This is a genomic window from Micromonospora sp. NPDC005087 (assembly GCF_042872965.1).
GTDB lineage: Bacteria > Actinomycetota > Actinomycetes > Mycobacteriales > Micromonosporaceae > Micromonospora.
Genome location: NZ_JBIALB010000012.1, coordinates 115769 through 171586 on the forward strand (window position 1 = coordinate 115769; position 55818 = coordinate 171586).

Sequence of the window (55818 nt, forward strand, 5' to 3'; positions counted from 1 at the left end):
GCGCTGGAGCGGCTGGTGGCGGCGACTCAGGTCCGCTTCCCCGCGGTCGCCGACCTCGCCCGTGGCGTGGTGTTCGCCTGGTTCGCCCAGCCGCTGCTGCGCCGCAACCGCGCCCGCGTCTACGCCGAGGTCCGTGGGCACCTGAGGCACCTGGACGCGCACCCGGATGCGGCCGACCGCACCGAGCGCATCGCGGAGATGGTACGCAGCACCGAGCCCCTGGTACGGCTGCTCGGCCAGCGGCTCGTCCGTGATCACCTCGACAACGCGGTGATGCTGGAGGTGCTGACCCGCCGGTACTACGGCAACAAGGCGCTCACCAGCGTGCGCAGCAGCGACGTCGCGGGCTGCGCGTTCGTGGTCGCCGAGCGCGCGGACTCGAGCGTGGTCTCCGCCGCGGTGAGCTTCGACGCGCTCGGCAGCGCGCTGCGCGGGCTCGCCGAGCTGGCACGTGGCGAGGACGCCGTCGACGCCGACATCTACCTCGGCTGGGAGAACCAGCCGGAGGACTTCGACGCGATGGTGGAGGCGCTGCTCGAGGTCATCACCGCGCACCCGCTGCCGCCCCAGGTCCGCCGGCTCACCACCACCGTCGCGGGTCGCGGCGGAGCGGTGATGCACCACCACTTCACCTTCCGCCCGTCCGGCCCAGGGATGACCGAGGACCGGCTGATCCGCGGCCTGCACCCGTACATCGCGCAGCGGATGCAGCTGGAGCGGCTGCACCAGTTCGACCTGACCCGGCTGCCGTCGTCGGACGAGGAGGTCTACCTCTTCCAGGCCGTGGCGCGGGAGAACCGGGCGGACGAGCGCCTCGTCGCGTTCGCGCAGGTGCGTGACCTGACCGAGCTGCGCGAGCACGACGGCCGGCTGGTCGCGTTGCCGACGACCGAGGACGCCGTCGCGGCGTGCCTCGACTCGATCCGCCGCGCCCAGTCGCGGCGACCGTCGAAGACACGCTTCAACACCAACCGGATCGTGATCTACGTCTGGCCGCCGAGCGAGCTGACCCGCGAGGAGATGGAGATGATCGCCGGGCGCGTGCGCCCGACGACCGCGGGCGCCGGGCTGGAGGAGATCCTGTTCATCGCGCGGCAGCGCGACCGGCGTACCGGCGAGCTGACCAAGATCGCCGTGCGGATCTCCTTCGACACGGCGGGCGGCGCGGAGCTGGCCATCGGCGCGCCGCCGGTGGAGCCGGTCGAGCCGCTCGACGAGTACCGGTTGAAGGTGCTGCGCGCGAGCAGCCGCAACACGGTGTACCCGTACGAGCTGACCGGCCGGCTCGGTGACTTCGTCGAGCACGACCTCGACGACGACCACGCGCTGGTGCCGGTGGACCGGCCGAAGGGGCGCAACGGCGCCGCGATCGTCGCCGGGGTGGTCACCACGCCGACCGTGCGGCATCCGCAGGGTGTCACCCGGGTCGTGCTGCTCGGCGACCCGACGAAGTCGCTGGGCGCACTGTCGGAGCCGGAGTGCCGCCGGGTGATCGCCGCGCTGGACCTGGCCGAGCGGATGGGGGTGCCGCTGGAGTGGTGGGCGCTGTCCGCCGGAGCCCGGATCTCCATGACCTCGGGTACGGAGAACATGGACTGGGTGGCCGCGGCGCTCAAGCGGATCGTCGAGTTCACCCAGGCCGGCGGTGAGATCAACATTGTCGTCGCGGGCATCAACGTCGGCGCGCAGCCGTACTGGAACGCCGAGGCGACGATGCTCATGCATACCAAGGGCGTCCTGGTGATGACACCGGAGTCGGCGATGGTGCTCACCGGCAAGCAGTCGCTCGACTTCTCCGGTGGCGTGTCCGCCGAGGACAACTTCGGCATCGGCGGCTACGACCGGGTGATGGGGCCGAACGGGCAGGCGCAGTACTGGGCGCCGAACCTGACCGCCGCGCGGGACGTGTTGATGTCGCACTACGACCACACGTACGTCGCGCCCGGCGAGGACGCGCCCCGGCGGGCGACCACCACCGACCCGGTGGACCGCGACATCTCCGCCTTCCCGCACGACGTGGCGGGCAGCGCGTTCAGCACCGTCGGGGAGATCTTCTCCGCCGAGTCCAACCCGGACCGCAAGAAGCCGTTCGACATCCGAACGGTGATGCGGGCGCTCTCCGACCAGGACCACCCGGTGCTGGAACGCTGGGTGGGCATGGCCGACGCGGAGACCGCGGTGGTGCAGGACGTGCACCTCGGGGGCATCCCGGTGTGCCTGCTCGGCATCGAGTCACGATCGGTGCCGCGGCGCGGCTTCCCGCCCACCGACGGCCCGGACACCTACACCGCGGGCACCCTGTTCCCGCGGTCGTCGAAGAAGGCCGCGCGGGCGATCAACGCGGCCAGCGGCAATCGGCCGCTGGTGGTGCTGGCGAACCTGTCGGGCTTCGACGGCTCACCGGAGTCGATGCGCAAGCTGCAACTGGAGTACGGGGCCGAGATCGGCCGGGCGATCGTCAACTTCCGGGGGCCCATCGTCTTCTGCGTGATCTCGCGGTACCACGGCGGTGCGTTCGTGGTGTTCTCGAAGGCGCTGAACCCGAACATGACGGTGCTCGCGCTGGAAGGCTCGTTCGCCTCGGTGCTCGGTGGCGCTCCCGCCGCCGCCGTGGTGTTCGCCGGGGACGTCAACGCCCGCACGGCGGCCGACCCTCGCGTACGGGCCCTGGAGGCCCGGGTCGCGGCCGCGGCCGGCACCGAGCGCGCCGCGTTGACCGCGGAGCTCGACGAGCTGCGCTCCTCGGTGCGCGCGGAGAAGCTCGGCGAGGTGGCCACCGAGTTCGACCGCGTGCACAACATCCAGCGCGCCGTCGAGGTGGGCTCTGTGGACGCGGTGGTCCGCGCCGCCGAACTGCGTCCGCGCATCATCGACGCGATCGAGTCCCGTCTGCGCTAGCCGGCCGGTGCGGGCCGTCCCCTCGCGGGGGACGGCCCCACCTGCCGGGCGGGGGTCAGGGCACCATCCAGCCGAGGACCGGCGAGCCCTGGAGCGCGACCAGCACACACATGAACAACAGCAGGAGCAGACTCCAGCCGAACACCTTGCGGAAGATCTCCCCCTCCCGGCCCGCCATGCCGACCGCGGCGGCGGCAATGGCCAGGTTCTGAGGGCTGATCATCTTGCCCAGCACCCCGCCGGAGGAGTTGGCGGCCGCCAGCAGCACCGGGTCCAGCCCGGCCCGCGCCGCCGTCTCCACCTGCAACGCCCCGAACAACGCGTTGGCCGAGGTGTCCGAGCCGGTGACCGCCACGCCGATCCAGCCGAGGATCGCCGAGAGGAAGACAAACGCCCCACCGGCGGCGGCCAGGAACGCGCCGAGCGTGTTGGTCTGCCCGGACTGGTTCATCACGTACGCCAGGGCGAGCACCGCCATGACGGTGACGATCGCGTACCGCAGCTCGACGTAGGTACGCCCGTAGGCTCGCAGCGCCTGGCCGACGGAGACCCGCAGCACCAACGCGGTGAGCACCCCGGCGAGGATCATCAGTGTGCCGGCGGCGGGCAGCCAGTTGAGGGTGTACGTAACCGACGACAGCGGATTGCCGTTCCCGCCCAGGATGTCCAGGCCCGGCCAGGCGAACTTCACCGTCCACGGCTCCTTCGCCAGGACGTCCTTCACCACCCCGAGGTTGGCGATCGAGAAGATCGCGATGATGATCAGGTAGGGCGCGTACGCGCGGGCCACCTCCGCGGGGGTGTCGGCGAGCCGCGGAGCGGCCGCTCGGGTGTGGCCCGCCCCGGCATCGGCCGCCGTCCAATGCCGATCCTCCCCCGGCGCGTCGTCCGAGACGAACGGGTCCCCCGGCGGCGACTCGCCGCCCGGGCCATCGAGCGACGGCACTGCCGCGGTGGTCGTACCGGAGCGGCGGCCGGCCGTGGCGCGGACGGCGCCCGGGTCGGCAAGCTCGGCCTCGGCGGGCTCCCGGGCGGCCGGCACGCTCGCCACCTCCGGCTCGCGGCCCAGGTCGGCCGGGGTGACCGGGCGCCAGACGCGGATCAGCAGCACGACGGCGGCGGCCGAGACCAACGCCGCGACGATGTCGGTCAGCGGCACGGAGATGTAGTTCGCGGCGACGAACTGCGCCAGGCCGAAGGTCACGCCAGCGACCAACGCGGCGGGCCAGGTCTGCCGGATACCGCGCCGTCCGTCCACCAGGACCACCAGCAGCAGCGGTACGACCACCGCGAGGATCGGCGTCTGCCGGCCGACCATCGCGCCGAGGGTGTCCACGGTGAGCCGGGAGTCGTCATTGACGCCACTGGTGACGGTGGCCAGGGTGACGACCGGGGTGGCGAGCGCGCCGAACGCCACCGGCGCGGTGTTGGCCAGCAGCGCCACCGAGGCCGCGTGGATCGGGCGGAAGCCGAGCGCCATCAGCATCACCACGGTGATGGCGACCGGCGTGCCGAAGCCGGCCAACGCCTCCAGCAGCGCGCCGAAGCAGAACGCGATGATGATCGCCTGGATCCGCATGTCCGGACTAACCCGTTCGAACGAGCGGCGCAACACGTCGAAGTGTCCGCTCTCGACGGTGAGGTTGTAGACCCAGATCGCGTTGAGGACGATCCACAGGATCGGGAAGAAGCCGAAGGCGGCGCCCTCGGTGGCCGAGAGCACGGCCTGCCCGACGGGCATGGCGTAGATGGCGACCGCCACCACCAGCGCGACCGCGAGCGAGATCAGCCCGGCCAGCCAGGCCCGCACCTTCAGCACGCCGAGCAGCACGAAGAGGGTGAGCAGAGGCAGGACGGCGAAGATTGCCGAGAGCGCGACGGAGTCGCTGACGGGATCGGTGACGACTGTGAACTGGTCGAACATGGGTCACCTCGACGCTCGGAGACGGTGGCGGATGAATTGGGGCCCTACAGCAGCTCCTCCACCGGACGGGCGCGGAGGGAGGCGTCGAGGACCTGGGCGGTATGGGCCAGCGCGATGTCGCCGCCAGCGCGGGTCACCGCGGCGGCGACCTGCATGAGGCAGCCGGGGTTGGCGGTGACGAGCAGCCGCGCCCCGGTGGCCAGTACGGTGCGGGCCTTGCGGTCGCCGAGTTCGGCGGCCGGCCCGGGGTGGAGCACGTTCCAGATCCCCGCCGACCCGCAGCAGATCTCCGGGTCGGCGATCTCCCGCAGCTCCAACCCGGGAATGTCGCGCAGCAGCCGGCGGGGCTGGGCGCGGACGCCCTGGGCGTGGGCCAGGTGGCAGGCGTCGTGGTAGGCGACGGTCACCGGCAGCGGGTGCCGGGTGGCGACCGGACCCAGCTCGTCGAGAAGCTCGGACAGGTCACGCACCTTGCCGGCGAAGTCGGCGGCGAGCGCCGCGTAGCCGGGATCGTCCCGGAGCAGGTCGCCGTACTCCTTGAGGGTGGAGCCGCAGCCCGCCGCGTTGACCACGAAGAAGTCGATGCCGGCGGCGGCGAACGTGTCGAGCATCCGGCGGGCGAAGCGCTGCGCCTCCGCCTCGCGCCCGTTGTGCACGCTCAGCGCACCGCAGCAACCCTGCCGGTCGGGCAGAATGACCACGTCACAGCCCTCGGCGGCGAGCACCCGGGCGGTGGCGGCATTGACCTCGGGGAAGAACGCACCCTGTACGCAGCCGATGAGCATGCCGACCACGGCCCGCCGGGGACCGACCGCGGGAACCCGCTTCGGTGGGCGTTGCGGCCGGCGGAGCCGGGGGGCCAGGGACTCCAGCGCCGCCAGGGTGGGCGCCAGCCGGGGCAGCAGTCCGGTCCGCTGGACCAGACGGCGCACTCCACTGGCCTGGTACGCGCGCAGCGGGCCGCGTAACAGCCGCAGCCGCCGCGGGTACGGGAAGAGCGCGAAGATCGCCGCCCGCAGCGCCCGCTCCCGGGGACCGCGGTGGTGCCGGCGTTCGACCTGCTGCCGGGTGTCTTCGATGAGGCGGTCGTAGCGGACACCGGACGGGCAGGCGGTCACGCAGGACATGCAGCCGAGACACTGGTCGAAGTGGGTGACCATCGAGTCGGACAGCGGCTCACCCTCCAGGCCCTCCTTCATCAGGTAGATCCGCCCGCGCGGCGAGTCCATCTCCTCGCCCCACAGCACGTAGGTGGGGCAGGCGGGCAGGCAGAAGCCACAGTGCACACAGTCCGAGACCAGCTCGGCGGCGGGCGGATGGTGCGCGTCAAACGCGCCCTGGCCGGGCGGTTGGGCGGCCAGCCCGAGCACGTCGCGGGGCCCACTTGCCGGGCGGGTTCCGCCCGGCGAGCTGAGCGGCGCGGTCTCCGCGGACCGGGCCGCGCCCGCCGGATCCCGACGGTCGGGCTGCCGGGGAATGGACATCAGATCCCTCCCACGAATCGGCCGGGCGCGAGCCGGGCATCGGGGTCGAAGCGCTCCTTGACCCGGCGCATCAGTGCCAGACCGTCGACGGGCCCCCACAGGTCCACGCGGTCCCGTACGGGCGGGGGCGCGGTGAGCACCACGGCGTGCCCGGCGACGGCGGCGCTCGCCGTCCGCAGCGCGTCGATCAGGCCGGCGACCCGCTCCGGGTCGGCCGTGCCGGGCAGCCCGGCGTAGAGCACCCCGACGCCGGCCGAGCCGCGCAGCGCGAGCGGCAGACCACACCGATCGGCCGCCGCCCGGGCGTCGGCCAGCAACCGCGGTACGCCGGAGAGCGCGGCGGTCAGCTTCAGCCCAATGTCGCCGTCCCGCCACGGGTACCGGCCCCAACCGTCCGGAGGCTCGTCGGAAGCGGTGGCGTCGCCGCCGAGGAGCCGACGGGTCGCCTCCACGCGGGCAGCCACCCCGGCCGCGGTGCCCTCCAGCAGCACCGTCACCACCGCTCCCCCACCGGCCGGCGCGTCCACCTCCAGCGCGGTGGGCACGAGCTGCGCGGCGCGCACGGTGCCGGCGAGCCGTCCCGCCTCGGCCGGGTCGTCGGTCCGACGGGTGACGTACGCGACCGCGGACGGCAGCGGGTGCAGCCGGAACGCGCACTCGGTGATCAGCCCGAGCGTGCCGTACGCGCCGGTGACCAGCTTGGCCAGGTCGTAGCCGGCGACGTTCTTGACCACCTTGCCCCCGGCGTGCGCGACCACACCGTCGGCGCGGACCAGGGTGACCCCGATGATCAGGTCGCGCACGGTGCCGTAGAGCATCCGGCGAGGTCCGCTGGTGTTGGTGGCGACCGCGCCGCCGACGGTGCCGCCGGACAGCGGCGCGTCGAGGGCGAGTTGCTGGCGGGCGCCGGCCAGGGTGGCAGCCAGCTCGTCGAGGCGGGTGCCGGCCCGGACCACGGTGATCAGGTCACCGGCGGCGTGCTCGACCACCCCGGCCAGCGCCGTGGTGTCGAGGATCAGGTCGAGTCGCCGGGGCGGGCTTCCCCACGCCTGCTTCGTGGCCGCGCCGCGGACCGTCACCGCGAGGTCGAGGGCGGCGGCCGCCCGCAGCAGGGTCGCCGCTCCGGCGGTGTCGCGGGGTGTGGCGACGTAGCGCGCGGGCATCCCGGCGATCACGTCGTGGTCGCCGGCCGGCCGGACCGACTCGGAGCCGTCCGGGCGCCGGCCGTCGGTCGTGGTCTCGGTGGCGGCGGCGCGGAGCCGGTCGAGGATCGCGTCGGCGGGCATCAGAACGCCTCCGCCAGACCGGCCTCCTGCGCGGGGTGGACCCCCTTGCGTCGACCGGGGATCTCGCCGCAGAGCCGGGGGGTCGGAAAGACCTTGCCCGGATTCGCCAGACCGGCCGGGTCGAACGCGCAGCGCAGCAACTGCATGGTGTCCAGGTCGTCGTCGGTGAACATGCGCGGCATGTACTTCGCCTTGTCCATGCCGACGCCGTGCTCACCGGTGATCGACCCGCCGTGGCTCACGCAGAGGTCGAGGATCGCGCCGGAGACCTCCTCGGCGCGTTCGGTCTGCCCGTCGACGCCCGCGTCGAACAGGACGAGCGGGTGCAGGTTGCCGTCACCGGCGTGAAAGACGTTGGCGACCCGGATGCCACGTTCGGCGGAGAGTTCACCGATGCGGCGCAGCACCGCAGGCAGGGCGGTGCGCGGAATGACCCCGTCCTGGACGATGTAGTCGGGGCTGATCCGTCCGACGGCGGCGAACGCGGACTTGCGACCCTTCCAGAACAGCGCCCGCTCGGCGTCGTCGGCGGCGATCCGGATCTCGAACGCCCGGTTGTCCCGGCAGAGCTGTACGACCTGGTCGAACTGGGCGGCCACCTCCGGGTCGGGCCCGTCCAGCTCGACGATGAGCACCGCGCCGGCGCCGGCCGGGTAGCCACAGTGCACTGCCGCCTCGGCAGCGGAGATGGCGAGCGCGTCCATCATCTCCACCGCCGCCGGCACCACTCCCGCCGCGATGATCGCCGAGGTCGCCGCGCCCGCCTGGTCGGTGCTCTCGAAGGCGGCCAGCAGGGTGCGCACCGACTCGGGCAACCGGGTCAGCCGCACGGTCACCTCGGTGGCGATGCCGAGGGTGCCCTCGGAGCCGACGAACGCTCCGAGCAGGTCGTAGCCGGGGGCGTCGGGCGCCCGGCCGCCGAGGCGTACCCGGTCGCCGTCGGGGGTGACCAGCTCGACGCCGGTGACGTGGTTGGTGGTGAAGCCGTACTTGAGGCAGTGGGCGCCGCCGGAGTTCTCCGCCACGTTCCCGCCAATGGAGCAGATCTGTTGGCTGGACGGGTCGGGCGCGTAGTACCAGCCGTGCGGGGCGGCGGCCCGGGTGACCGCCAGGTTGATCACGCCGGGCTGCACCACCGCCCGCTCGTCGGACGGGGCGATCTCCAGGATCTCCCGCATCTGCGAGGTGACGATCAGGACGCCGTCGGCGTGCGGCAGCGCGCCCCCGGAGAGCCCGGTGCCCGAGCCACGGGCCACGAACGGGGTGTCGGCGGCGACGCAGGCGCGGACCACGGCGGCGCACTGTGCGGCGTCGGCGGGGAGGGCGACGAGGGCCGGGACCACCTTGTACTGGGCCAGCCCGTCGCACTCGTAGGTGCGCAGCTGTTGTCGGTCGCTGATCACCCGGTCCGCGCCGATGGCGGCTCGCAGCGCGGCGGTGAGAGCTTCGAGGTCCGTTCCGGCTGTGCTCATCGCCCACCTCCGCGCGTAGGGTCGGTCGTCGGTCAGGGCATCCGTTCGTACGCCGGCACGGTGAGGAAGTCGGCGAAGTCGTCGGCGACGGCGACCTCCATGAACAGCGCCCGGGCGGCGGTGTAGTCGCCCGGGTCGCCGGGGAGCTTGGCGATCTCCTCGTCGGCGATCCGCTCGACCAACTCCCGGGTGACCCGGGTGCCGGTGTCGTCGAGGGTGAGGTCGTTGTGCAGCCACTGCCACACCTGGCTGCGGGAGATCTCCGCCGTGGCGGCGTCCTCCATCAGGTTGAAGATGGCCACCGCGCCGGAGCCACGCAGCCAGCTGGCCAGGTACTGCACCCCGACGCTGACCGCGTTGCGCAACCCGGTCTCGCTGTGCGGGCCGGGGGTGGCGCCCACCGAGAGCAGGTCGGCGGCGACGACCCGTACGTCCTCGCGGGTGCGGTCGAGCTGGTTCGGCCGGTCGCCGAGCACCGTGTCGAAGACCTCCCGGCAGATCGGCACCAGGTCGGGGTGGGCCACCCAGGAGCCGTCGAAACCGTCGCCGGCCTCGCGGGTCTTGTCGTCGCGGACCTTCGCCAGGGCGGTCTCGTTGACCTGCGGGTCGCGTCGACTGGGGATGAAGGCGGCCATCCCCCCGATGGCGTGCGCGCCGCGTCGGTGGCAGGTCCGCACCAGCAGTTCGGTGTACGCCCGCATGAACGGCACGGTCATCGTCACCGCGTTCCGGTCCGGCAGAAGGAAGTCCGCGCCCCGGGTGCGGAACTTTTTGATCACGCTGAACATGTAGTCCCACCGGCCGGCGTTCAGCCCGGCGGAGTGCTCCCGCAGCTCGTAGAGGATCTCGTCCATCTCGAACGCGGCCGGGAAGGTCTCGATCAGCACGGTGGCCCGGATGGTGCCGCGCGGGATGCCGAGCCTCTCCTGGGCGGCCAGGAAGACGTCGTTCCACAGTCGCGCCTCGAGGTGGCTCTCCATCTTGGGCAGGTAGAAGTAGGGCCCGGCGCCGCGGTCGAGCTGCCGGCGCGCGCAGTGGAAGAAGTAGAGCCCGAAGTCGACGAGGCTGCCGGAGGTCCGCTCACCGTCGACGAGGATGTGCTTCTCGGTGAGGTGCCAGCCGCGCGGTCGTACCACGATCGTGGCCAGTTCGCCGTCGTGCAACGCGTACTGCTTGCCCTCGGGGGACGTGAAGGCGAGCTTGCCGTCGATGGCGTCGCGCAGGTTGAGCTGACCGGAGATGACGTTCTCCCAGAGCGGGGTGTTGGCGTCCTCGTGGTCGGCCAGCCACACCTTCGCGCCGGAGTTCAGGGCGTTGATGGTCATTTTCGCGTCGGTGGGTCCGGTGATCTCGACGCGGCGGTCGACCAGGCCCGGTGCCGGCTCGGCGACCCGCCAGTCGGCCTCGCGGATCTCCCGGGTCTCCAGCAGAAAGTCCAGCAGCCCACCGTCGGCCAGCTCTGCCTCACGCTGCCGTCGCAGGGCGAGCAGGTCCCGGCGACGCGGGTCGAAGGCGCGGTGCAGATCGGCGAGGAAGGCCAGCGCCTCCGGGGTGAGGATCTCGTCGTACCGGGGGTGCATCGGGCCTGTGACCTCGACGCCCGCAGGGATGGTCATCGACTCGCTCCTCACCGTGACATGCGTGGTGATCGATCGGACGCGCTCCTGCCGACTGTAGTTCTTGCCGTACGGGACCATGCCTGAGCGACGACACAGTCGCCGGGAGCGGTCGACCCGGTGCGGCGAACGGCGCTTCAGGCGCGGCGAGCGGCAGATGGGCCGAACCGTGCGGCGGCGAGGGGGCGGATACGACCCGAAACACCGGCCCGGCGCCGCCATGATCGGCCGGCCGCGCCGGTCCCCACCTGCGGTCGAGCCGCCCGTTGATCTGCCAGCGCCACCAACCTTCGGAAGTTTCGAACCGAACGACACCAGCACTTCGCAGGTCACGCGGCGGATTTCCGGAAGTGTTCGACCTTGATGGGGTCCATCGACAGCCTTAACGTTTCGGGCAGGTTTCGGGTCTCCACCCGAAGAGCTGTCGGAGCCACCACGGTCAGCCCGAGACCTCGGACACCCGACACCGACCCTGCTCCCAGCCCATCAGCACCATGCCCGCACCCTCCATCTGATGATCGATAAAGATCGATTGGTGCCGAAAGGAAGGCAGATGAAGCAACGACGGTGGATCAGTGTCGGCGCGGTCGCGGTCGCGACCGTCGCGGCACTGAACGCGGTGCCGGCCACCGCGAGTCGGCCGTACGATCCCACCGCCCAGAGCCTGGCGGCTCTCGGGCTGCGGCACGGTCTCCAGGTCGGCACCGCGGTGGACATGGCGGCCCTCAACGACGCCAACGACCCGCAGTACCGCAGGCTGGTCGCCTCCGAGTTCTCCTCGGTCACCGCGGAGAACGCGATGAAATGGGAGAGCCTGGAGCCCACCCGCGGCGTCTACGACTGGGCGGCGGCCGACCAACTCGTCGAGTTCGCCAGGCGCAACAAGCAGAGCGTGCGCGGCCACGTGCTGGTCTGGCACAACCAGTTGCCCACCTGGCTGACCAGTGGCGTCGCCGACGGCTCCATCAGCAAGCAGGAGCTGCGCGAGCTGCTGCGCAAGCACATCACCACCGTCGTCAACCGCTACAAGGGCAAGATCTGGCAGTGGGATGTGGTCAACGAGGCGGTCAGTGACCCCTGGGACACCCCGTCGACCCTGCACTACAAGGGCTTCTGGGCGCAGAACCTCGGGCCCGGCTACATCGCCGACGCGTTCCGCTGGGCGCGGGCCGCCGACCCCCGGGCGCTGCTGTTCTACAACGACTACAACATCGAGGCGTTCGGCTCCGGCAACCCCGCCGACGACAAGTCTCAGTTCGTCTACGACATGGTCAAGGGGTTGCGCGCCCAGGGCGTCCCGGTCGACGGCATCGGCTCCCAGGGCCACCTGGGCACGCAGTACGGCAACTACGACACCCTCCAGGTGACCGCCGCGCTGAAGAAGTTCACCGCGCTCGGTGTCGCCACCGCGTTCACCGAGGTCGACGTCCGCAGCGAGATGACCGAGGCCGTCCGGGCCGGCAACGCGGCCGAGATCAACCCCCGGTTGCAGGCGTCGGCCGCCAACTTCAGTGTGCTGATGAAGGCCTGCCTGGCCGTGCGCAGCTGCCTGTCGTACACCGTCTGGGGCTTCAGTGACCGGCACTCCTGGGTGCCGGGCTGGTTCAACGACCCGCCAGAGGGCCTGGCCACCATCTATGACGAGAACTACCAGCCCAAGCGGGCGTACCACGAGCTGAAGTCCGACCTGATCTTCGCCGGCCCGCCGTACGTCCTGCCGCGCACCACTCCGAAGCCGCGCCGCTGACCGACCGCTTCGGCTGAGCCGACGAGGGTCACCGGAGCACGACCGGGCCGTGTGGGGCTCCGCGCCCCACACGGCCCGCGGGCATGGTGCTCCTGCCGGTGGGCCGGCAGTAGGATCGCTGCACCTCGGCGACGACTGTCGCCTGCTTCATCCGGAGTCCGCGTGTCCGAGCAGTCAGCCGTCGACGTCACCCGCGAGACCCGTCTCCGGAGGCGCCTCCTGCTGGACGGTGCCACCGTTGGTCATATTCCGCGGACCGCGCGTGGCTGACCGTTGGTACCGATCTCTCCGCTGGGCACTGGCCGTCGTGTGCCTGGTCGCCGCCGTCACGGTGCCGGCCCGTCCGCCGCTGGCCACCAGGACCGAATCCTCGGCCCTGCGGGTGCTCCAGCTGAACCTCTGCAACAGCGGCCGCGCCGGCTGCTACACGGGTCGGTCGGTGACCGCGGCGGTCGAGGTGATCAGCGCGGAGGTGCCCGACGTGGTCTCTCTCAACGAGACCTGCCGGGGCGATGTGGCGGTGCTGGAGGCCGCGCTGGCGACCGTCCACCCCGACGATACGGTCATGTCCGCCTTCAAGGCCGCCGGCGACCGCCCCAGCGGCGCCGTCACCCGATGCCTCAACGGTGAGCCCTACGGCATCGGACTGCTGACCCGCGTCGATGCGACGACCACCCCCTACACGGTGCGGAGCGGGATCTACCCGGCGCAGGATGTCTCGGACCCTGAGGAACGAGCCTGGCTCTGCGTCCAGGTCCCCGGCTCGCTGCACGCCTGCACCACACATCTGGCGGCCACCAGCATCACCGTCGCGCTCGACCAGTGCCGTCACCTGCTCGACGCGGTCGTGCCAGCGATCCGCAGGAGCGTGGGGTACGCGCCGACGGTGCTGATCGGCGACCTCAATCTCCGGCACGACCGTTCCCCCGACGTGCGATCCTGCGTGCCGCCGGAGTACCTGCGGATCGACGACGGCGCGCTGCAACATGTCATGACGACACCCGACGTCACGATCTGTTGCCGCCGCTCGATAGGAATGCACGGGGCGACGGACCACCCCGGGCTGCTGGCCACGCTCACGATCGAGGGCAGACATCCCGGCTGGACGACCCCCGCACAGACCGGGGCACCCGCCCGCCCGGCGTAGGCCCGAGCTGCCTGAACCAGATCACGGTGCGGGGCGCGCCTGTCCCCCGCGCGGGCGCAGGGCCTCGCTGCGGCTAGCGAGCAGGCTTCCGTCGCTGGCTATCGCAGAATGCGGGCGACGGCGCCGTTGACGGACACGTCCTGCACGGATGGTCGTGGCTGCGGCGCGTCATCCGCGCGCCACCGCGCCACGGACACGATGCCCGGATCGACGAGCTCCATCCCGGCGAGCAGCTCGGCGAACTGCTCCGTGCGCCGGGCGCGGAACCGCCCGTCGTGATTGCTGGCTTCGAGCTTCGCGGTCACGGTCGGTGGCATGTATTCCCAGGTGACGTGCGAAGCGACCACGTAGCTGCCGGCAGGGAGCGCGGCGACGAGTCGGTCGAGGATGCCCTTGGGGTCTTCGTCGTCACGGATGAAGTGCAGGATCGCCACCAGCATCAGCGCGACGGGCTGGGACAGGTCCAACGTGGTCCGCAGGTCCGGATGGGTGAGGATCTTGTCGGGCTCACGCAGGTCGGCGTCGAGGTAGGCGGTGCGGCCCTCGGTTGTGCTGTTCAGCAACGCGCGGGCGTGGGCGAGGACGATCGGGTCGTTGTCGACGTAGACGACCCGGGCTGACGGATCGATCGCCTGGGCGACCTCGTGGGTGTTGTCGGCGGTCGGGATGCCGGTGCCGATGTCCAGGAACTGCCGGACGCCCTCTTGCGCCAGGAATCGCACCGCCCGCTGCAGGAACATCCGGTTCTCGACCGCGGCCAGCCGGATCGTGGGCATCGCGGCCGCGAGGGCGTCACCAGACTCCCGGTCAGCAGCGAAGTTGTCCTTGCCGCCCAACAGGTAGTTGTACCTGCGAGCCGGGTGCGCGACCGTGGTGTCGATCCGGTCCGCCGCTGACAGTTCCCCGCTCCGGCCAGTCACCAGACCCCCCATCGCCGCGTTCGATTTCTACAAGGTACACACCCGACGGTCGTTGCGAATGCCCTCGGAGAGCGGCGCCACGGCACGGCCCACCGGCGGGAGTAGCGGACCGATTCTGTCCGCTGGGCGTGGCAGGGTGACTCATGGAAGAAGGTCTGCCCGCAGCGCGACCTCCGAGACCCACTACGAACGGAGCAACCCGATGAGCCGCCACATCCAGGTCACCTTCGACGCCCACGACCCGCGGGCGCTGTCGCGCTTCTGGTGCGAGGCGCTGGGCTACGTGCTCCCCGGCCCGCCCGGAGTCGACCTGCCCGAGGGCGCCGACCCGCTGGCCGCATGGGACGACTTCCTCGCGCGGATCGGCGTACCGGAGGAGGAGCGCAACACGAGATCGGCCATCGAGGACCCGGACGGGCACGGCCCACGGCTGTTCTTCCAGCAGGTGCCGGAGGACAAGGTCGCCAAGAACCGCGTCCACCTCGACGTCCGTGCGGCCCCCGGGCTGCAGGGAGAGGAGCGGATGGCGGCGCTGGAGGCCGAGTGCGACCGGCTCCTCGCGCTGGGGGCGACGCGGGTACGTCGCTCCGAGCCCGCTCCCCCACTGGACGCCGGCTTCATCGTGATGGCCGACCCCGAGGGCAACGAGTTCTGCCTGGACTGAGGCGGCTCACCTGTGACGTCGCGGCTGGTGCGGCGACCTGCCGCGCTCGTCAGCTGATGGCGGGGCTACGGCGTTCCAGCAGGACGACGTCCCGCCAACGGTCGTGATGGCGACCGACGCGCTCGCGAACGCCGATGACGCGGAACCCGGCACGCTCGTGCAGGGTCAGGCTGGCGGTGTTCTCCGGAAAGACACCGGACTGGATCGTCCAGATGCCGGCGGCTTCGGTCGAGGCGATCAGCGTGTCCAGCAGCAGTCGGGCGATCCCGCGCCCGTGGGCGGCCGGATCGACGTAGACGGAGTGCTCGACGACGCCGGCGTAGACCGCGCGGGTCGAGGTCGGCGAGACGGCGATCCAACCGACGACGCCGCTCTCGCCGCTGACGGCCACGAACCGGTGCGCGGTCAGGCGCGTGGCGTCGAACGCCGACCAGGTCGGCGCGGTGACCTCGAAGCTGGCGTTGCCGGCGTCGAGCCCGGCCTGGTAGATCGCCAGGACCCGCTCGGCGTCACCGGCAGCCATGGGACGCACGGAGATGTCAGCCATCAGCAGCTCAGCCCTGGCCGGGTTCGCCGGTCTGCTCCCACATCGACTTCATCTCGCCGAACGCCTGCTCCATGATCTGGACCATCGCGGCGCGGGCACGGTCGCCGTCGCGGCGCTGGATCGCCTGCGCCACGTCGGCGTGCAGTTGGAGAGCCTGCTCGTGAGGGTAGTGCGGCATCAGGTCGTAGTGGTGGCGGCCGGTGAGCACCTCCGCCACCAGGTCCTGCAGCCTGACGAACATCTCGTTACCCGAGGCGGCCAGCACCCGACGGTGGAACTCGATGTCGAGGTGGAGGAAGCGCTCCTCGTCCCCGGCCTTCCCGGCGGCCCACATCTTGGCCGCCAACCCGACGAGGTCGCTCGCCTCGTCGTGGTCGACCCGGCGAGCGGCCAGCCAGGCGGCGTGCGGCTCGACGGCCGTCCGTAGCTCGGTGATCGAGCGCATCTGTGCCATCCGGCCGTCCGAGGCCAGTCGCCAGCGGATCACCTGCGGGTCGAAGACGTTCCAGTCGCGTGTCGGCCGGATCAGCACCCCGACCCGGCGGCGGGTCTCGATGAACCCCATGGCGGCGAGCACCCGCAGGACCTCGCGGACAACCGAGCGGGACACGCCGTACCGGTCGACCAGCTCGTCGATGTTGAGGACGGAGCCCGGCGTCAGCTGGCCTCCGCAGATGGCGGTGCCGAGGTGGTCGAGAACTTGTGCGTGCAGCCCGGCCTCGGCAGGGGCCTTCTTCTGGACGGCTGCAACCCCTGATGAGGACCGGTCCACGCGTTGCAGCATATCAGTTGGAGATCACCCCTTGAATAAATCCGCTTTATCGGCCTAGCATCCGGACGTTAAGCGGACGTTAACAGCGAGGTCGTGCTCTACCCCCGAAGCGGCGACCACGACAGAAGGAGAGATGGACGTGCGGCGTCGATCGATATTTGGAACTTCTCTGGCCGTGGTTGCCGCCATGGGCCTGTCAGCGTGCGGCGGCGGCGGGGACGACAGCGCCTCGTCGAAGACCGTGCGGGTGACCCTGGCCAACCACGTGTGGACGGAGAACATCAAGCAGGCCCTGCCCGAGTTCGAGAAGCAGTCCGGCCTGAAGGTCGAGATCACGCAGCTCGGCGAGGACCAGCTCTCCGACCAGTACAACGTCAAGCTGAACGCCGGCTCCAGCGACATCGACGTGATGATGTACCGCCCCCTGCAGGAGGGGAAGCTGTTCGCCAAGAACAAGTACCTCGCCGACCTGTCCGACAAGGTGAAGTCCAACAAGGACTGGGACTTCAGCGACTTCCAGGCCGGCCCGGTGGACGCCACCTCGTACGAGGACAAGGCGGTCGGCGTCCCGATCATCACCGAGCAGGAGGTCCTCTACTACCGCAAGGACCTGCTGGGCAAGGCCGGTCTGACCGCCGCACCGAAGACCCTCGACGAGCTCAAGGCGGCCGCGGCCAAGATCAAGGCCGCCGACCCGAGCATCGCGGGCTTCGTGGCGCGTACCGGCAAGTCGCCGGCGGTCACCCAGTTCTCCAGCTTCCTCTACAGCTTCGGCGGTGACTTCGTCGACAGCAGCGGCAAGGCCACCGTCAACAGCGAGCAGGCCAAGCAGGCGTACGCCTACTACGGCGGGCTCCTGAAGGACCACGGCCCGGCGAACGTCAGCACCGACATGAGCTGGCCCGAGGCGATGGCCATCTTCACCCAGGGCAAGGCGGCGTTCTACACCGAGGCCAACTCGCTCTACAAGAACGCCACCGACCCGGCCAAGTCGAAGGTCTCCGACACCGTCGGCTTCGCGCCCTTCCCGGCCGGCCCCGCCGGTTCGAAGCCCTACAACATCCCCTCGTGGGCGCTGGGCATCAACGACAACTCCGAGAACCAGAGCAACGCCTGGAAGTTCGTCGAGTGGGCGACCAGCAAGGAGCAGACGCTCGCGCAGCAGAAGTCCGGCGTGCCGGGCGCGCGTACCTCGGTCTGGGCCAACCCGGAGGGCACCGCCACGTACCCGAAGGACCTCGTCGAGGCCATCGCGGCCAGCACGAAGGACGGCGTGGGTCACGACCGCCCGCTGGTCAACAAGGTCGCCCAGGCCCGGGAGATCGTCGGCCAGCCGATCGTCGACGCCATCGCGGGCAAGGACGCCGCGGCGGCGGCCGACTCCGCCAACGAGGCGTTCCAGCAGTTCCTGGACGACGAGGCCAAGTAAGCCTGGCGCGGGGGTGGCGGGGCCGTCCGGCTCCGCCACCCCCGCCGGGCCCGCCCACCCCGGAGATCTCATGGCAGCAGTGACCACCCCCACCAGACCGCCCCGCCGAGCATCGGAGACGCCGGACACGCCGGCGTGGGCCCGCTGGGCCAACGACCATCGCAAGTGGCTCTTCGCGACGCCGGCCATGGTCTTCGTCGCCGCGCTGATCGTCTTTCCGCTGGCCTGGACCGGATACCTCAGCCTCACCGACGCCGAGGGCTCGGTTCGGGCGGAGTCCGAGTTCGTGGGCTTCCAGAACTACGTCGAAGTGCTCTCGGACACCGACCGGTTCTGGCCCGCCGTCGGCCGGACCGCCGCGTTCACCGTCGTCGCGTTGCTGTTCGAGGTCGTCCTCGGCATGGCGGTCGCGCTGCTGCTGTGGCGACCGTTCCGGGGTCAGAAATGGGTCCGGGTCGCCATCCTGATGCCGCTGGTCGCCACCCCGGTCGCGGTCGGCATGATGTGGCGGCTCATCTTCGACCCGAACATCGGCATGGCGAACCAGGTACTCGGCTGGGTCGGCATCGGACCCCAACCGTGGCTGGCCGGCCAGCACTCGGCGCTGCCCACGACGATCTTCATTGACGTCTGGCAGTGGACCCCGATGGTGGTGCTGATCCTGCTCGCCGGCCTGACCTCGCTGTCCGACGAGCCCCAGGAGGCGGCGCGTATCGACGGCGCCAGCACCTGGCAGCGGTTCCGGCACGTCACCCTGCCGCTGGTGATGCCGACCGTGATCGTCGCGATCCTGCTGCGCGGCATCGACGCGCTGAAGACCTTCGACATCCTCTACGCCACGAAGGGCCGCGGCGGCGGCTCCTTCCACGAGGTCGAGACGCTCAACGTGTACGCCTACGGACTGAGCTTCGACTACAACGAGTACGGCATCTCATCGACGGTCCTCATCGTCTTCTTCCTGATCATCATCGGGTCGATGTGGGCTCTGACCTCGCGTAGGAAGGAGGCGAAGCGATGAAGTCCAGCCCCGCCTACCGGGTGTTCCGCGTGGTGGCGCTCACCGTCGTGGTGATCGCGCTGCTCGCGCCGCTGCTCTGGATGGTCGCCGCCTCGTTCAAGACGAACGTCGACATCTACGACACGGGCAAGGCGTTCGCCTTCTCGCCCACCCTGACGAACTACGCGAACGTCCTGGAGCAGGCCAACTACGTCGAGTTCATCGTCAACAGCCTCTGGGTGGCCTTCGCGGCCACCGTGCTCTCCATCGTCCTGGGCGTGCCCGCGGCGTACTCCATGAGCCGCTTCAACATGAGGAAGTCCGCGCTCGTCGTGCTGATGGCGCGGGTCATCCCCGGCGTCTCCCTGCTGGTGCCCTGGTACTACGTCTTCTCGAACCTGAAGATGGTCGGCGGCTTCAGCGTGCTCATCCTGAGCCACATGTTCGTGTCGCTGCCGCTGGTGGTCTACATCATGATGGGCTACTTCGACAGCCTGCCCATCGAACTCGAGGAGGCGGCGCTCGTCGACGGGCTGACCCACATCGGCGCGTTCCGCCGGATCACGCTGCCGCTGTCGATACCGGGCGTGGCCACCGCCGGCATCCTGTCCTTCATCTTCTCCTGGAACAACTTCATGTTCGCCCTGGTGCTCTCCGGCGCCGACACCAAGACCCTGCCGGTCGCGATCTTCGACTTCGTCGGCTACGCCAGCATCGACTGGGGCGGACTCATGGCCGCGGCCAGCGTCGTCACCCTGCCGATCATGCTGATCGCCCTGTTCGTGCAGAAGTACGTCGTCTCCGGCCTCACCGCCGGCGCGACGAAGGGCTGAGGACACCGTGACGACAATCGCTCGGGTCGAGACCTTCCTGGTCGCCCCCCGCTGGCTCTTCGTCCGCGTCGAGACCGAATCAGGGATCGTCGGCTGGGGCGAGGCGACCTGCGAGGGCCGCTCGGAAACCGTCCGCACCGCCGTGGAGCAGCTCAGCGAGCTGCTGATCGGCCGGGACGCGCTGCGGATCGAGGACCACTGGCAGACCATGACGAAGGGCTCCTTCTACCGGGGCGGCCCGATCCTGGCCAGCGCGGTGTCCGGCCTGGACCAGGCGCTGTGGGACATCGCCGGCAAGCGGTACGGGGCGCCGGTGCACCAGCTGCTCGGCGGCCCGGTCCGGGACCGGATCCGGGTCTACGGCTGGGTCGGCGGCGACGAGCCCAGCGAGGTCCGCGACCACATCGCGGCGCAGGTGGAGGCCGGACTGACCGCGGTCAAGATGAACGCCTCGGGGCGGATGAGCCCGATCGCGTCCGTCGCCGAGCTGGACGGGGTGGTCCAGCGGGTCGCCGCCGCCCGGGAGGTGCTGGGCGACGAGCGTGACGTCGCCGTCGACTTCCACGGCCGGTTCACCCTCGCCAACGCCCGCCGCGTCGCCCCGCTGCTCGAGCCGTACCGCCCGCTCTTCCTCGAGGAGCCGGTCGTACCGGAGAACTCCCACCTCATCGGCGACTTCGTGCGGTCCACGACCACGCCCGTGTCGACCGGGGAGCGGCTCTACAGCCGGCAGGAGTTCCTGCCCGTCTTCCAGGCCGGCATCGCGGTCGCCCAGCCGGACCTCTCGCACGCCGGCGGGATCTCCGAGGTACGCCGGATCGCCGCGCTCGCCGAGGTCTACGACGTGCAGCTCGCCCCGCACTGCCCGCTCGGGCCGATCGCCCTCGCGGCGTGCCTGCAGATCGGCTTCGCCACACCCAACTACCTGATTCAGGAACAGAGCATCGGCATCCACTACAACCTCGGGGCCGAGGTCCTCGACTACGTCGTGGAGACCACCCCGCTGCTCTTCGTCGACGGGCACATCGAGCGGCTCACCGCGCCCGGGCTCGGCATCGAGGTCGACGAGCAGGCGGTACGCGCGGCGGACAAGCGCGGGCACGTGTGGCGCAGCCCCACCTTCCGGCACCCCGACGGCTCCTACGCGGAATGGTGAGCATGACCCTGGACCTGACCGGTGAACTCGCCGCGGCCCGCCTTCTGGGGATCATCCGCGGCACCGACACGGCCGCCTCGATCGCCACCGGCGTGGCGCTGCTCCAGGAGGGCGTACGCATCGTCGAGGTGGCCCTCACGACACCCGGAGCGTTACGCGTCATCGAGGCCATCCGGGCGGCCGCGCCGGTCGGCGCGCTGGTCGGCGCGGGAACGGTGCTGACCGCCGCCGACGTCGCCGACGTGGCCGCCGCCGGAGCGCACTTCGTCGTCACCCCGGCCGTCGTCGACTCGATCCCCGAGGCCGTTCGCCGCGGTCTGCCGGTCGCCGCCGGGGCGCTCACCCCGACCGAGGCGTACACCGCGGTCCGGATGGGGGCGGCGGCGGTGAAGCTCTTCCCCGCCTCGCTCGGCGGCCCGGCGTACCTCAGGGCGCTACGCGACCCGTTCCCGGAACTTCCCCTCCTCGCGGTCGGCGGGGTGGGTCTGGCCGAGATGCCCGCCTACCTCGACGCCGGGGCCATCGCCGTCGGCGTCGGCGGCCCGCTGGTGGGCGACGCCGCGTCCGGCGGCGACCTCGACGCGCTGCGCGCCCGGGCGCGCGGCTACCTGACGGCGGCGACCCACCGGCCGGTCCCATGACCGCGGTCGACCTGCTCACCTTCGGCGAGTCACTGGTGTCGCTGCGGGCGGCCGGACCGCTCGCGGTCGGTGGCGCCCTGACCATGCACCTGGCCGGCGCGGAGTCGAACGTCGCGATCGGCCTGGCCCGGCTCGGCCACCGGGCCGCCTGGGTCGGTCGGGTCAGCGACTACGAGCTGGGCGAGTACGTGCTGCGGCAACTGCGCGCCGAAGGCGTACGCGTCGACGGCGTGACCACCGACCCCACCCGGCCCGCCGGGCTGATGTTCCTGGAACGGCGCACCGCCGACGTGACCCGGGTGCGGTACCACCGGTCCGGCTCGGCCGGGTCCGCCCTGAGCATCGAGGACGTGCGCGCGCCGATCGCCGAGGGCGCCCGGGTGCTGCATCTGAGCGGGATCACCCCGGCGCTGTCCGACAGCGCCCGCGAGGCCACCACCTGGGCGGCCGAGGCGGCCACCCGGTCCGGGACGCTGGTCTGCCTCGACGTCAACTACCGGGCCCGGCTCTGGACCCGGGAAGCGGCCCGCACGGCGCTCACCCCGCTGGCCGCGTACGCCTCACTGGTCATCGCCTCCGCCGACGAGCTGGACCTCGTCGACGAGCCCGGGGCGGACGAGCCCAGCGTCGTCGCGCGCCTACTGGCGCGCGGCGTGCGGACCGTCCTGGTCAAGCTCGGCGCCGACGGCGCCCGGGCCCACACCCGCCAGGGCGTCCGGCACGTCGCGGCGGTGCCGGTGACCGCGGTCGACACGGTGGGCGCCGGTGACGCGTTCAGCGCCGGCTACCTCTCCGGGCACCTCGACGGGCTCGACCTCGACGGCCGCCTGCGTCGGGCGGTGACCGTGGGCGCCTTCGCCGTCGCCGCTCACGGTGACTGGGAGGGCCTGCCGCGCCGCGCCGAACTGTCCCTTCTCGACGAACACGAGACTGGAAGCACCATCCGGTAAACCCGCCCAGCGCGGCACCTGAGAAAGGCACCCCGTGAAGATTGTCGCAGCGGACGTCATCGTCTCCAGCCCGGACCGCAACTTCGTCACCCTGAAGATCACCACCGACGACGGGGTCACCGGACTGGGCGACGGCACCCTCAACGGGCGGGAACTATCGGTCGCCTCGTACCTGCGCGACCACGTCGTCCCGCTGCTGATCGGGCGGGACCCGCACCGCATCGAGGACACCTGGCAGTTCCTTTACCGCTCCGCGTACTGGCGGCGGGGCCCGGTGACCATGGCGGCGATCGCGGCCGTGGACGTCGCACTCTGGGACATCAAGGCCAAGGCCGCCGGCATGCCGCTCTACCAGCTGCTGGGCGGCGCGTCGCGGACCGGCATCATGGCGTACGGCCACGCCTCGGGGCGGGACGTCCCGGAGCTGTTCGACTCGATCCGCCACCATCTCGAACTCGGCTTCCGATCGATCCGGGTCCAGACGTCCGTCCCGGGCATCAACGCCGTCTACGGGGTCGCCGCGCAGCCCAGCGCCGACGGCACGCGGTACGACTACGAGCCGGCGCAGCGCACGCCACTGCCGGCCGAGGAGGACTGGGACACCCGCTCCTACATGCGTCACCTGCCCGGCGTCTTCGAGGCGGTACGCAACGAGTTCGGACCCGAGCTTCCGCTGCTGCACGACGGTCACCACCGGATGACCCCGATCCAGGCCGCCCGGCTCGGCAAGGACCTGGAGCCGTACGACCTGTTCTGGCTCGAGGACTGCACTCCCGCCGAGAACCAGGAGGCCCTGCGCCTGGTCCGCCACCACACGACAACGCCGCTCGCGATCGGCGAGGTCTTCAACACCGTGTGGGACTACCAGACGCTCATCCGCGAACAGTTGATCGACTACGTCCGGTCCGCCGTCACCCACACCGGGGGCATCACGGCGATGCGCAAGCTGCTCGACTTCGCCGCGCAGTACCAGATCAAGTCCGGCATCCACGGCCCGACCGACATCTCGCCGGTCGGCATGGCCGCCGCCCTGCACCTCGACCTGGCCATCCACAACTTCGGCATCCAGGAGTACATGCGGCACGGCGCCCTGACCGACGAGGTCTTCCGGCAGTCCTTCACGTTCGCCGACGGCTACCTCCACCCCGGCGAGCAGCCGGGTCTGGGCGTCGAACTCGACGAGGAGGCCGCCGAGCGGTTCCCGTACGTGCCGGCCTACCTGCCGTTCAACCGGCTCAAGGACGGGACCGTCCATGACTGGTGAGCAGGGTGCCGCCGCCGGGCCCGGCCGCCGACAGCCACCCCGGCACGTCGTCGTGATGGGCGTGTCCGGTGCCGGCAAGACGACCGTGGCGAGGGGAATCAGCGACGTCGCCGGGCTGACCTTCGCCGAGGCCGACGAGTTCCACTCCGCGGCCAACGTGGCGAGGATGAGTGCCGGGGTACCCCTCGACGACGAAGCCCGCTGGCCCTGGCTGCGCGCCCTCGCCGACTGGATGGCCACCCGTGACGCCGAGGGCGTGTCGACGGTGCTGGCCTGCTCGGCGTTGAAGCGGTCCTACCGTGACGTGCTCCGGCAGGGACCGCCGAGCGTGGACTTCGTCCACCTGGACGGGACCGCGGAGGTGATCCGGGAGCGGATGGCCCGACGCGCCGGGCACTACATGCCGGCGAGCCTCCTGGACTCTCAACTGGCCATACTGGAGCGGTTCGAACCCGGCGAGCCGCCGGGCCTGGTGCTCGACGTCGCGCTGTCTCCGGAGCAGCTCGTGTCGGCCGTGGTGGACCGTCTCGGACTGCCCACCGGAGCCGCCGCCGTCGGCGGATAGCCCCTCGCCCACCATGCCGCCGTCACCCCGACCTCGGTCAGGGTGACGGCGGTGGTCTGGACCCGTTTGACTGGCCCAATCCCCATTGCCTGACTAAAGTCAGCTATATGACGCTCGATCTCGTCGCCGCGGTGCGGCGCTTCAACCGGACGGTGACCCAGCGCGTTGGCGCGCTCGACGACGAGTACATGGCCTCCGGACGCCCTCTCGCGCAGGCGCGACTGCTGTGGGAGATCGGTCCGGACGGCGCCGAGGTCGCGGCGCTACGGGCCCGACTCGGCCTGGACTCGGGCTACCTCAGCCGGCTGCTGCGCACCCTGGAAGGCGACGGGCTGGTCACGGTCGGGCCGGCCGAACCGGTCGGCGGTGACGCGCGGGTCCGGGTGGCCACGCTCACCGAAGCCGGGCGGGCGGAGTGGACCGCCCTCGACGCGCGCTCCGACCAGCTCGCCTGGTCGATCCTCGAACCGCTGTCAGGGCAACGACGCGAGCAGCTCGTCGCGGCGATGACCCAGGTCGAGCGGCTGCTCATCGCGTCGATGGTGGTCGTCGAGCCCTGCCCGCCCAGCGATCCGCGCGCCCGGGCATGCCTGCGCGCCTACGCCCGGGACGTCGCCCGGCGCTTCGACGACGGGTTCGACCCGGCACTGAGCAAGCCTGTCCACGACGAGGAACTCGTCCCGCCCGCCGGCGTGTTCCTGCTGGCCACGCTGAACTCCGAGCCGGTCGGCTGCGGCGCGGTCAAACTGCACCCCGACGCACCTGCCGAGATCAAGCGGGTCTGGGTGGCGGACACCGTGCGCGGTCTCGGCATGGGCCGGCGGATACTGAGCGACCTGGAGCGGTACGCGGCCGAGCGAGGCTGGACCAGCGTGCGGCTGGACACGAACCGGAACCTCACCGAGGCGATCGCCATGTACCACTCGTCCGGGTACCGGGAGATCGAGCCGTACAACAGCGAGCACTTCGCTCACCACTGGTTCGAGAAGCAGCTCGACCCGGCCGGGCGCTGGGGCGGCGCGTGAGAGTGGTCCGATGTGCGGGCCTGGCGCGGGCCGGCTTCAGTCGCGCCCTGCACCGCGATCGGGCGCGCTCATGTCCCCCGTCCCGGGCGTGCCACCGGCGAGCCCGTAGCGCAGGTACACAGTGCCCTTCGGACTGGCCACCGGCGGTTCGAGAAGTGTGAGGTTCGCGGGCACCGCGCCACCGTCGAACACCTTCTTGCCGACGCCGAGCACGATCGGGTGCACCCAGAGGTCCAGACGGTCGAAGAGCTTCTCGCGCAGGAGGGTCTGCACCAGGTTCAGGCTCCCGACGACCTTCACGTGTTCGTGCCGGTCACGGATCTCGCGTACCGCGTCGGCCAGATCGGGGCCGAGCTGCGTGGACCCGGCCCAGGAGAGGTCGGGCCTGCCGCGGGAGGCCACATACTTCGGGACGCGGTTGAAGAGTGTGGCGATCTCGTTGTCCTCGCCGCCCTCCTGGTGCGGCCAGTAGGCGGCGAAGATGTCATACGTCCGCCGGCCGACCAGGAGGGCGTCCGTGCCCTCGTACGCGGCGAACACCTGCGCCCCGGCGACCTCGTCCAGCAGGGGCGCCTGCCAGCCGCCGAACGGGAACCCCACCGGGTCCTCGTCGGGGCCGCCGGGCGCCTGCCCGACGAGGTCGAGGGTCGCGAACAGTTCGATGTGGAGGAGGCCCATGCCGTACTCCTGATGGGTTGATCGTCTCGGTCGGGAGGTAGACCTGTGGGCGCCGGCAGACTCATCGCCGCGACGGCACCCCGTTTCGTACCCGCCGACCCACCCGGCCGGAACGTCGCACCGGCCCTCCCCCGCGCACCGTACAACACTGAACGCGTCCAAACTGGTGGCTGCCCACGTCCGGTGTCACCGCAGAGATCCTTCGGGTCGAGCCGTCCCCGATAGACCCGGTCGACGGCGCGGCCACGCACCCCGACGATCCTGCCGCCGGCGACCGCGATGTCCATCGCGTCTCCGTTGGAGTGCAACACCGACGCCGACTGGACCCACCGATCGACGTCCGCCTCGGTGCGGTCACCGTCGAGGAACCGGTCCACCCGGACCGGCCACTCCTGCCCCGGCCCGTACGGGGTTCGCGCACCCCACGGATCGGCGATCCGATCAACCATCACGCGCTCCTCTCGTCGAGGACATGTCGGACACCGCCCACACCGGCATGGGCCGACCCGACACCCGACCGTACGACCAGTCCACAGCGGTGACCAGGACCACCGCGCCGGCCGCGATGAGCAACTGCGTCGGGGTACGCAGCAGGCCCAGACTCACGATCAGCGTCGTCGCGCCCGCCGGGGGATGCGACGCCTTCAGCAGCACCAGCACCAGCATGGTCACGGCCAGCGACCCTGCCGCCGCGACGACCCGCAGCCCGTCGACCCCCTCCTGAAGCGCCGAGGGGTCATCGGACAGTCCGCAGACGACAAGGAACACGTACCCGGCCAGCAGGGCCACCCCGTGCCCGATGAAGGTGCTGCGGGGCGACGACTGGGGCGCGTCCGGCTTCTCCACGTGCAGCATCACCGCCGGCCCGAGACTGGGAAACAACCACGGCTGATGGGTGAGGACCGCGACCGCGCCGGCAACGACGACCGCCAGCGCGCTGCCCGCGAAGGCGTGCACCGACCGCCGCAGCTGCCTCATCAGCCTCCCCTCCGCCTCTGATCGTCACACTTCTCCCGTCCTGGTCAGCGCAAACAACCAACCCGCCCGCAGGGTTTGTCCGCCTGAGGGCCGGGAACTCGGGGCGACCTCACTCTGGCCACGACAGGAGCGGACGAACGATGACGCGACGTTCCACGGTCACCACCGCCGCGCGACCGGGCACGGACGTGCTCACGCTCGGCGTGGAGGAGGAGTACCTGCTCCTGGATCCGGAGACGGGCGCGAACTTGCCGGTGGCCGACCAGGTCCTGACCGCCCTGCATGGCGAAGCCCGCGAACAGAGCCGTCAGGAGTTCCGGCACAGCATGATCGAGATGGTCACGCCCGTCTGCACTGACCTCGACGAGCTCCGGGACCAGCTGGTGGAGCTGCGCGAGGCCGCGTCGCGGGCCGCTGCGAACGCGGGCGCCCGCCTGGTGGCGGTCGGTGCGACCCCCGTCGCGGAACCACACCTGTCAGTGCCGGACAGGCCGCGCTACCACGCCATGTCGGACCGCTACGGGCCCGTCGCCCACGACCCCGCCGTCTGCGCCTGCCACATCCACGTCGGCATCCCCGACCGGGAACTGGCCGTGCAGGTCTGCAACCACCTGCGGGTCTGGCTGCCAGTCGTCCAGGCCATCACCGTCAACTCACCCCTGCACGACGGGGCCGACACCGGCCACGCCAGCTGGCGCTCCATGCAACTCGAACGCTGGCCCAGCATCGGCCCCACCCCGCACTTCGCCTCCACCGCCGACTACGACCAGACCGTCGCCGCGCTGGTCACCGCCGGAGTGATGCTCGACGAGGCGATGGTCTACTGGTACGCCCGACCGTCCGCCGCCTACCCGACGGTGGAGATCCGCGTCGGCGACGTGTGCTCCACCGTCGACGACACGGTGCTGGTCGCCGGGCTGGTCCGCGCGCTGGTCGCGACCGTGATCGAGGACATCAACGCCGGAGTCGCCGCGCCCCGGGTCCGAGGCTGCCTGGTCTCCGCCGCGCACTGGCGGGCAGCGCACGATGGCCTCGACGGCACCCTGATCGACCTGCGCGCCGGCGGAGCCCGCCCCGCCTGGGAACTCATCGACGAACTCTTCGCCACCGTCGCACCGGCGCTCCTGCGCCACGGCAACCTCGGCTACGTTCTGGCCCAACTGGCCCGGCTACGCCGTGACGGCACCGGCGCCCATCGACAGCGCCGGACGCTCGAGCGCACCGGCGACCTCCACGCCGTGCTGGATCTGCTGGCGACACAGACCACCGCCCGGTGACGGCCTGGATCCGCGGCGCGCCGGTTCTGCCTGGTCACCGACCACCCACCGGAGGCCGCGCCCCGGCGCGGGCCCCTACCTCCGCCGTCCGGATTCGGCGTGGGCGGCGGCGCGCGGCAGCGGGCCCACGTCGGAACGGCGACCGGGACGCAACGCCGCGTGCCGCTGGCCGGGGCCGGCGCCGTCGCGGGAGGCGAGGGCATCCGCGACCGCTCCGGTAGCGATCATCACCGCCGCCCCCGCCAGCCCGGCCACCAGCCCCTGCCACACCGCACGCTTCAGCATGGCCACCCCCTACCCGCCGGTTGGGCGCCTACACCCGCCATGCTGGGGGCGGAGCCCCATAGCCCGGGGCTCGGGATCGTGTCGGCCCGAGCAGGCACCAGCCTCCTCGGGCCGGAGGTGTCACCGGTTGCGTGGTGCCACCAGCCCCGATTCGTAGGCGAGGACCACGAGTTGGGCGCGGTCGCGGGCATGGAGCTTGGCCATGGCCCGGTTGACGTGGGTCTTGGCGGTCAGTGGACTGATCACCATGCGTTCCGCTATCTGGTCGTTGGACAGGCCCTGCGCGACGAGGGCCACGCTCTCGCGCTCGCGGTTGGTCAGCCCCTCCAGCCGCCTGTCAGCGGCTGTGTGGAGCGGCTCGGTGACGTACCGATTGATCAACTTGCGGGTGATCGACGGTGCGAGGAGCGCGTCGCCGCGCGCGGCGACGCGCATGGCGTGCAGGAAGTCCTCTGGCTCGATGTCCTTGACGAGAAATCCGGCGGCCCCGGCGCGCAGGGCGTGGAAGACATGTTCGTCGAGGCCGTAGTTGGTCAGGATGACGACGTGCACCCGGGCCAGCGCCGGGTCCGCGGCGATGCGCCGGGTCGCCTCGATGCCGTCCATGACCGGCATCTGGATGTCGATGAGCGCGATGTCGGGCAGGTGTTCCCTGGCGAGAGCCAGGCCCTCCTTCCCGTCGGCGGCCTCGGCCACCACCTCGATGTCGTCCTCGACGTCGAGGAGCGCCCGGAAACCGCTGCGAAGGAGCGGCTGGTCGTCGACCAGCAGGACGCGGATCATGACGGCCAGGCCACGGGCAGATCGGCCTGGACGGTGAAGCCGCCCTCGTTGCGTGGTTCGGCGCGCAGTCGACCGCCGAGGGCGGTGACTCGTTCGCGCATCCCGAGCAGCCCGACGCCGGGAATCGGGGCGGCGTCGGGTGTAGCCCTGCCGTCGTCGTCGACGCGGATCGCGAGGGCGTCCGAACGGTAGTCGACCCGGACCGACGCCGTGGCGGCGGCGGCATGACGGGCGATGTTGGTCAGCGACTCCTGAACGATTCGGTAGGCGGTGCGGTCCACCGCGGCCGGCACGTCATGCCGTTGTCCCTCAATGGTCAACGTCGCGTCCAGGCCCGCCATGCGGGCCCGTTCCACCAGTTCCGGGAGGTGGTCGAGCCCGTGTGGCGGGGTCGCGTCGTCGCGCAGCGTCTCCAGGGTCGCGCGCAGTTCGCGGTTCGCCTCACGACCGGCCTCGCGGATCGCCAGTAGGGCCTCCGGCACCTGCTCTCCGCGCTTGCGGGCCAGGTGGACGGCCACTTCGGCCTGCACCTTGATGATCGAGATCTGGTGGGTGAGCGAGTCGTGCAGCTCCCGCGCGATGTGCAGCCGCTCCTCGTCCGCGCGCCGCCGCGCGGTCTCCTCCCGGGTGCGCTCGGCCTCGTCCGCCCGCCGCTCGGCCTGCCGCAGCGCTTCCCCCGCGGCACCGGCGGCGATCAGCCACGCCAGTTCGAGAGCACCCCGGGCCCGCGCGAGCGCCTCACCCACGGGCATGTCCTGCGGCGGGGCGAGGGCCGCGAGCGGGAGAGCGGCCAGCATCAGCACGGCCGCCACGACCGTGCTGACGCGGTGGCCCGCCCGCACGGCGGCGTACACCGCGAACAGGAACGCGACGGCGGGCACCTCAATACCGACCGCCTGGTAGCCCACCGCGCAGAGCCCGGTGACGGCCAGGACGGGAACCGGAGCCCGGCGGCGCGCGGCCAGCGCCAGGCCACCGGCCGCCAACAAGGCATAGCCGAGCAGGTCGGTATCCGCGGCAGGGCTCCCGGACCGCCCGGCGACCAGCAGCACGGCCGCCACGCAGACCGCGATCGCCCAGTCTCTGACACCGGCCCGAACACCGGACGGTCCTGTGCTCATGCGCGCACCTTAGCTGGATGCCGCCTGCCGGCGACTCCTGCTCACGGAGGACCGGCCGCCTACCGCGCACGCAGTATCTTCGCGGCGCCTGCGGCGTCTGCGGCAGCCGGGTGCGGCAGCGGCGGCAGCGCGAAGTGCATCCGGCTGTGGGACGACCGGCGGCACCACCGGCGACATGCTGAGCCTCGTATCCAGACACACCAAAGAGGAGCTAGACATGAGCCGATCCGGAGCCCTGATGTCAGTCCGACTTGTCCTTGCCTCGACCGGAGCCGCCCTGATCGGAACTCTCGGGCTCGCCGCGCCGGCCGCCGCGCACGTCGCGGCTGGGCCCATCGCCGCCGGTGTCGGCACCATGAGCACCGGGCGACTCGGGGCATCCGTGGGCGCCCTGCTGGGGCTGGCCGGCGTGATCATCGGTGGGCTGGCCCTGGCCCGCCCCGCCAGTCGTATCGGCATCGGAAACGGACGAGTCGGAGCCACGATGGCCCTGGCGGTGGGGCTGATCGGCATCGCCCTCGGCGGTCTGGTCGTGGCCACCTCCGACAGTGGCATCGGCACCGGCAACGGGCGAGGCGGAGCCTACGTGGCCCTGGTGGTGGGGCTGATCGCCGTGGTTCTCGGTGGCGTGGCCCTGGCTCGCTTCCGCCGCGCCGGCTGATCGGCGACGGCGACAGCACGGCCTGTGCGACGGCCGACCTCGACGGTCGTGGGCACGTCGCGTGTTGCGCCATCATCGGATGTCTATTGCCCACCGGGCTGAACGAGTGGTAGTCATCTTGGAGAAGGTTGATCACCAAGCGACCCGGGAGGCGACCATGCTCGTAGCCGCGTCCAGCCATCCGAGCACCCGGATGGTCGGCACCGCGACCACCTCTGTCCGGTAGGGATCGACCGGCGAGTGTTCGAAACCCGTGGCCCGTCCATCGCACCGAGACATCGGGGTACGGCTGGCGGGCGTCGCCGCGCCGGCGGCGGTGATCCCCGCAGCCGGCGCGGCGGAACCACGAGCGGCCGAACCCTCCCGTCCCGACCGCTCCCGGCGGTCCCTCGGGCGCGGGCCCCACCGTGCCGGTCGGCCAACCCGGCACGATCTCCCGCACCCCCGAGAAAGGTGGACCAATTGATGAACCACCCGCAGAACGAAGGGCTGAGCCGGCGCCGGATGCTGGGCGGAGCAGCCGGACTGGCCGCTGGTGCCGCGGTGGTCGCCGCGGGGCTGCCGTCCGCTGCCGCCGCCGCACCCGCGCGGACCGCGCCCGACGTCGCCCGCTGGCGCAGGCAGGCCGCACACGTGACGATCACCCGGGATGACTGGGGCATCCCGCACGTGGTGGGCAGGACCGACGCCGACGCGGTGTTCGGGATGATGTACGCCCAGGCCGAGGACGACTTCAACCGGATCGAGAGAAACTATCTGGTGAGCCTCGGTCGCCTCGCCGAGGCCGAGGGCGAGAGCGCCATCTGGCAGGACCTGCGCCAGCGGCTGTACGTCGATCCCTCGGCGCTGAAGCGGGACTACGCGCACTGCCCGTCCTGGCTGCGCAAGCTGATGCAGGCCTGGGCCGACGGGCTCAACTACTACCTCGCGACACACCCCGAGGTGCAGCCGCGCGTGATCAGGCGGTTCGAGCCGTGGATGCCGCTGAGCTTCTCCGAGGGCAGCATCGGTGGCGACATCGAACGGGTGCCACTCACCCAGCTCGAAGCCTTTTACACCGGGCGCTCGGTGCCGTTGACCGATGAAGAGCGCGGGCTGCTGTTCCGCGAGCCCAGTGGCTCGAACGGCATGGCGATCGCGCCGAGCCACACGCGCAACGGCCACGCGTTGCTGTTGATCAATCCGCACACCAGCTTCTTCTTCCGCTCCGAGCAGCACGTGACGAGCCGGGAGGGGCTCAACGCCTACGGCGCGGCCACCTGGGGGCAGTTCTTCATCTACCAGGGTTTCAACCCGAACACCGGCTGGATGCACACGTCGAGCGGCGTCGACAACGTCGACGAGTTCGCCGAGACGATCGTGACCGGCGCGGATGGGCGGCACTCCTACCGCTACGGCGACGCCCTCCGGCCGGTGCTGACGAAGACGATCACACTGTCGTATCGCACGGCCGATGGCGGGCGCGCTCGGCGCAGCTTCACCACCTTCGCCACCCACCACGGCCCGATCGTGCGAGAAGCGGACGGCAAGTGGATCGCGTTCGCGCTGATGAACAAGCCCGTCGAGGCGCTGCAGCAGAGCTTCCTGCGCACCAAGACGCGGGACTACGCGGACTTCATCCAGGTGGCGGGCCTCAAGGCCAACAGCTCGAACAACACGCTCTTCGCGGACTCCAGGGGCGAGATCGCGTTCCTGGTGCCGCAGTTCATGCCGAGGCGCGACGATCGCTTCGACTACCGCAGGCCCGTCGACGGCAGCGACCCGGAGACCGACTGGCGCGGACTGCACAGTCTCCGGAGTCTCCCGCAGGCGGTGAACCCGAGAAACGGCTGGGCGTTCAACACGAACAACTGGCCCTGGACCGCGGCCGGCACGGACAGCCCCGACGCCGCCGACTATCCGCGCTACTTCGACCAGGCCGGGGAGAACCCCCGCGGACCGCAGGCGATCCGGGTGCTCAGCGCCCGGAACGACTTCACCCCGCAGACGCTCATCGCCGCGGCCTTCGACACCTACCTCACCGCCTTCGCCCGGCTCGTGCCCGGGCTGGTCGCGGCGTGGGACAAGCTGCCCGAGGGCAACCAGCAGAAGGCGACGCTCACCGGTCCCATCGGCCTGCTGCGGGGCTGGAACTACCGCTGGAGCGCGCAGTCGACCGCGACGTCGCTGGCGGTGTTCTGGGGGGAGGCGCTCTGGGCACCCCTGGCCCAGGCGGCGCGAGACGCGGGCATGTCGATGTGGGACTACCTGGCCGAGCGCGCCACCGACGCGCAGCGGCTCGCGGCGCTGGAGGCCGCGGCGGATCGGCTGACGCAGGATTTCGGCAGCTGGCAGGTGCCCTGGGGCGAGATCAACCGCTTCCAGCGCAACGACGGCGCGATCGTCCAGACGTTCGACGACGCCAAACCGAGCAGCCCGGTGCCCTTCACGTCCGCGCAGTGGGGCTCGCTCGCCTCGTTCGGGGCAAGGCGCTACCCGGGAACGAAGCGCTACTACGGCACCAGCGGCAACAGCTTCGTGGCGGTCGTGGAGTTCGGGCCGAGGCTGCGGGCCTGGGCCGTAACGGCGGGGGGCGCGAGCGGCCACCCGGACTCGCCGCACTTCAACGACCAGGCCGAACGCTACGCGAGCGGCAACCTCCGGCCCGTCTACTTCTACCCCGAGGACCTCAAGGGCCATGTCGAGCGACGCTACCGGCCGGGCACGTGACCAGTCGCCGACGGCGACCTCATCGGTGCTGCGCTCGTCGAGGTCGATGACGCCGACGTAGGGCAGTTCGTCGACGTCGTCGCGTGTCCCGGCCGGTCACCCGGTCGCTGCACGCGTCGGCGTCGGCGCTGGCCCTGCGCATCCGCCGCAGTGCCGCGGATCTGCTGGTGGACTGCTGCCATCCGCCCTGCCGGCTCAGGGCGTGGCGAGGGTGTGCAGCGTTTCGGTGGTCGCCGGGTCGGCGGGGAAGAAGGCCTCGATGGCCAACCCGGAGACGGTGACATCCAGCGGCGTACCGAAGAGGGTCGTGGTGCTGACGAAGGACAGCGCCCGGTCGTTGTGGCGGTACCGGAGCGGAACGACGACGCGCGAAACGGCGTCGTCGATCGGTGCCGCGTGGGCGTTGCCGCCGGGATAGCCGCGCAGTTCCTCGTGCAGTTCGTACAGAACCGGGTCGTTGGCCGCCGCAGCCTGCTGGCGCAGCCGGTTGAGCAGGTGGGCGCGCCACTCCGGCAGGTTCAGGATTCGCGGTGCCATGCCGTCGGGGTGCAGGCTGAGCCGCAGCACGTTGATCGGTGGTGTGCGGAGGTACGGCTGCGCACCGGCGGTGAACAGGGCGACGGCAGGGTTGGCCTCGACGAGATGCCAGTGCCGGTCGACGAGTAGCGCGGGGTACGGACCGTGTCCGTCGAGGATCTGCCGTACGGCGGCACGTACCGGCGCCAGTTCCGGATCGCTCAGCTCGTGACTGGGGTAGGCGGGCGCGTAGCCGCCGGCCAGCAGCATCGTGTTGCGCTCAGCCAGCGGCATCTCAAGCTGCTCCGCCAGCCGCAGGATCAGTTCCGGGCTCGGCCGGGATCGCCCGGTCTCGACGAAGCTCAGATGCCGGGCCGACACCCCCGCCTCGATCGACAGGTCGAGCTGACTCATCCCGCGAGTTCGGCGCCAGTCGCGCAGCAGCTCCCCCACCGGTCGTCCCGGCCTGGTCATGGTCGTCACGCCACCGACCCTAACGACCGCGTCGGCGCGGCGGCCATTACCTGCGACGTAATCGACAGCCCGCCACGGCGCCGGAAATCATCTGCTCCAGAGGCGACCATTCCTGGCGATCGAGGAGAGATCCATGGCAACCACATTCGACCTGCTGGCCGAGCGGTACATCGCGATCTGGAACGAGACCGATCCGGCGAGGCGGCGCCGCGACATCGACGACCTGTGGGCACCCGAGGGCCGCTACGTCGACCCGCTGGCCGTCGCCGAGGGCCGGGACGCGATCGACGCGACGATCGCCGCCGCGCAGAGCCAGTTTCCCGGCATGACGTTCCGGCTGGCCGGGCCGGTCGACGGCCACCACAACCAGGCCCGCTTCACCTGGGAACTCGGGCCGGAGAACGTCGAGGCGCCAATCGCCGGCTTCGACGTCGCAGTGACCGACGGCAGCGGACGGCTGACCCAGGTGCTCGGCTTCCTGGACCGGCTCCCAGCGGCGTAGGGAGCTCCGGGGCCGCGGACACCGCCGGCCGCCCCGCGGCCCCCACTGCTCGGCACGACCGGCACAGCCGCCGGGAAACCGGTCTCAACGAAGGAAGACTCATGACCGCGTACGCGCTCGCACACCTGCGCAAGGCACCAGTCCACGCCGACGTGCTGGAGTACCTAGAGCGCATCCAGGCCACCCTCGCCCCGTTCGAGGGCCGGTTCGTCGTCCACGGCGGGACCATCGACGTACTGGAAGGCGACTGGCCGGGTGACGTGGTGATCATCGAATTTCCCGACCTGGCCGCGGCTCGGTCCTGGTACCACTCCAGTGCCTACCAGGAGATCAAACCCCTGCGGACGAGGCACCTCACCGGCGAGGTGATCCTCGTCGAGGGAGCGGAGACCGACCACAGCTCGTCGCAGATGGCTGCCGAAATCCGTCATGTTGATGGTCGGTAGCCTCGCTGATGCGGGGTCAGACCCCGTCTGCGCGGCGGAGGGGCGGCGGCAGGCCATGCGGGTGACGATGACGAGTGCCGCGGCTCGGCCCGGCCGCGCGAACGAGGACTTCACCGGGGCCGTACCGACGGCGGCGGTGTTGATCGACGGCGCCGGCATTCCCGGCGCCGAGTCGATCTGCCAGCACGGCGTGGCCTGGTACGCCAGCCGCCTGGGAGGCAGCCTTCTCAGCCTCCTGTCACTCGTGCCGGACCGCAGCCTTCCGGCACTGCTCGCCGAGGCCATCGAGCAGGTGACGAACGTCCACCGGGACACCTGCGACGTCGCCGACCCCATCAGTCCGTCGGCGACCGTGGCGATCCTGCGCCTGTCCGACGGCCTCATGGAGCACCTGGTGCTCGGTGACTCGGTCGTCGTGCTCGACCGGGCGGATGCTGCGCCCCTCGTCGTCTCCGATCCCCGAGAGGTGATCATCAGTCGGTCGTACCAGTCCGCGCTCGAGGCCGTCGCCGAGGGCAGCGACGAGTACCACCGGATCCTCCGGGACCTGCGCGCCAACCGGAACCAGCCGGGCGGCTTCTGGGTGGCCAAGGACGACCCGCGGGCGGCAGACGAGGCGATCACCGGCAGCTGTCCGGTCTCCGAGCTGACCGGCGCCGTCCTGCTCAGCAACGGAGCCAGCCGCATCGTGGACCGGTTCCATCTCGCCGACTGGCCAGACGTCCTGGCCGGCCTGGCGTCGAGCGGACCGGCCGAGATCATCCGCCGCGTCCGGCAGGCGGAGGCGCACGACGCGGTGGCGGCGGACGACGCGACGATCGCACACTGCACCGATCTCGGCGGGGCATGACGGGGTGTCACGTACCCCCGGTTGTCGCGGCTGACCACGAGCGCGCAGCCTGCCGTCGTGGCCGGGTTGGCCGGTCCGGTTTCCGCGCCGGTTGCCGGGGTACCGCCGCTGGCAGGACCGAGGGAGGGACGCACCGCGCCGCGCCGGCGCCGGGTCACGGTTTGCCCCCGGACCGCAAGTTCCTCACCCGGTCTTCGGCACCTCGTGCCCACCCAAGGGCCTCTCCGGGATGATCCGCCGGTACTCCTACCGCAGGTACAGCGAGGGACGCGCCGCCCACTGGCTGCTCCTGCTCGCGGCGGACCGGGTGGACGCGGTGGAGAGCACCCTCGGGTCGCGGCCCTACGTGGACGGCGCCTACGTCAACGTGCCGAACATCGGCATGGCGGAATGGGAAACCGCCTACTGGGGGCGCAGCTTCAACCGCCTGCGCAAGATCAAGGCGAAGTACGACCCCCACAACGTCTTCCAGTACGAGCAGAGCATCCCGCCGGCGACACTCTGACCGGAGTTTCCCTCGCGAGCCCGATCCCGGCCAGGCGACGAGCGCGCTCAACAGATGGAGAAGGAACGCGCTGGCGGTGCACGGCGATCGGGCTCCGCGAAGGCGGACTAACTGCCGGCGGGCACCTGGTCCTTGACCTCGTCGTAGCCGACCTTGGTGGGTGCCACGGTCGGCGCGTAGATCACGCGGATGACGCCCGTCGGAAACGCCTCCGTCGCCGTCACCTTCAGGTGGTACGCCGTGTCCCCCTCGTCGAACAGCTTGCGGCCCTTGCGTGCCGCGACCGGATGCACCAGGAGGCGCAGCTCATCGACCAGCCCCGCGGCGAGCAGTTGCTGCACCACGGAGATCGACCCGGGGATGAGGATGCCTTTGCTGGCGGCATCGGCCTTGAGCGCGGTGACGGCACCGATGAGGTCGCCCTTCATCAGCTCGGAGTTGCGCCAGGAGAACTCCAGCGGCTGGCGCGAGACGACCACCTTGCGCACGTCTCCGAGTTGCTTGGCGAGCGGTGCGTCCTCGCCACCCGCGGTCTCGCGGTCCGGCCATGCTCCGGCGAAGCTGTCATAGGTTTCGCGCCCGATGAGCAGCACGTCGGAGGTGTCATAGTCTTCGCCGACGGCGCGACCCATGTTGTCGTCGAAGTACGGGAAGTGCCAATCGGGGTCGATCTCCGCCACACCGTCGGCGGAGATGAACAGCGTAGAGATGACCTTTGCCATCGGGGTGATCCCTTCGTGTCAGGTGGTGTCGGTGGGTAGACCGGCGCATCATCCCAGACTCATCGGCTGGCCTGGGGCCTCACGCGACGAGAAGCTCGACATTTCGTGCTCGTGGCGAGACGTCGCCGCAGACCGCGGCGCACACGGCTGTCGCGGTAGGTTGCAGAGTCATGGCCACGACCGCCGACGTCCGTCACGAACTCGCCAGCCTCGCCGACCCACGTCGGGCCGAGGGATCGAGCCGGTTTCTCCAGATGATCCCGGGCGGATACGGCGAGGGCGACCGGGCCATCGGCGTCTCCGTGCCGGAGCAACGCAGGGTGGCCGCCCGGTACTGGCGCGACCTCTCCCTCGCCGAGACAGCGGAGCTGCTGAGCAGCAGCGTGCACGAGGAGAGGCTGACGTCGCTGTTCATCCTGGTGCGGAAGTTCACCAAGGGTGACGAGGAGGAACGGGGCCAGATCTTCCGCCTCGTCCTGGCCAACACCGGCCGCATCAACAACTGGGACCTGGTGGACTCGTCCGCGCCGTACATCGTCGGCCCCTGGCTGATCGACAAGGACCGCGGCGTCCTGGATCGGGTTGGCCGGGTCGAGCCTGGTGTGGGACCGGCGCATCGCCATCATGGCAACGTTCGCCTTCATCAAGGCCGATGACTTCGATTGGACCTTCCGCCTCAGCGAAACGGCTCCTGCGCGATCCGCACGACCTGGTTCACAAGGCGGTTGGCTGGATGCTGCGCGAGGCAGGAAACCGGGACAGAGCGGCGGAGGAGGAGTTCCTGGCCCGGCACTACCGGGTCATGCCGCGCGTCATGCTGCGGTACGCGATCGAGAAGTTTGAACCGCAGCGACGTAGGGAGTACCTGACCGGCGTGGTCCAGATGACTGATGACGCCGGGTGGTGGGCTCGTTGACCTCTCCCCCGTTGACCCGCAGGTGCGGACGCCGGAGCGCTACTCGCCCAGGAGTTGCTCGCGCAGGATGTCTGCGTGCCCGCAGTGCTGGGCGAGCTCGCGCAGCACGTGGAGGTACACCCAGCGCAACGGGAGCGGGCCGCGTCGGTTGCCGTACACCATGTCGTCCAGCCCGAGGGATGACGTCGCGTGGCGTGACGCCTGGCATGCCTCGTGGTGTGCTCGTCGCACGCTGGCGACCGTGTCGTCGTCATCGAGGATGAAGGACTCGTCCGGAGTCGCGGGGATACCGATCTCGGCGCGTGGCCGGCACGTGACGGCCTCGTCGAACCAGACCTTCTCGACGAAGGTCGCGTGCTTCACCAGGCCCAGCAGCGTGGTCCGGGACGGCACCAACGAACGGCGCGCCTGCTCCTCGGTCAGCCCGTCCAAGCAGTCATTGAGCACGCGGCGGTGCTCATCGAGAAACGCCTCGAACTGGACCTTGGCCGGTTGGGCGATCACGTCTTCGGCGAACGTCGCCGGGAGGGAGGACATCTGCGAAGCATCCCACGGCCGTTCTACGCGGCGCGGTGAGCCGGCCCCGCCGCTGCGCGACAGGGCCGGCTCGACCGGTCGGCGCCGGTCAGCTGTTCAGCGTGGCGAGCAGGTCGGTGGCCATGCCCTGCTCGCCCCGCGCGTTCGGGTGGAACGGTGCAGCCGAGTTCTGTGGCACCAGTCCCTCGACCCACCGGGTGCCGCTGCCCTTGCACGCGTCGCGGCCGATCGACGGGGTGTAGACGTCGGCGTAGGTGGCGCCGTTTGCGGTCGCGGTGCTGGCCAGCATCGCGTTGAGCGACTTTTCGATGCCGCGCAGGTACGGCACGTCCTGGTAGGCGATCGGGACGACGGGCCAGCAGCCGTACCCGGTGTCCGGCAGGATCGCCGGGTACCCGAGCACCACGACCCGCGCGCCCGGCGCGGCCCGGCGGACCGCCTGCAGCACGGCGGTCACCTTCGGCGTGGCAGCGGCGATCCGGGCCTGCAACTGGTCGGTGCCGCCGGCGGTGTACCGGTTCTTGCACGGAGATCCGAGCGGGCTGCTGAGGCTCGCCTCCGCACAGGCACTGATGATCCCGGAGAAGCCGATGTCGTTGCCGCCGATCTGCACCGTCACCAGTGCCGTATTCGACGTGACTGCGCTGAGCTGCGGTGGCACCGCGATGCCCAACTGGCCGCTGCCACCGTAGAGGATGTCGTCCGTGGTGGCGCCGGAGCAGCTCACGTCGGCCAACGACGACGAGCCGGACGCGGCAACCAGCGAAGGGTAGTTGCGGTTGGACCGCAGGCAGTTCAGGTCGATCTGGGTGGGGATCAGCGGACCGGCGGTGTACGAGTCGCCCAGCGCGACGTAGCGGCCGGCGGGCACGGCGGCGCTGGCGGGTGTGGCGACGGCGAGCAGCACGCCGACGGTGGCCACGGCGAGTGCGGCCAATCGGGCGGCTGCCGGCAGGAACGGCAGGCGGGGACGGGTCATGGCGCCTCCCAGGGGGATGACGGTGTTTGGTGGTGCCGAGATCCTGTCGCTGCCAACGCCGAACGTCAATATAGATAGATCTCACTAAAATGCTGGTCGGGGGTGTGGGACTGGGGGGTATTCGAGAGTCCGCGAAAGCTGATCGCGTCGGATCGGCCAGGGCGCGCCAGGTGATCAGCAAGCACCGCGCCTGGTCCCTCGCCGAGCTGCGGCGCCTGCTCGGCGAGGCAGGCCGCGACGACGTCGACGCCAAGTCCGAGACCCTCGCCATGCTGCGAGACGCCCTCATGGTCGGCTGCTTCCTCGACGACCCCGACGCCACCCGCCGCACCTTCGTCCGCAATGCGCGCTGGGTGGCCGGCCTGCCCTGAGCTGCTCGACGGCGGGTGTCCTACCGAGGTTGGCGATTCAAGCCCGCACGCCCCGGTCGGTGTCGTTCGATGTCATCCAGCCGTTCCTGGCGTTGGCCGCTGAGCGAGCTGGAACGAAGGAGGGAATGCATGGAGGAACGCGGAACGGTGTCGTTGACGGTTGTCGGCAGCCGCACGGAGGCGGAGCTCATCGTCGGCCTGCTGCGCAGTTACGGCCTCAGAGCCGTCGTGGCGGCGGATGACGTCGGCGGGCAGGAGCCGCACCTACAACTGCAAGGGGTCCACGTGCTGGTCGCCGCCGACGACGAAGCCCCCGCCCGTCAGATCCTGGCCGCCGCCGAGCAGGACGGGACCGATGGGCCGAGCGGGAGACGTTGACACCGGAGCCCCGCCGGATGGACGTACCATGCGCGAAGTGACGACAGGAACGGCCAGCGAAGGCATCAATCCATTCCGAATCGACGTTCCGCAGAGGGATCTGGATGATCTGCAGGAACGCCTCGGCCGCACCCGCTGGCCCGACGAACTGCCAGGTGTGGGATGGGCGTACGGCGTCCCGCGCGAATACCTGAAGGAGCTCGTGCAGTACTGGCGTCAGGATTACGACTGGCGGGCCGCGGAGGCCAGGTTGAACCGGTGGCCGCAGTTCACCACCACGATCGACGGCGCGAACATTCACTTCGCCCACCTCCGGTCACCCGAACCGGACGCGACCCCGCTGCTCATGACGCACGGCTGGCCCGGCTCGATCGTCGAGTTCGCCGAGGTCGTCGGCCCGCTCACCGACCCTCGTGCGCACGGCGGCAGCCCGGACGACGCGTTTCACCTGGTGCTCCCGACCATCCCGGGATTCACCTTGTCCGGGCCGACCACCGAGACAGGCTGGGAGTTCAAACGGGTCGCCGCGGCGTTCGCCGTGTTGATGCACCGTCTCGGTTACGAGCGGTACGGGGTACAGGGCGGTGACTGGGGAGCGATCATCTCCCGGGAAATCGGCCGCACCCGATCCAACCAGGTCATCGGCGTGCACCTCAACCTGCTGCCGAACTCGTTTCAACCGCACGAACCCGACCCGCACGAGTTGGATGCTCTGAGCCCGAAGGAGCGTGAGCGCACGCTGGCCTCCTGGGAACGCATCAAGGTGTGGAGCCGCGAGCGTCAGGGGTACGCCGACATCCAGTCCACGCGGCCACACACGGTGGCGTATGGCCTGACCGACTCGCCGGTGGGCCAACTGGCCTGGATCGTCGAGAAGTTCAAGGAGTGGACGGACTCCGCGGAGCGCCCGGAGGACGCCGTCGACCGCGACCAGATGCTCACCAACGTGATGCTCTACTGGCTGACCGGCACAGCCGGCTCGTCCGCCCGCATCTACTACGAACGGGCGCACGCCGACTACGCGGGCATGCCCCCCGAGCCGTCGACGGCGCCGACCGCGCTGGCCGTCTTCCCACAGGACAACTTCATCCCGCTGCGACACATCGCGGATCGCACGAACCACATCGTGCAATGGACTGAGTACGACCGGGGCGGGCACTTCGCGGCGATGGAACAGCCAGAGCTTCTGGTCGACGACATAGCGACCTTCTTCCGGAAACTCCGCGCGGCAACCTGCGACTGACACCGTCAACCCGAAGGGCGATACCACCACCGCTGCTCTCCCCCAAGTCGCGGTGGGAGGGCGTCCGAACACCGGATCCGCCGCTGTCGTGGTTCGTGCGAGGCTGCGCGGACACACAGTCGCTGCGCGGGCCGACGGGCCGGTGGAGCCGGCGGACACAGGGGCGACGTGAGCGGCGACGAACGAATCCGCGGCCTGGCCGGGGTGATGGAACCTCGGCCCGCGACACCCGTCGGTCCCGCGATGACACAGGTGGTCCTCGTCGGTGCGCTCGGGCTGGTCGCGCTTCCGGTGCTGCTCTGGATCGGGCTGATGGTGCCATCGAACTGGGGCAACTGCTGCCGAGGTTGCCGTTCCACCTCCGCCGCTGAGATCGGGACTGTCGGTCATCGTCTTTATGATCACGGCTATGTCGGCTGCCTTCACCACCCTGTGGACCCAGGACGTCTGCCGCGAGCTGCGCAGACAGCGCGTGGGGCAGCGGCCCCCGGTGGCGTTCAGCGGGTTGCACCAGTCGCTTCCCAGTTGGACGAGCGTCGGCGTCGGCGACGATGTCTTCGCGTTGCAGGTCAACCGGTGCGTGGTCCACGTGGTGAGCCGTCTTCGCGTGTTGGACAAGCAGCCGCGCGAGTGTTGCGGCGCCGCGCCGACAACATGGGGCGGGACGGTCTATCCCGGTCACGATGAGTGGGCGGTGCTCGGTGCCGGCGGATGCGAGGCGAGCCCTGTGCACGTGGGGGCGACACCGATCCGCTTCGACGTCGCCGTACCCGGCGACCTGCTCACCGTGCTGACCTGGCGCAACCGACGCGGGGACGAGCGCACCCTGAAGTACGTCGCCGACGGCCGTCTCGAACGCTCCATCAGCCTTCAGGGCCTCTATCGCCTGACCGACGAGTCCGCCGCTCGACTGGGCGCGCTGCTCGACAACGCGCCAACCCCGACCCGAACGGCATAGATCGTCCATGCGCGTTCACCGTGACGGTCGACGCGCCGTGCAGGCGAGCCCCGGTCGGTCGCTGGTGGATCGACCGGGGCTCGCCGTGTGGAGCCGGGTCAGTCGAGGTCGAACCGGTCCAGTTCCATGACCTTGGTCCAGGCTGCGACGAAGTCAGTCACGAACTTGTCGCGCGCGTCCTGGCTGGCGTAGACCTCCGCGAGGGCCCGCAGCTGGGAGTTGGAGCCGAAGATGAGGTCGACCGCGGTCGCGGTCCACTTCACCTCGTCGGTGGCCAGGTCCCGGATCTCGTACACGTGCTCGTCGGACTCCGACGCCTTCCACCGGGTGCCCGGGGAGAGCAGGTTGGCGAAGAAGTCGTTGGTGAGCACGCCGGGCCGGTTGGTGAGGACACCGTGCTGCGCGCCGCCGACGTTGGCCCCGAGGGAGCGCAGACCGCCGACGAGGACGGTCATCTCGGGCGCGGACAGACTGAGCATGTAGGCACGGTCGAGGAGCAGCACCTCCGGCTGGGTCTTCTCACCGGGACGCAGGTAGTTGCGGAACCCGTCGGCACGCGGCTCGAGGACCCGGAAGGACTCGACGTCGGTCAGCTCCTGCGTGGCGTCGGTGCGGCCCGGGTGGAACGGCACGGTCACCTCGACGCCGGCGTCGCGCGCCGCCTTCTCGACGGCGGCCGAGCCGGCCAGCACGATCAGGTCCGCGAGCGAGATCTTCGCGCCGCCGGCCTCGTTGAACTCCCGCTGAATGCCCTCGAGGGTCTCCAGCACCGCCGCGAGCTGCTCGGGCTGGTTGACCTCCCAGCTGCGCTGCGGCTCGAGGCGGATCCGCGCGCCGTTGGCGCCGCCGCGCTTGTCGGTCGACCGGAAGCTGGCGGCGGAAGCCCAGGCGGTGGAGACCAACTGGGCGGTCGTGAGGCCGGACTCCAGGACCTTCGCCTTCAGAGCGGCGATGTCGGCGTCACCCACGAGCTCGTGGTCGACGGCCGGCACCGGGTCCTGCCACAGCTGGGGCTCCGCCACCCACGGGCCGAGGAAGCGGTCGATCGGACCCATGTCGCGGTGCAGCAGCTTGTACCAGGCCTTGGCGAACGCCAGCGCGAACTCGTCGGGGTTCTCCAGGAAGCGGCGCGAGACCTTCTCGTACGCGGGATCGAAACGCAGGGCCAGGTCGGTCGTGAGCATCGTCGGCTTGTATTTCTTGGACGCGTCGAACGGGTCCGGGATGATCTCCGGGGCGTCCTTGGCGACCCATTGCTTCGCACCGGCGGGGCTCGTGACGAGCTCCCACTCGAAGCCGAAGAGGATCTCGAAGAAGCGGTTGCTCCACTGCGTCGGCACGTCGGTCCACGTCACCTCGAGGCCGCTGGTGATCGTGTCCCGGCCCTTGCCGCTGCCGTGGCTGCTCAGCCAGCCCAGGCCCTGCGCCTCCAGCGGGGCACCCTCGGGCTCCGGGCCCACGTGGTTGTCGGCGGGGGCCGCGCCGTGGGTCTTGCCGAAGGTGTGGCCACCGGCGATGAGGGCGACCGTCTCCTCGTCGTTCATCGCCATCCGGCCGAAGGTCTCCCGGATGAAGTACGCCGCCGCCTTCGGGTCCGCGTTGCCGTTCGGGCCCTCCGGGTTGACGTAGATGAGGCCCATCTCGGTCGCGCCGACCTCGGGCGTCATCTCGGCCTCGCCGACGTAGCGCTCGTCGCCCAGCCAGGTGTCCTCGGGACCCCAGAAGATCTCCTCCGGCTCCCAGACGTCCTCGCGGCCGAAGCCGAAGCCGATGGTCTTGAAGCCCATCGACTCCAGGGAGACGTTGCCGGCGAGCACGAGCAGGTCGGCCCACGAGATCTGCTGGCCGTACTTCTGCTTGACCGGCCACAGCAGCCGGCGGGCCTTGTCGAGGTTGGCGTTGTCGGGCCAGCTGTTGAGCGGGGCGAAACGCTGCCCGCCGTCGCCGGCGCCGCCACGACCGTCGTGGATGCGGTAGGTGCCGGCGGAGTGCCAGCTCATCCGGATCATCAGACCGCCGTAGTGGCCGAAGTCCGCCGGCCACCAGTCCTGCGAGGTGGTGAGGACGTTGACGATGTCCTGCTTGAGGGCCTCGACGTCGAGCTTGGCGAACTCCTTGGCGTAGCTGAAGTTCTCGCCCAGCGGGTTGCTCTTGGACGAGTGGGCGTGCAACACCGAGAGGTCGAGCTGGTTGGGCCACCAGTCCCGGTTGGTGCGCGGACGACCTCCGGTCTTCGGGGTCGGCGAGTCGATCGCCGGGTTCTCGCTCTCGCTGCCGTGCGCGGTCACGGAGTCGTGCGCGACCGGGCAGCCGGCCGCCTCCTTCTTGTCCACGCCCTGGGCGCTGGAGGGAGCGTTGTCCTGGGTGTCGCTCATGTACTTCCTTCCGAACTGACGGATCGCTGGGCGGTGCGTTCGGTCGCGCAGTCGGGGCAGGTGCCCCAGTAGACGACCTCCGCCTCGTCGACCACGAACCCGTGGTCGTCCGAGGCGGTGAGACAGGGAGCCTGGCCGACGGCGCAGTCGACGTCGGCGATCGCAGCGCAGGAGCGGCACACGATGTGGTGGTGGTTGTCCGCCACCCGCGCTTCGTAGCGAGCGGTCGCACCGGCGGGCTGGATACGCCGCACCAGACCGGCGTCGGTGAGCGCGCGCAGGACGTCGTACACCGCCTGGTGGGAGACCGTGGGGAGATCGGTCCGTACCAGCCGGATCACCGTGTCGGTGTTGACGTGCGGATGGTCGCGCAGCGCGGAGAGCACCGCCAGCCGGGGCCGGGTCACGCGCAACGAGACCGCCCGCAGCTGAGCCTCGAAGTCGGACGCCACGTGCCGAACATAGTCCACTTTTCTGGAGCAGTTCAAGTTTGGCTCAGCCTCGACCCGATAGGAGGAGTTCACCGAAAGGGCGAAACCCCGCGATATCAGACACGCTACCGCGCACCGCCGATGCCGTACCAGCAGGCCGAAGAGTTGTTCATTCAGCGATGGCAGAGCCGTGGGTCAGCTGGCGGGATCGACGAGGACGCCGGGGTTGAGGATCCAGGACGGGTCGAGCGCGCTCTTGGTGGCGCGCAGCGCCAGCGCGACCGGGTCCGGACGCTGCCGGTCGTACCACGGTCGGTGGTCGCGGCCCACGGCGTGGTGGTGGGTGATGGTGCCACCGGCGGCGAGCAACGCGTCGGAGACGGCATGCTTGATCTGGTCCCACTGGGCGAGGGTGGCACCCCAGCGGCCGGTGGCGTACACGCCGAAGTAGGGGGCGGGACCGTCCGGGTAGACATGCGTGAAGCGGCAGGTGACCACACCGGTCGCGGCGACGGCCCGGAGCGCTTCCCCGGCCGCGTCGAGCACGGCGGCGCGCAGGGCGGGGAATCGGTCCCAGGTGCAGGCGGTCTCGAACGTCTCCACGATCATCGACCGGGCGGCGAGCGCGTCGCGCTGGTACGGCATCCGCAGGAACGCCGAGCGCCAGGCGTCGGCGGCGGTCCGCTGCCGTGGGCCGGACGGGTCGTCGCCGCGGGACGGCTCCGGCAGGGCTCCCCCGTGGTCGCGGCAGAGCTCGACGGCGCGGTCCAACCACGGTGTGACCGGGTGGTCGGCGGACTCGAAGCCCAGGACGAGCACACCGCCGCTGGTGGCGACACCGGCGTTGAGGAGAGCCTCCACCGGGTCGAGCAGCCGGCAGTTGCTCGGGTACAGGCCGGACTGGGCGATGGCCCGGGTGGCGGCGACCGCCCGGTCGTAGTCGGTGAAGTGCACCGAGGCGCCCGCCCGCCAGCGGGGCCGGTCCTGCAGCCGCATCCACGCCTCGGTGATGACGCCGAGCACGCCCTCCGAGCCGAGGAACAGCCGATCCGGGGACGGCCCGGCGCCAGAGCCGGGCAGCCGGCGCGACTGGCTGATGCCCGCCGGGGTGACCACCCGCATCGACTCCACCAGGTCGTCGATGTGGGTGAGGACGGTGGCGTAGTGACCGCCGGCGCGGGTGGCCAACCAGCCACCCAGGGTGGAGAACTCGAACGACTGCGGGAAGTGCCGCAGGGTGAGGTCGTACCGCCGAAGCTGATCCTCCAACGCCGGGCCGAACACACCGGCCTGGATGCGCGCCGCCCGGCTGGTCGGGTCCACCTCCAGCACCCGGTCGAGGCGCCCGAGGTCGAGACTGACCGCCGCGGGATACGCGTCGTCGAGCCTCGGCTCCACACCGCCAACCACCGACGAGCCGCCGCCGTACGGGATCACCGCGATGCCCCGGCCGGCGCACCAGTCGAGCACATCGACGACGTCCTGCTCGGTCATCGGCCGGACCACCAGATCCGGCGGGTCGTGGACGTCCCCGCGCAGGTTGCGGACGACGTCCCGGAACGCCTTGCCGTGGGTGTGCGCGGCCCGGTCGGCGAGGTCCGTCGAGCACAGTCGGGCCAGTGACGCCGGCGGATCGACCCGCGGCGCGCGCAGGCCCAGATCGGCCACCAGCGGGGCGACGTGCGCGGTCAGGTCGGCGTCGGGCAGCAGGGTACGCACCCGATCCACCAACGCCGTGGCCTCCGCGCCGGTCACCGCGTCCTCGACGTGCCCCCAGCCCCACCACGAACGGTGTTTCCCGGCCACGCGGCCTCCCCGTCGTCCACCATCGCCAGACGGACTCGCCGGTAACGTACTCGACGGCCGGCACCACGTCGATGCCGTCGTCCGAGCCGCGAGATTTTCGGCCACGGGCCGGCGAAGAGCGCGACGGCGACCTGGGCGACTCCGGCGGCGACGAGAGTCGGGCCCGCGCCGACGACGCCGATGACCGCGCCCCCGGCGAGCAGACCGATGGACACCGCGCCGTCGTGTACGAGACTCTCCGCTGCGAAGGCCGCTCGCCGGTCGGCGCCATCGGTGCGCGTGCTGATGATCCGGTTGAGGGCGCCGATGCCGAGCGGCATGCAGAAGCCACCAACGGCGGCCACGCACGCCAGCAGGACGACGGACGATGCCACGGCGGGCAGGGCCATGAACGTCACGCCGAGGACGGCCCATCCGATCGCCATCGTCGCGAGCGCCGGCATTCGCGGAACGAGCATCGGCGCCAGCAGCGCACCGCTGAGCGAGCCCAGGCCGTATCCGGTCATGCCTGCCGCTATGAGTACCCCGGGCCGCCCGGTCTCGGCGCCGAGGATCGCGAGACCGAGGGTGAACGCGAACCATACGAGCCCGCCGACTCCCGACATCGTCACGGCACGACGGATGTCCCTGTGCTGCGCCAGCACGTGCCGCAGGGCCGGAGCACCGGCCGAACGGGCTGACGGGGCGACCGCCGCGGTGGCGCGAACGGTGAGCAGGAGGACCGCTCCCGCACCGACGCCGGTGGCCTCTGCCCAGAGCAGGGGCAGCGGTCCGCCGACGGCCACGGCCCACCCGGCCAGCGGTGGCGCCAGGATCATCGTGCTGCGGTGCAGGAGATCCTGCCAGGCCAGCAACTTCGCCGCGACGGTGGACCCGAGGCTGTCGCCGATGTCCGAGAGCACCGCCCGTTGCCCCGGGCCACTCAGAGCGGTGGCACATCCGGTGACCAGCCCGGCGACGGCGAGGTGAACCGCACTGACCGTTCCGACAGCCGCGCCGATCGGAACGACGAGCAAGCCGACCACCTGGACCGCGAGCACCCAGGCGAGGGCTCTGCCCGTGGTCAGTCGCTGACGCAGGCGCCTGGCCCACCAGGGCGAGGCGAGCATGGGCAGGCCCACCGCCCCACCGACCAACCCGGTGGACCAGGCGGATCCGGTCTCGGCGAGCGCGACGAGCGGAAGCGCGACGGCTGTCGTACGTTGACCCATCCAGCTCACGAAGGTGGTTGTCAGCATGGCGGCGATTTCGCGTCTGGCATTCACGCAGTAATCGTCGGGTGGGGCAGAAAGCGCTGGTAGTTGGCGGATCGGCATCGGAGCTCATAGCCTGGGGATATGAGCTCATTCCCCTCCGTCGAGGATCTCCGGTTGGTCGAGGCCGTGGCGCGGCACGGCTCTCTCGGAGCCGCCGGGCGGGAGCTGCTCATCAGCCAGCCGGCCGCGAGCAACCGCCTGGCCGCGCTCGAGCGGCGGGTCGGTGAACGGCTCTTCGACCGGGACACGACCGGGGCGCGGCCGACGCCGGCCGGTCGTGCGCTGTGCGCCGAGGCGACCCACGTGCTTGATCATCTGGGACGCATCTTCGACCGGACGCGCGCCGCCGCGCGGGCACGAACGTTCAACGTCGGCACCTTCAGCAGCCTCGCGCCGTTGCTCTTTCCGGCGCTCGACGTGCTGATGGACGACTCGACCGTCAACCAGGTGACGGACCATGGCGACAGGCTCGTGGAGTGGGTCGGCGAAGGGTCGCTGGACGCCGCGTTCGTCGCCGTCGCCAACCAGATGCGTCTACCCACCACCGTGAGCGCCGTACCGGTTGCGAGCGACCGACTGGCCGTCCTGACACCACCGGCAGCGTCGCTGCGCAAGGGCCGGCGGCCGTTCGCCGATCTCGACGTTGCCATCTACACCTACGACATGTCCACGGACACCCTGCACCAACGACTCTCCGGCCTCGGCGCCCGGCCTCGCACGGCGGCCACCGCGGAGACGGCCGTACGAATGGCGCGACTACTGGGATGCCCGGCCGTCCTGCCCCGCGGGCTCGGGCTCGCCTACGCCCAGGATGGGGACCGGGTGTCCGCCGCGCCCGTACCCGGCCGCCTCACGCTCTTCATGGTGAGCCGCCGCCCCACTCCGGCCGCCCTCGCGGCGGTGGTGAACCGGCTTGCTGGTCGCCTCGGGCTGCAGCGCCCAACGCCGGGACGAGCCGAATGATCCGGCCGGTACGCGCCTCGCCAACATTGATATCCGACATCAGCGAGTCGGTGATCCATCAACCATTGTCAGGGCGCACGGCGCCCTTTTCGCCGACTGCTCGGCCCCGGGGGCTCAGCCGGTAAATTCGTTGACGCCGAGGGCGAAGTCCCAGTGGCCAACCCCGTTGCCGGCGAGGCCCACCGTGACCACGCCCACTCCTTCCAGCCAGTGCGCCATCTTCAGGCCGCCGACGTCCAGCGGGCGCAGCCCGAGGCTCTCGATGAATGCCGCCACGCCCGCCTTGGCCTGCGCATTGTCGCCAGCGATGAAGACGTTGGGCCGGCCCTTCTCCAGGACATTACGGAAGATGGTGTTGAATGCCTTCACCACGCTGGCGCTGGCCGGGGCCACCTTGGCGACCTCCTGCGCGATCGAGGTCTCCTCGCTGTGGGCCAGTCCGTCGAACGTGGCGTTGAAGGGGTTGCTGATGTCGACGATGACCTTGCCCGCGAGGGCGTCTCCGTACTCGGCGACGACCGGAACGACACCGTCGTACAACAGGGCCGTGATGACGATGTCCCCGGCCGGGACGGTGCCCCACTTGCCCGTCGTCGCGCCGCCGCCCAGAGCCTCGGCCAGGTCATCGGCCTTGGACTGATCGCGTCCCATGACCTCGACGGTGTTGCCGCCCGCCACCGCGAGCGTGCCGATGGTACGGGCCATGTTCCCCGTACCGATGAGGGTGATGCTGCTCATGAGGGTGCTTCCTGTTCTCGAGGTGTCGCTCTGTCTCGTTGTGGGGTGGTGCCCGCGGCATTCCTGGTGTGTGCTCAGATGGCGGTGGTGCCGCCGTCGGCGACCAGTTCCAGGCCGTTGACGTAGCTGGAGTCGTCGGAGGCGAGGAACAGGGCGACGGTGGCGATTTCTTCGGGGCGGCCCATCTTTCCGCGGGGGATGAGGGACTCGAATGCGGCCTTGGTTGCCTCGTCGAACAGTTCTTCCTGCTTGGCGGTGGCGACCTGGCCGGGGGTCAGGACGTTGACCCGGATCTTGCGGTCGCGCAGTTCGTTGAGCCAGACGCGGGCCCAGGCCTGCTGGACGGCTTTGCTTCCCGCGTAGAGGCTCCAGCCGGGGAAGGCGCCGAGGGAGGCGTTGGATCCGGTCATGAAGATCGAGCCGTTGTCGTTGATCAGCGGCAGTGCCTTCTGCACGGTGAACAGGGTGCCGCGCGCGTTGAGCCAGAAGGCGCGGTGGAACTGTTCCTCGGTGATCTCGCCGAGGACGGCGGGTTCGCCCATCCCGGCGCTGGCCCACAGCACGTCGATCGAGCCCTTTTCCCGCTTGACGGTGTCGTACAAGCGGTCCAGGTCGTCCAGTTCGGCCGCGTCACCCTGGACGGCGGTGACGTTGCGGCCGATCAGCTTGACGGCGTCGTCCAGTGCTTCCTGCCGCCGGGCCTGGATGAAGACGTGCGCTCCTTCCTCGACGAACAGTTTGGCGCCGGCCAGTGCCATGCCGGTGGATCCGCCGGTGATCACCGCTACCTTGCCATCGAGCTTTCCCACGATCACTCCGTTGAATTGATGGGTATCCGAAACAGTTCGGTTCTTATATACACCGGGCTGTGTACGTAACGTACCCGATGACTGGTCGGGGCGCAAGCTACATACACCGGTCGGTACCGACCCCACCCGTGGGACGCCCGGTGCGCCATGGCGCACCGACGATCATCGGGACCGCTCTCGCCTTGCGAAATCGCGGTCATCGCGATCGGCGCACGGTCCAGGCATATGTACACCGTACTGTATGCTTAACGTAACCGATGATCAACCCGTACGCAAGCTATGTAGACCGGTCTGTACCGAACGGTCTATACTGAAGGCATGACGGAGTTGGAGAAGGGCCCCCTGGGCCGGCGCCGTGGCAGGGGCGCACGCGAGCGCATCCTCAGCGCGTCACAGCAGCTGTTCCGCGATCAGGGCATCAACCGCACCGGCATGGACCAACTCTGCGCCGTGGCCCAGGTGTCCAAGCGCACGGCCTACCAGCACTTCACCAGCAAGGACGAACTCGTCGCCGAATACCTGCGCCGATTCGATCCCGACGTCATGCCCGGAGTGTTCGAGCGCACCGACCTCACACCCCGCGAACGACTCCTCGCCGCCTTCGAGATACCCGCGTCCACGCCCCTGTGCCCCTACATCGGGGCGGCCGTCGAACTCCACGACCCCCAACACCCCGCATCCCAGTACGCACGCGACTACAAGACCGCCATCGCCGCGCGGCTCACCGAAACCGCCCGCGAAGCCGGCGCCACCAACCCCGAACAACTCGGCGAACAACTGGCGCTGCTCATCGACGGCGCCTCGGCCCGCACCCGAGTCCTCAACAGCGAATCCTTCCCCACCGCCGCCGCCATCGCCGCCGTCCTCATCGACAACGCCATCCCCGCGTCATCTCCTCGGCAGCCCAGCGATGACCGCGGAACTACCGGGTCTGCTCCCGTTCCGGTGGGCGGCCAATGACGGCCCGATCACGCCCCGTCGGCCGGAAGACGACGTCGAGTTCGGCGCGGCCGGAGCGGTAGCTGCCGGGACTCGGGCTGGAGAGCGGGTCGCGAGATCTGGCCGCGGCCATCCGTACGTATCGTCGACTGAGTGACGGGCGTCGGCGGGCCGGACAGCGGTACGTCATCCCCGGAGTAGGGGACCACTCGCGCGCCGGTGGTGGCGGTTCGCTCAGGGCAGCGGGCCGTCGTTCCGCGCGGTCGCGCTGAGGCGATCCCGGATCAGCGCGATCACGGTGTCGGCGGTCCGGTCGAGGTGACTGCGGCCATCGGGTAGCCGGGCCTCCGGGCTGATGTAGCTGCGCGGACCCACGTGGGTGGCCGGGTCGAGGCGGTGCACGGTGATCTTCCCTGCGCGGTCGGCCCGGTTCCATCCGCTCCGGCGGAACAGCCGCCACCGCTGCGGGAACATCCAGGTGGCGACCCGCTCGATCCGGTCGCCGGCACTCGTGAGCTGGTCGAGGTGCTGGGCGTGGCTGATGTCGTTGGCGCCGTTGTGGAACCCGCCGAGAGTGATCAACCAGAGCGGAGGACGCAGCTGGGACCACAGTTCGTCCACCGCGCCGGTGGCGACCTGGGCGCCACCGCTGTAACTGAGCATCACCACGGGAATGCCGCTGTCGCGCCGATAGCCGGCGTCTCGGAGCTGAGTGGCGATCTGCGAGCCGACGGCGCGGTTGTACAGGGGACGGTACCGGCGGTCGGCGGCGACGAAGGTCTGCATCACGTTGTGCAGAAACAGCACCAGACCGATGCGGCGGCGCAGCCAGACCCACACCGGCCGGTCGGCGAGCGGCAGAGCCAGCGGGGAGTACGGCTGCACCTGGCCCAGCACCCTGAGCTCCGGCGCTCCGGCGATCAGGGCCTTGACCAGTCGGCCGCCGTCGCGGGTGTCGTGGAAGCGGCGTTTCCCGATACCGTCCAGATAGACCAGGTACGCGTCCGGGGGGCGGTCCGGGTCCGCGCCTCGGGCGGGGGGCATGCCCTTAGGTCGCGCCGCGGTGGGGCTCCGCCAGCCTGCGGCGTAGACCACCACCTCGTAGCGGGCGAGCAGTGCTTCGGCGAGCAGGACCGGTCCGATCCCGCCGAGCAGCAGCAGGAGCGCAAGTTCGATCACGGAAACCGCTCCGGTGCTCTTGTCGTGTTGAGCCGCACGACCAGGCGGCGGATGCCCTCGACGGCGACGCCGAGCCCGACTCCCGCGACGGCCACGCAGCCGGCGGCATCCCACCAGCCGAGCCCGGCCACCGTGGCCAGGGCAGTGGCGAGGCCGGCCCCCACTCCCACCATGAGGACCAGGTGCAGCAGCGGCCCGAGCAGCGGAAACGCGAGGACCGCGGCAAGCAGCAGCGGGGCGGCCAGGCACGGTGTCCAGGCCAGCGCGGATTCGTCGGACGACGCGGCGGGCAGCACCAGCTCGGCGAGGGTCCACGCGGACAGTGGCCAGAGCGCGAACACCGCGCCGTCGACCACGGCGCCGGCCAGCACCATCACCAACACCCTGGTGTGCGACACGCCGGACAGGCGTGCCACCACGGGCAGGAGGCGCCCGACGGCCTCGGACAGCCCGGCGAACAGCAGCATGACGGCGACGACCGGGGACATCGGTCAGCCCTGCGGTGGCAGGTCGGCAGAGGCCGGCTGAGCGGACGAGGCGGTCCGCTGCACGTAGCGCTCGAGTTCGTCGGCGGCGCGCGTATAGCCGCCTGCCTCGCGCTGGGCGACCCGCAGGGTGTTCGCGGCGGCCCGGAATCGGGGCTCGTCCAACAGGCGCCGGGCGAGGGCGCGCAGGACCTCCACCGTGACGTCCTCGGTGCGGATCGCGAGGCCGGCATCGAGCTCGACGATGCGGGACGCCACCAACGACTGGTCGGCGCCCTGCGGGACCACCAGCATCGGGACGCCGGCGTACAGGGCCTCGTTGACGCTGTTCACCCCGCCGTGGGTGATGAACAGCGCTGCACGGGACAGGACTTTCAGCTGCGGTACCGAGCGGTGGACGATCACGTTGGCCGGCAGCTGACCGACCGTGGCGGGGTCGGTGGGCCCGGTGGAGACGATCACGGTGCCGCCCAGCGGGGCGAGCGCGTTGGCAAAGGTGCGCAGCAACTGCGGGTCGGCGCCGAACACCGTGCCCAGCGAGGCGTAGAGCACCGGATCGCGCAGCTGATCGAGCGGGAACGACGAGTCGGCTGGGCGGGCACCGATGCTCGGCCCGACGAACCGGTAGGACTGGTCGAAACTGTCGGCCTCGGGGTGGAACGCCCGCGAGGTGTAGACCAGGTTGAGCGGCTGGCGGATGTTCGCCAGGTCGATCAGGGGCACCGCTTCCGTGTCGTACCGGCGGCTCAGCTCCCAGCGCGACTTCAGGTACCCCGCGGTGGGGCGGGGCTTGACCGCCGCCGCCGCGAGCAGCTCCCAGGAGCCGTGGGTGGGGCTGGGCACGTGCCGGTTGAACGCGAACGTGGTGAACGACGACGCCGCCGGTACGTCGAGTTCGCGGGCGACCACCGGCCCCCACAGGCAGAGGGAGTCGTGCACGACCAGATCCGGCCGGGCACCGCGCAGATCGGTGAGGACGGCGGGCAGCACGCGTACGGCGGTGCGCGCGAGCTGCTCCATCACCGTGACGGGCGTCGGCGGGCCGGACAGCGGTATGTCATCCCCGGAGTAGGCGACCACTCGCGCGCCGGTGGTGGCGATTTCCTCCGCGTAGGCGGGCGTCGTGTGGTAGGTGACGGAGTGGCCACGGCGCACAAGCTCAGCCACGACCGGCAGCGTCGGGTTGATGTGCCCGTGCATGGCGATGTTGAGGAACGCGATCGCGCTCATCGGCCGACCCTGGACGGGGGGAAGACCCGCGCCCGACAACACGTAACGATCATGATCCGCCTTCCTCGGTGACAGGGTAGACGCTGCCAGATGGCCCAGTGCCGCGGGCAGAGTTCTCGCCCTGGTTCGCGCGTGCTCCCCCACGTCGCGCGGGTCCTGGCCGCAGTCGGGCCGGCTGCCGGCCCCGCCACCGGGCACGGCCGACCTCCGTCCAGCTCACTCGGCACGGGCGGCACGCGTTTCAGCGGCACGCGGCCGCGCTGGAGCACATCGTCGGCGCCGCCACGCGCCAGCGGAGCCAACCAGGCCGGTGATCGGCAGTTGAACACGGGAAGTACGTGCGACGGCGAGCACAGCGGGAAGGTCGGTTGGATGAATGAC

General features: G+C 70.7%; 54 protein-coding genes (1 of these 54 running past the window's edge). 28 read left to right on the top strand and 26 right to left on the bottom strand.

The genetic code is table 11. From position 1 onward, the window contains the following. On the top strand, window positions 1-2898 hold the 3' portion of the coding sequence (locus tag ACFYPS_RS25350; RefSeq protein WP_387327450.1) for a carboxyl transferase domain-containing protein. 2562 nt of this gene lie to the left of the window's left edge; 2898 of the gene's 5460 nt are visible here — the last part of the coding sequence; its start codon lies off the left edge, out of view; it ends in the stop codon at window positions 2896-2898. Between the two features lie 55 nt (window positions 2899-2953). Here ACFYPS_RS25350 and ACFYPS_RS25355 read toward each other — a convergent pair whose 3' ends face one another. From ACFYPS_RS25355 to aceB, 5 genes are read right to left on the bottom strand one after another with little or no spacing between them, the layout of a single operon-like run. Beyond that, the gene (locus ACFYPS_RS25355) at window positions 2954-4822 is read right to left on the bottom strand and encodes an L-lactate permease (protein ID WP_387327453.1); all 1869 of its coding nucleotides are present in this window, start codon (window positions 4820-4822) and stop codon (window positions 2954-2956) included. Window positions 4823-4866: 44 nt separating this feature from the next. Beyond that, on the bottom strand, window positions 4867-6306 hold the full coding sequence (locus ACFYPS_RS25360) for a (Fe-S)-binding protein (RefSeq protein ID WP_387327456.1): 1440 nt from the start codon (window positions 6304-6306) through the stop codon (window positions 4867-4869). Further along, window positions 6306-7592, bottom strand: coding sequence for an FAD-binding oxidoreductase (locus ACFYPS_RS25365; RefSeq protein WP_387327459.1), 1287 nt, complete (start codon window positions 7590-7592; stop codon window positions 6306-6308). Before ACFYPS_RS25365 ends, ACFYPS_RS25360 begins: the two co-directional genes overlap by 1 nt. After that, window positions 7592-9064 carry an FAD-linked oxidase C-terminal domain-containing protein gene (locus ACFYPS_RS25370; protein WP_387327462.1) on the bottom strand — a complete coding sequence of 491 codons (1473 nt, stop codon included), beginning with the start codon at window positions 9062-9064 and terminating at the stop codon, window positions 7592-7594. Before ACFYPS_RS25370 ends, ACFYPS_RS25365 begins: the two co-directional genes overlap by 1 nt. 32 nt (window positions 9065-9096) lie before the next feature. Then, the gene (gene aceB, locus ACFYPS_RS25375; RefSeq protein WP_387327465.1) at window positions 9097-10680 is read right to left on the bottom strand and encodes a malate synthase A; all 1584 of its coding nucleotides are present in this window, start codon (window positions 10678-10680) and stop codon (window positions 9097-9099) included. A gap of 553 nt (window positions 10681-11233) precedes the next feature. Between aceB and ACFYPS_RS25380 the strand changes: the two genes are divergently transcribed. Continuing rightward, window positions 11234-12427, top strand: a complete 1194-nt coding sequence (locus ACFYPS_RS25380) for an endo-1,4-beta-xylanase (RefSeq protein ID WP_387327468.1) — start codon at window positions 11234-11236, stop codon at window positions 12425-12427. A gap of 262 nt (window positions 12428-12689) precedes the next feature. Further along, window positions 12690-13574, top strand: a complete 885-nt coding sequence (locus ACFYPS_RS25385) for an endonuclease/exonuclease/phosphatase family protein (RefSeq protein ID WP_387327471.1) — start codon at window positions 12690-12692, stop codon at window positions 13572-13574. 98 nt (window positions 13575-13672) lie between these two features. Here ACFYPS_RS25385 and ACFYPS_RS25390 read toward each other — a convergent pair whose 3' ends face one another. Further along, complete coding sequence (locus tag ACFYPS_RS25390; RefSeq protein ID WP_387327474.1) at window positions 13673-14494, bottom strand: SAM-dependent methyltransferase; 822 nt, start codon at window positions 14492-14494, stop codon at window positions 13673-13675. A 202-nt stretch (window positions 14495-14696) separates the two neighbouring features. Here ACFYPS_RS25390 and ACFYPS_RS25395 point away from each other — a divergent pair, with 202 nt between their 5' ends. Continuing rightward, on the top strand, window positions 14697-15158 hold the full coding sequence (locus ACFYPS_RS25395; protein WP_387327477.1) for a VOC family protein: 462 nt from the start codon (window positions 14697-14699) through the stop codon (window positions 15156-15158). A gap of 49 nt (window positions 15159-15207) precedes the next feature. Here ACFYPS_RS25395 and ACFYPS_RS25400 read toward each other — a convergent pair whose 3' ends face one another. Both ACFYPS_RS25400 and ACFYPS_RS25405 read right to left on the bottom strand, forming a co-directional pair. Further along, on the bottom strand, window positions 15208-15705 hold the full coding sequence (locus ACFYPS_RS25400; protein WP_387327480.1) for a GNAT family N-acetyltransferase: 498 nt from the start codon (window positions 15703-15705) through the stop codon (window positions 15208-15210). Between the two features lie 7 nt (window positions 15706-15712). Further along, on the bottom strand, window positions 15713-16477 hold the full coding sequence (locus ACFYPS_RS25405; protein WP_354965711.1) for a FadR/GntR family transcriptional regulator: 765 nt from the start codon (window positions 16475-16477) through the stop codon (window positions 15713-15715). A gap of 187 nt (window positions 16478-16664) precedes the next feature. Here ACFYPS_RS25405 and ACFYPS_RS25410 point away from each other — a divergent pair, with 187 nt between their 5' ends. From ACFYPS_RS25410 to ACFYPS_RS25450, 9 genes are all read left to right on the top strand, one after another. Then, complete coding sequence (locus ACFYPS_RS25410) at window positions 16665-17906, top strand: ABC transporter substrate-binding protein (RefSeq protein ID WP_387327483.1); 1242 nt, start codon at window positions 16665-16667, stop codon at window positions 17904-17906. A gap of 70 nt (window positions 17907-17976) precedes the next feature. Then, a complete protein-coding gene (locus ACFYPS_RS25415) occupies window positions 17977-18924 on the top strand; it encodes a carbohydrate ABC transporter permease (protein ID WP_387327486.1) in 948 nt (315 codons plus the stop codon). Then, complete coding sequence (locus ACFYPS_RS25420) at window positions 18921-19736, top strand: carbohydrate ABC transporter permease (RefSeq protein ID WP_387327489.1); 816 nt, start codon at window positions 18921-18923, stop codon at window positions 19734-19736. Before ACFYPS_RS25415 ends, ACFYPS_RS25420 begins: the two co-directional genes overlap by 4 nt. Before the next feature lie 7 nt (window positions 19737-19743). Beyond that, window positions 19744-20892 (top strand): galactonate dehydratase, encoded by a 1149-nt coding sequence (gene dgoD, locus ACFYPS_RS25425; protein WP_354965714.1) that lies wholly within the window; start codon window positions 19744-19746, stop codon window positions 20890-20892. Between the two features lie 2 nt (window positions 20893-20894). Continuing rightward, a complete protein-coding gene (locus ACFYPS_RS25430; RefSeq protein ID WP_387327492.1) occupies window positions 20895-21533 on the top strand; it encodes a bifunctional 4-hydroxy-2-oxoglutarate aldolase/2-dehydro-3-deoxy-phosphogluconate aldolase in 639 nt (212 codons plus the stop codon). Next, complete coding sequence (locus ACFYPS_RS25435) at window positions 21530-22483, top strand: sugar kinase (RefSeq protein ID WP_387327496.1); 954 nt, start codon at window positions 21530-21532, stop codon at window positions 22481-22483. The genes ACFYPS_RS25430 and ACFYPS_RS25435 overlap by 4 nt, the downstream gene beginning before the upstream one ends. Before the next feature lie 34 nt (window positions 22484-22517). Further along, window positions 22518-23747 carry a D-mannonate dehydratase ManD gene (manD, locus tag ACFYPS_RS25440; protein WP_387327499.1) on the top strand — a complete coding sequence of 410 codons (1230 nt, stop codon included), beginning with the start codon at window positions 22518-22520 and terminating at the stop codon, window positions 23745-23747. After that, window positions 23737-24312 carry a gluconokinase gene (locus ACFYPS_RS25445; RefSeq protein WP_387327502.1) on the top strand — a complete coding sequence of 192 codons (576 nt, stop codon included), beginning with the start codon at window positions 23737-23739 and terminating at the stop codon, window positions 24310-24312. The genes manD and ACFYPS_RS25445 overlap by 11 nt, the downstream gene beginning before the upstream one ends. A gap of 107 nt (window positions 24313-24419) precedes the next feature. Then, entirely contained in the window at window positions 24420-25337 is a 918-nt protein-coding gene (locus ACFYPS_RS25450; RefSeq protein ID WP_387327505.1) for a GNAT family N-acetyltransferase, read from the top strand. A 36-nt stretch (window positions 25338-25373) separates the two neighbouring features. On the opposite strand, the gene ACFYPS_RS25455 is transcribed toward ACFYPS_RS25450, so the two are convergent. Then, window positions 25374-26015 carry a dihydrofolate reductase family protein gene (locus ACFYPS_RS25455; RefSeq protein ID WP_387327508.1) on the bottom strand — a complete coding sequence of 214 codons (642 nt, stop codon included), beginning with the start codon at window positions 26013-26015 and terminating at the stop codon, window positions 25374-25376. A gap of 441 nt (window positions 26016-26456) precedes the next feature. Further along, the gene (locus ACFYPS_RS25460) at window positions 26457-26993 is read right to left on the bottom strand and encodes an HPP family protein (protein WP_354965721.1); all 537 of its coding nucleotides are present in this window, start codon (window positions 26991-26993) and stop codon (window positions 26457-26459) included. A gap of 140 nt (window positions 26994-27133) precedes the next feature. Here ACFYPS_RS25460 and ACFYPS_RS25465 point away from each other — a divergent pair, with 140 nt between their 5' ends. Beyond that, window positions 27134-28270, top strand: coding sequence for a glutamate--cysteine ligase (locus ACFYPS_RS25465; RefSeq protein WP_387327511.1), 1137 nt, complete (start codon window positions 27134-27136; stop codon window positions 28268-28270). Window positions 28271-28345: 75 nt separating this feature from the next. On the opposite strand, the gene ACFYPS_RS25470 is transcribed toward ACFYPS_RS25465, so the two are convergent. The 3 genes from ACFYPS_RS25470 to ACFYPS_RS25480 all read right to left on the bottom strand — a co-directional run bounded on the left by ACFYPS_RS25470 (window position 28346) and on the right by ACFYPS_RS25480 (window position 30459). Further along, window positions 28346-28555, bottom strand: a complete 210-nt coding sequence (locus ACFYPS_RS25470) for a hypothetical protein (protein WP_387327514.1) — start codon at window positions 28553-28555, stop codon at window positions 28346-28348. 120 nt (window positions 28556-28675) lie between these two features. Beyond that, window positions 28676-29338, bottom strand: coding sequence for a response regulator transcription factor (locus ACFYPS_RS25475; RefSeq protein WP_354965724.1), 663 nt, complete (start codon window positions 29336-29338; stop codon window positions 28676-28678). Further along, window positions 29335-30459 carry a sensor histidine kinase gene (locus ACFYPS_RS25480; protein ID WP_387327517.1) on the bottom strand — a complete coding sequence of 375 codons (1125 nt, stop codon included), beginning with the start codon at window positions 30457-30459 and terminating at the stop codon, window positions 29335-29337. Before ACFYPS_RS25480 ends, ACFYPS_RS25475 begins: the two co-directional genes overlap by 4 nt. Window positions 30460-30676: 217 nt before the next feature. Between ACFYPS_RS25480 and ACFYPS_RS25485 the strand changes: the two genes are divergently transcribed. Both ACFYPS_RS25485 and ACFYPS_RS25490 read left to right on the top strand, forming a co-directional pair. After that, window positions 30677-31120, top strand: coding sequence for a DUF6223 family protein (locus tag ACFYPS_RS25485; protein ID WP_387327520.1), 444 nt, complete (start codon window positions 30677-30679; stop codon window positions 31118-31120). 465 nt (window positions 31121-31585) lie between these two features. Beyond that, a complete protein-coding gene (locus ACFYPS_RS25490; RefSeq protein WP_387327523.1) occupies window positions 31586-33829 on the top strand; it encodes a penicillin acylase family protein in 2244 nt (747 codons plus the stop codon). Window positions 33830-34024: 195 nt separating this feature from the next. Here the strand turns inward: ACFYPS_RS25490 and ACFYPS_RS25495 are convergent, their stop codons facing one another. Next, on the bottom strand, window positions 34025-34819 hold the full coding sequence (locus ACFYPS_RS25495) for a helix-turn-helix domain-containing protein (protein WP_387327669.1): 795 nt from the start codon (window positions 34817-34819) through the stop codon (window positions 34025-34027). A gap of 133 nt (window positions 34820-34952) precedes the next feature. Here ACFYPS_RS25495 and ACFYPS_RS25500 point away from each other — a divergent pair, with 133 nt between their 5' ends. The 4 genes from ACFYPS_RS25500 (at window position 34953) to ACFYPS_RS25515 (ending at window position 37122) form a co-directional block, all read left to right on the top strand. Then, window positions 34953-35321 carry a nuclear transport factor 2 family protein gene (locus ACFYPS_RS25500; RefSeq protein ID WP_354965728.1) on the top strand — a complete coding sequence of 123 codons (369 nt, stop codon included), beginning with the start codon at window positions 34953-34955 and terminating at the stop codon, window positions 35319-35321. Between the two features lie 101 nt (window positions 35322-35422). Then, window positions 35423-35767: a DUF1330 domain-containing protein gene (locus ACFYPS_RS25505; RefSeq protein WP_387327526.1), complete on the top strand. Its 345-nt coding sequence runs from the start codon at window positions 35423-35425 to the stop codon at window positions 35765-35767. A gap of 67 nt (window positions 35768-35834) precedes the next feature. Continuing rightward, the gene (locus ACFYPS_RS25510) at window positions 35835-36617 is read left to right on the top strand and encodes a hypothetical protein (RefSeq protein WP_387327671.1); all 783 of its coding nucleotides are present in this window, start codon (window positions 35835-35837) and stop codon (window positions 36615-36617) included. A 229-nt stretch (window positions 36618-36846) separates the two neighbouring features. Then, window positions 36847-37122 (top strand): BBE domain-containing protein, encoded by a 276-nt coding sequence (locus tag ACFYPS_RS25515; protein ID WP_387327529.1) that lies wholly within the window; start codon window positions 36847-36849, stop codon window positions 37120-37122. A gap of 107 nt (window positions 37123-37229) precedes the next feature. Here ACFYPS_RS25515 and ACFYPS_RS25520 read toward each other — a convergent pair whose 3' ends face one another. Next, window positions 37230-37844 carry a dihydrofolate reductase family protein gene (locus ACFYPS_RS25520; RefSeq protein ID WP_354965731.1) on the bottom strand — a complete coding sequence of 205 codons (615 nt, stop codon included), beginning with the start codon at window positions 37842-37844 and terminating at the stop codon, window positions 37230-37232. A 170-nt stretch (window positions 37845-38014) separates the two neighbouring features. On the opposite strand from ACFYPS_RS25520, the gene ACFYPS_RS25525 reads away from it, so the two are divergent. Together ACFYPS_RS25525 and ACFYPS_RS25530 are read left to right on the top strand one after the other, a co-directional pair. Next, a complete protein-coding gene (locus ACFYPS_RS25525; protein ID WP_387327532.1) occupies window positions 38015-38500 on the top strand; it encodes a DNA alkylation repair protein in 486 nt (161 codons plus the stop codon). Window positions 38501-38577: 77 nt separating this feature from the next. Next, the gene (locus ACFYPS_RS25530) at window positions 38578-38760 is read left to right on the top strand and encodes a DNA alkylation repair protein (protein ID WP_387327535.1); all 183 of its coding nucleotides are present in this window, start codon (window positions 38578-38580) and stop codon (window positions 38758-38760) included. Between the two features lie 39 nt (window positions 38761-38799). Here the strand turns inward: ACFYPS_RS25530 and ACFYPS_RS25535 are convergent, their stop codons facing one another. Further along, the gene (locus tag ACFYPS_RS25535; protein ID WP_387327538.1) at window positions 38800-39297 is read right to left on the bottom strand and encodes a DinB family protein; all 498 of its coding nucleotides are present in this window, start codon (window positions 39295-39297) and stop codon (window positions 38800-38802) included. Between the two features lie 88 nt (window positions 39298-39385). Next, entirely contained in the window at window positions 39386-40276 is an 891-nt protein-coding gene (locus ACFYPS_RS25540) for an SGNH/GDSL hydrolase family protein (protein WP_387327541.1), read from the bottom strand. A 170-nt stretch (window positions 40277-40446) separates the two neighbouring features. On the opposite strand from ACFYPS_RS25540, the gene ACFYPS_RS25545 reads away from it, so the two are divergent. From ACFYPS_RS25545 to ACFYPS_RS25560, 4 genes are all read left to right on the top strand, one after another. After that, the gene (locus tag ACFYPS_RS25545) at window positions 40447-40647 is read left to right on the top strand and encodes a hypothetical protein (RefSeq protein ID WP_387327543.1); all 201 of its coding nucleotides are present in this window, start codon (window positions 40447-40449) and stop codon (window positions 40645-40647) included. A gap of 129 nt (window positions 40648-40776) precedes the next feature. Beyond that, window positions 40777-41025, top strand: coding sequence for a putative signal transducing protein (locus tag ACFYPS_RS25550; protein ID WP_387327546.1), 249 nt, complete (start codon window positions 40777-40779; stop codon window positions 41023-41025). Between the two features lie 64 nt (window positions 41026-41089). Then, entirely contained in the window at window positions 41090-42268 is a 1179-nt protein-coding gene (locus tag ACFYPS_RS25555; RefSeq protein ID WP_387327674.1) for an epoxide hydrolase family protein, read from the top strand. A 409-nt stretch (window positions 42269-42677) separates the two neighbouring features. After that, window positions 42678-43226: a hypothetical protein gene (locus tag ACFYPS_RS25560; RefSeq protein WP_387327549.1), complete on the top strand. Its 549-nt coding sequence runs from the start codon at window positions 42678-42680 to the stop codon at window positions 43224-43226. Window positions 43227-43324: 98 nt separating this feature from the next. Here the strand turns inward: ACFYPS_RS25560 and katG are convergent, their stop codons facing one another. The 4 genes from katG to ACFYPS_RS25580 all read right to left on the bottom strand — a co-directional run bounded on the left by katG (window position 43325) and on the right by ACFYPS_RS25580 (window position 49103). Next, entirely contained in the window at window positions 43325-45601 is a 2277-nt protein-coding gene (katG, locus tag ACFYPS_RS25565; RefSeq protein WP_387327552.1) for a catalase/peroxidase HPI, read from the bottom strand. Then, complete coding sequence (locus ACFYPS_RS25570) at window positions 45598-46053, bottom strand: Fur family transcriptional regulator (RefSeq protein ID WP_387327555.1); 456 nt, start codon at window positions 46051-46053, stop codon at window positions 45598-45600. The genes katG and ACFYPS_RS25570 overlap by 4 nt, the downstream gene beginning before the upstream one ends. A 174-nt stretch (window positions 46054-46227) precedes the next feature. Continuing rightward, complete coding sequence (locus ACFYPS_RS25575) at window positions 46228-47838, bottom strand: FAD-binding oxidoreductase (RefSeq protein WP_387327558.1); 1611 nt, start codon at window positions 47836-47838, stop codon at window positions 46228-46230. Further along, a complete protein-coding gene (locus tag ACFYPS_RS25580) occupies window positions 47784-49103 on the bottom strand; it encodes an MFS transporter (RefSeq protein ID WP_387327561.1) in 1320 nt (439 codons plus the stop codon). Before ACFYPS_RS25580 ends, ACFYPS_RS25575 begins: the two co-directional genes overlap by 55 nt. 72 nt (window positions 49104-49175) lie before the next feature. Here ACFYPS_RS25580 and ACFYPS_RS25585 point away from each other — a divergent pair, with 72 nt between their 5' ends. Then, entirely contained in the window at window positions 49176-50057 is an 882-nt protein-coding gene (locus ACFYPS_RS25585) for a LysR family transcriptional regulator (RefSeq protein WP_387327564.1), read from the top strand. 114 nt (window positions 50058-50171) lie between these two features. Here the strand turns inward: ACFYPS_RS25585 and ACFYPS_RS25590 are convergent, their stop codons facing one another. Then, complete coding sequence (locus ACFYPS_RS25590) at window positions 50172-50795, bottom strand: NADPH-dependent F420 reductase (protein ID WP_387327568.1); 624 nt, start codon at window positions 50793-50795, stop codon at window positions 50172-50174. A 74-nt stretch (window positions 50796-50869) separates the two neighbouring features. Next, entirely contained in the window at window positions 50870-51604 is a 735-nt protein-coding gene (locus ACFYPS_RS25595; protein WP_354965747.1) for an SDR family oxidoreductase, read from the bottom strand. Between the two features lie 318 nt (window positions 51605-51922). On the opposite strand from ACFYPS_RS25595, the gene ACFYPS_RS25600 reads away from it, so the two are divergent. Further along, window positions 51923-52564 (top strand): TetR/AcrR family transcriptional regulator, encoded by a 642-nt coding sequence (locus tag ACFYPS_RS25600; protein ID WP_354965748.1) that lies wholly within the window; start codon window positions 51923-51925, stop codon window positions 52562-52564. A 213-nt stretch (window positions 52565-52777) separates the two neighbouring features. Here the strand turns inward: ACFYPS_RS25600 and ACFYPS_RS25605 are convergent, their stop codons facing one another. From ACFYPS_RS25605 to ACFYPS_RS25615, 3 genes are read right to left on the bottom strand one after another with little or no spacing between them, the layout of a single operon-like run. Further along, entirely contained in the window at window positions 52778-53722 is a 945-nt protein-coding gene (locus tag ACFYPS_RS25605; RefSeq protein WP_387327572.1) for a hypothetical protein, read from the bottom strand. Next, window positions 53719-54210: a hypothetical protein gene (locus ACFYPS_RS25610; protein WP_354965750.1), complete on the bottom strand. Its 492-nt coding sequence runs from the start codon at window positions 54208-54210 to the stop codon at window positions 53719-53721. The genes ACFYPS_RS25605 and ACFYPS_RS25610 overlap by 4 nt, the downstream gene beginning before the upstream one ends. Window positions 54211-54213: 3 nt before the next feature. Beyond that, a complete protein-coding gene (locus tag ACFYPS_RS25615; protein ID WP_354965751.1) occupies window positions 54214-55437 on the bottom strand; it encodes a macrolide family glycosyltransferase in 1224 nt (407 codons plus the stop codon). Window positions 55438-55818: the final 381 nt, after the last annotated feature.

What these genes read in the sequence shown, in the direction of transcription:
- ACFYPS_RS25355 (WP_387327453.1), bottom strand. Translation starts at nt 4,822, where the DNA reads ATGTTCGACCAGTTCACAGTCGTCACCGATCCCGTCAGCGACTCCGTC.
- ACFYPS_RS25360 (WP_387327456.1), bottom strand. Translation starts at nt 6,306, where the DNA reads ATGTCCATTCCCCGGCAGCCCGACCGTCGGGATCCGGCGGGCGCGGCC.
- ACFYPS_RS25365 (WP_387327459.1), bottom strand. Translation starts at nt 7,592, where the DNA reads ATGCCCGCCGACGCGATCCTCGACCGGCTCCGCGCCGCCGCCACCGAG.
- ACFYPS_RS25370 (WP_387327462.1), bottom strand. Translation starts at nt 9,064, where the DNA reads ATGAGCACAGCCGGAACGGACCTCGAAGCTCTCACCGCCGCGCTGCGA.
- aceB (WP_387327465.1), bottom strand. Translation starts at nt 10,680, where the DNA reads ATGACCATCCCTGCGGGCGTCGAGGTCACAGGCCCGATGCACCCCCGG.
- ACFYPS_RS25380 (WP_387327468.1), top strand. Translation starts at nt 11,234, where the DNA reads ATGAAGCAACGACGGTGGATCAGTGTCGGCGCGGTCGCGGTCGCGACC.
- ACFYPS_RS25395 (WP_387327477.1), top strand. Translation starts at nt 14,697, where the DNA reads ATGAGCCGCCACATCCAGGTCACCTTCGACGCCCACGACCCGCGGGCG.
- ACFYPS_RS25400 (WP_387327480.1), bottom strand. Translation starts at nt 15,705, where the DNA reads ATGGCTGACATCTCCGTGCGTCCCATGGCTGCCGGTGACGCCGAGCGG.
- ACFYPS_RS25410 (WP_387327483.1), top strand. Translation starts at nt 16,665, where the DNA reads ATGGGCCTGTCAGCGTGCGGCGGCGGCGGGGACGACAGCGCCTCGTCG.
- ACFYPS_RS25415 (WP_387327486.1), top strand. Translation starts at nt 17,977, where the DNA reads ATGGCAGCAGTGACCACCCCCACCAGACCGCCCCGCCGAGCATCGGAG.
- ACFYPS_RS25420 (WP_387327489.1), top strand. Translation starts at nt 18,921, where the DNA reads ATGAAGTCCAGCCCCGCCTACCGGGTGTTCCGCGTGGTGGCGCTCACC.
- ACFYPS_RS25430 (WP_387327492.1), top strand. Translation starts at nt 20,895, where the DNA reads ATGACCCTGGACCTGACCGGTGAACTCGCCGCGGCCCGCCTTCTGGGG.
- ACFYPS_RS25435 (WP_387327496.1), top strand. Translation starts at nt 21,530, where the DNA reads ATGACCGCGGTCGACCTGCTCACCTTCGGCGAGTCACTGGTGTCGCTG.
- ACFYPS_RS25445 (WP_387327502.1), top strand. Translation starts at nt 23,737, where the DNA reads ATGACTGGTGAGCAGGGTGCCGCCGCCGGGCCCGGCCGCCGACAGCCA.
- ACFYPS_RS25450 (WP_387327505.1), top strand. Translation starts at nt 24,420, where the DNA reads ATGACGCTCGATCTCGTCGCCGCGGTGCGGCGCTTCAACCGGACGGTG.
- ACFYPS_RS25455 (WP_387327508.1), bottom strand. Translation starts at nt 26,015, where the DNA reads ATGGGCCTCCTCCACATCGAACTGTTCGCGACCCTCGACCTCGTCGGG.
- ACFYPS_RS25460 (WP_354965721.1), bottom strand. Translation starts at nt 26,993, where the DNA reads ATGAGGCAGCTGCGGCGGTCGGTGCACGCCTTCGCGGGCAGCGCGCTG.
- ACFYPS_RS25465 (WP_387327511.1), top strand. Translation starts at nt 27,134, where the DNA reads ATGACGCGACGTTCCACGGTCACCACCGCCGCGCGACCGGGCACGGAC.
- ACFYPS_RS25470 (WP_387327514.1), bottom strand. Translation starts at nt 28,555, where the DNA reads ATGCTGAAGCGTGCGGTGTGGCAGGGGCTGGTGGCCGGGCTGGCGGGG.
- ACFYPS_RS25475 (WP_354965724.1), bottom strand. Translation starts at nt 29,338, where the DNA reads ATGATCCGCGTCCTGCTGGTCGACGACCAGCCGCTCCTTCGCAGCGGT.
- ACFYPS_RS25480 (WP_387327517.1), bottom strand. Translation starts at nt 30,459, where the DNA reads ATGAGCACAGGACCGTCCGGTGTTCGGGCCGGTGTCAGAGACTGGGCG.
- ACFYPS_RS25485 (WP_387327520.1), top strand. Translation starts at nt 30,677, where the DNA reads ATGAGCCGATCCGGAGCCCTGATGTCAGTCCGACTTGTCCTTGCCTCG.
- ACFYPS_RS25490 (WP_387327523.1), top strand. Translation starts at nt 31,586, where the DNA reads ATGAACCACCCGCAGAACGAAGGGCTGAGCCGGCGCCGGATGCTGGGC.
- ACFYPS_RS25495 (WP_387327669.1), bottom strand. Translation starts at nt 34,819, where the DNA reads ATGACCAGGCCGGGACGACCGGTGGGGGAGCTGCTGCGCGACTGGCGC.
- ACFYPS_RS25500 (WP_354965728.1), top strand. Translation starts at nt 34,953, where the DNA reads ATGGCAACCACATTCGACCTGCTGGCCGAGCGGTACATCGCGATCTGG.
- ACFYPS_RS25505 (WP_387327526.1), top strand. Translation starts at nt 35,423, where the DNA reads ATGACCGCGTACGCGCTCGCACACCTGCGCAAGGCACCAGTCCACGCC.
- ACFYPS_RS25510 (WP_387327671.1), top strand. Translation starts at nt 35,835, where the DNA reads ATGACGAGTGCCGCGGCTCGGCCCGGCCGCGCGAACGAGGACTTCACC.
- ACFYPS_RS25515 (WP_387327529.1), top strand. Translation starts at nt 36,847, where the DNA reads ATGATCCGCCGGTACTCCTACCGCAGGTACAGCGAGGGACGCGCCGCC.
- ACFYPS_RS25520 (WP_354965731.1), bottom strand. Translation starts at nt 37,844, where the DNA reads ATGGCAAAGGTCATCTCTACGCTGTTCATCTCCGCCGACGGTGTGGCG.
- ACFYPS_RS25525 (WP_387327532.1), top strand. Translation starts at nt 38,015, where the DNA reads ATGGCCACGACCGCCGACGTCCGTCACGAACTCGCCAGCCTCGCCGAC.
- ACFYPS_RS25530 (WP_387327535.1), top strand. Translation starts at nt 38,578, where the DNA reads ATGCTGCGCGAGGCAGGAAACCGGGACAGAGCGGCGGAGGAGGAGTTC.
- ACFYPS_RS25535 (WP_387327538.1), bottom strand. Translation starts at nt 39,297, where the DNA reads ATGTCCTCCCTCCCGGCGACGTTCGCCGAAGACGTGATCGCCCAACCG.
- ACFYPS_RS25540 (WP_387327541.1), bottom strand. Translation starts at nt 40,276, where the DNA reads ATGACCCGTCCCCGCCTGCCGTTCCTGCCGGCAGCCGCCCGATTGGCC.
- ACFYPS_RS25550 (WP_387327546.1), top strand. Translation starts at nt 40,777, where the DNA reads ATGGAGGAACGCGGAACGGTGTCGTTGACGGTTGTCGGCAGCCGCACG.
- ACFYPS_RS25560 (WP_387327549.1), top strand. Translation starts at nt 42,678, where the DNA reads ATGTCGGCTGCCTTCACCACCCTGTGGACCCAGGACGTCTGCCGCGAG.
- katG (WP_387327552.1), bottom strand. Translation starts at nt 45,601, where the DNA reads ATGAGCGACACCCAGGACAACGCTCCCTCCAGCGCCCAGGGCGTGGAC.
- ACFYPS_RS25585 (WP_387327564.1), top strand. Translation starts at nt 49,176, where the DNA reads ATGAGCTCATTCCCCTCCGTCGAGGATCTCCGGTTGGTCGAGGCCGTG.
- ACFYPS_RS25590 (WP_387327568.1), bottom strand. Translation starts at nt 50,795, where the DNA reads ATGAGCAGCATCACCCTCATCGGTACGGGGAACATGGCCCGTACCATC.
- ACFYPS_RS25600 (WP_354965748.1), top strand. Translation starts at nt 51,923, where the DNA reads ATGACGGAGTTGGAGAAGGGCCCCCTGGGCCGGCGCCGTGGCAGGGGC.
- ACFYPS_RS25610 (WP_354965750.1), bottom strand. Translation starts at nt 54,210, where the DNA reads ATGTCCCCGGTCGTCGCCGTCATGCTGCTGTTCGCCGGGCTGTCCGAG.
- ACFYPS_RS25615 (WP_354965751.1), bottom strand. Translation starts at nt 55,437, where the DNA reads ATGAGCGCGATCGCGTTCCTCAACATCGCCATGCACGGGCACATCAAC.